Below are 53,825 nucleotides of genomic sequence, written 5' to 3'. Positions count from 1 at the left end.
TTTCTTGTCTGGAGCATATAGAGCTTCTTGTTCTCAACAGTGAACTCCATATCCTGCATATCGTGATAGTGATTTTCGAGAGTCTGGCAAACTTCCTTGAACTGAGCGAAAGCCTCAGGGAAAGTCTCAGCCATCTGCTGGATAGGCATAGGAGTACGAACACCGGCAACAACGTCCTCACCCTGTGCGTTTGTGAGGAACTCACCCATGAGCTTCTTCTCACCTGTAGCAGGGTCACGAGTGAAGGCAACACCTGTACCGCAGTCGTCGCCCATGTTACCGAATGCCATTGACTGTACGTTTACAGCAGTACCCCAAGAGAATGGGATATCGTTATCTCTTCTGTATACGTTAGCTCTTGGGTTATCCCATGAACGGAATACAGCCTTGATAGCACCCATGAGCTGCTCCTTAGGATCGTCAGGGAAGTCAACGCCGATCTTAGCCTTGTATTCAGCCTTGAACTGACCAGCAAGTGTCTTGAGATCGTCAGCAGTAAGCTCAACGTCCTGAGTTACACCCTTTTCAGCCTTCATCTTGTCGATGAGCTCTTCAAAGTACTTCTTACCAACTTCCATAACTACGTCAGAATACATCTGAATGAATCTTCTGTAGCAGTCCCAAGCCCATCTTGGGTTACCTGACTTTGCAGCAATTGTGTTAACAACTGTCTCGTTGAGACCGAGGTTAAGGATTGTATCCATCATACCAGGCATTGAAGCTCTTGCACCTGAACGAACAGATACGAGGAGAGGATTCTCCTTATCGCCGAACTTCTTTCCTGTGATTCCTTCCATTTTAACGATATACTCGTTGATCTCAGCCTGGATCTCGTCAGAGATACCGCCGTCCTCGTAGTACTGAGTACAAGCCTCTGTTGTGATTGTGAAGCCCTGAGGAACAGGGAGACCGATGTTTGTCATCTCAGCCAGGTTTGCACCCTTACCGCCGAGAAGTTCTCTCATGTTGGCATTACCCTCTGAGAAAAGGTAACAATACTTATTTGCCATTGGTGTATACCTCCATTTTTAACATTACCGAATAACACTTCTACAAATACACATATAGAGACATTATTCGAGTTATGTTTATTATAACACATCTCAAAAAAAATTACCATATATTTGATGACAAAAATTACTCGTTTATTTTATTGCAGTTTGTACAAAATTTAACAAAGCGGTTTGTTTTAGGCTAAAAAGGCTTGAAATTATTGTTAAAGTATGTAAAAATAGTAAAGTGGTATCTTATCGCTTGATTGATACTGCGCAATGTTAAGACCTATATAAGGAGATATGTTGAGAATGAAGAAATTAACAGCGCTTCTGCTGGCTTGTATGACATTCGTGTGCGCAGCAGTATCTTGTGGAAACGGCAGTAATGAATCGACTGAAAGCAAGAGTACGGCTGAGCGTGAAGAAAAGACAGAAGCTGCATCGGTAATGTCCGACCCCGAGCTCAAAGAGGCTCAGGAAAGGTCTATGGATAAGATGCGGAAGACGGCTGAAGAGAACCGCAGCGAGCTCCCGTCCGCTACGATAGATCCCGAGATAAAAGAGTCGCGTGAAAAGGCTCTGGACAATATGCGTGAAAAGATGGGCGAAGTGCGCGGCGGCAATGAGTTGACGAGCGGCACCGATGAAATGATCGGGGACGCAAAGTCGGTCGTTACGCAGTTTGCAAAGGCGATGTGCAGCGTTGATGCCGAAGCTATGGCAGAGACTATGTATCCGCCGAAAATGCTGGAAGGAATGAAGGCTTGCGGCGAATACGACAAATTTGCCGAAAGCGTTACGTCCGACGATAAGTACACGTTTGCGGGCGTTGACGTGAAGTCCTGTGCCAAAATGAAGGAAAAGGAACTCGCACTTGCACAAAGCTACATGAATTATTTTGCGAAGGAATACGGGCTCGGCGGCAATGAATACAGAGTGACCGACGGTTACTCCTTCGTGGCAGAGCTGCATACAGATGATGAAAACGGATCGGTACTCGATGCCGAGTCGCTCCTCGTAGTAAATATAGAAAATGAAGGCTGGAAGATAATCCCGATCAGCCTTGAAGATCTTACGGAATAACATATCAGGAGGTATTAAGTAATGAATAAAGCAGTTATTTTAGCAGGCGGACAGGGCAAGCGCATGAAAGCGGAGATGCCGAAGCCTCTTTTCAAGGTGCTCGGCGAGCCGATGCTCCACTGGGTAATATCAGCCTGTGAGGCGGCTGAACTCACGGATATCTGTGTAGTTAAGGGCTTCAAGGGCGAAATGATAGACGAGTATCTCGACGGAAAGTACACAACAGTGCTTCAGGCTGAGAGACTTGGCACAGGTCACGCTGTACAGCAGGCTATCCCGTTCCTTGAAAACGATACAACAGGAAATACCCTCGTGCTTTGCGGAGACGCTCCGTTCATCGACGAGGCTACTATAAGAGAATCCCTTGTTATACACAAGCAGCAGAACAATGCTGTTACGGTGATTACCGCAGAGCTGGACGAGCCTTTCGGCTACGGCAGGATAATCCGTTCGGCAGGCGGTATCAGCGGCATTGTCGAGCAGAAGGACGCTACCGACGAGCAGAAGCTCATCAAGGAAGTCAATTCGGGAGCATACTGGTTCAGGACAGCTGACCTTATCGACCTCCTCGGAAAGCTCAAAAACGATAATGCTCAGAACGAGTATTACCTTACGGATACTATTGCCATAGCTCTTTCGGAGGGAAGAAACGCAGGTGCGTACAAGTCGGATAACGCAGACATAATCAAGGGCGCAAACGACAGAAAAGACCTTCTTGAACTCAATACATACGCAAGAATGGCAGTCATTGAAAAGCACCTTGCAAACGGTGTGGAATTCACCTGTATTGACGGCGTGGTCATCGAACGCGATGTTGAGATAGGCGTGGGAACAGAGATACTTCCCAACACTATCCTCCGCAAAAAGACCGTTATCGGCAAGAACTGCAAGATAGGACCGAATACTGTAGTTGAAAACTGCAAGATAGGCGACGACGTAAACCTGCATACAGTTCAGGCGTATGAAGCCGAGATAGAGGCTGGCGTAAAGATCGGACCTTATGTTCATATCCGTCCTGACAGTGTTATAAAGTCGGGGGCTAAGATAGGCGACTTCGTTGAGATAAAGAACTCCACTATCGGCGAGAAAACAGCTATCGCACATCTTGCATACGTTGGCGACAGCGATGTGGGAAAGCGCGTAAATATCGGCTGCGGAACAGTTACCGTAAACTATGACGGTATCGCAAAGAGCCGCTGTGTTATCGGCGACAACTGCTTCGTGGGCTGCAACACCAACCTGATCGCACCTGTAAAGCTGGGCAAGGCTGTATATACGGCTGCGGGAACTACCGTAACACGAGATGTTCCCGACTATGCTCTGGCGATAGACAGAGGCGTGATGAAGGTAAATGAGGGATATACTCTCAGAAAGCTCAAGAGCAAGCTGGGCAAATAAGCGAAAAGGCGGACATATTGTCCGCCTTTTACAAATAAAAAAAGACTATCCGAAGACAGTCCTTTTTTATATATTAGGTATAGAACCGAAACTGGCAAAAGAATAACGACCTTCATCGACACCCTCTCAAAAGCCGATCAAGGTCGCTATCGGGTGGTATCTGCGTACCCTCTATACGCAGAGACCTTACGGCGAGCACAGATTCCGTAGTGCTTTATACCTGTTTGCTGTGGTATTGATCCTGATACATCGTGTCAAATGACTTTGAACTGTTTTAGGCGATTAAACATATTATAGGCATTAATGTTTAATAACAGTCGTAATAGTGAAATGTATGATTGAAATCATTGTTTGAACTGGGGATACGGCGGAGTTTAAAACCGTATCAAGCATAACAGAATATAATTGCCGATTTTGTTACAGGACACATAATATATTTTTAATTATGCGGTGGAGAGAAGCCGATGTTTCGGCGGATATCTCTTCCAACAATTGTATTATAAAACATAGGCACAGGAAGTTCAATTGATTATATTGCTTAAAATTAGGACAAAATTGCTAAAATAAGTATAAATATTTATATTAAGTGACTATTAACAAAATAAAACATAAAATATATTTAAAAAGTATTAACGACCTGCTCGCAAAAGCTTTGAAAAATTAATTAGAACAAAATTGAAATTTTAAATCCACGAAAATACGTTGATTTTCAATGGTAACAAAAAAATAGCACAAAAATGATATGGTTTAACCAGTTGCCTGAAATACTGACCATGTGTACAGTTTGTCAAGTGGTTAAAATATATGCTTAATTGCAAGTGCAAAATTTTTCTATGATATTTGAATATTTATGATATATTTTTATATTTTAACGATTTTAGTGCGCTCGCAGACAGCAAAAAAGCTCCGAAAAATTTTTCGGAGCTAAATGTTACAGTATACAGTTTGCAGCGTTTTCAATACGCTCTTCATAATATTCTTTCTGCCACGGGAAGTTGAATTGCTTGAAAAGCTTCAGGCAGCTCTGTGCATTTCCGAGAGCGCCCTTCAATCCTTCCTCATCGCCTGCTTTAGCGAATATGTACACTACGGTAATGAATATCTCAAGCAGAACGAAGTCGTTTGCCCCCTGTGGTTTATAGCCGAATTTCAGCAGCTTCAGTGCCTGCTGATAGTTTTTGGCGGCACAGTCGGTCAGAGCCAGAGCCATATACAGCTCAGCTTGCTTCTTTAAAGGTGCTTTCTCGGTATATCTTTGCAGGAAATTGATGTTGGCTGTGCGGAAATCCGCAGCTTCACGCCAGTTTCCGATCTTGCTGTAGGTTTTCAGAGCTTCATTGCAGAAGAAGAATCTCTCGTCGCTGCTCATTTTTTTGTCGAGAAGCTTTTCGAGATGCAGGAATGCCGTTTTGTGGTCATAGATCCTGTCATACAGTGAAGCGAGCTGTATTATATCAAAAGACGACGGCTTTTTTGCGTTGTCGATGAACGCATCTGCATAGGCTTCGCAAAGCTCTTTTGTATAGCCGCTTTCCAGGAAAAGACCGTATACTTCGGTATATTTTTTCATCTCGGAAGCGTGCGAGACTAAAAGCGGAAAACCGATCTTCTTTCTGTCATTGGGTGAGATCATGATACCAGCCCTCCTGTTCGCTGAGGAAAATATATATCTATCATTATATATTTTTTGAATGAGTAAAAAAAGTAAATTATTGTTACCTTTCTATATTAATAATTCTATCACAAATTTATTTCTTAGTCAACATTTGTGTGCAGTGAAAATCGAAAACTGTTGATGTGCACAAAAAACATACAGATTTTTTTCCTAATCAATTTATTAAACAATAGAATCTTTTTAAGCTTATTTCAATAATCTGTGTTATAATAGTATTAAAGTGGATAGGTGTACGTTCTGGAAGCCTGTTCTATATGAAATTGCAATGCCCTGCTGTTGCAGCAGTTGTTACAAGGGGGAGTTTATATGAGGATACTCGTTGTTGAGGACGAGATGCAGCTTGCAGATGCTCTGTCGGAGATACTGCGGCGCAATATGTACACCGTCGATACGGCATACGACGGCATAAGCGGTCTTGATAACGCACTTTCGGGCGTTTATGACTGCATGATACTTGATATAATGATGCCCGGTATGAACGGCATAGAGGTTCTTCGCAGCCTTCGCCGCGAGCATATCAGCACTCCTGTCCTTCTTCTTACAGCTAAAAGTGAGATCGAGGACAAAATAAATGGTCTTGACTGCGGTGCGGACGACTATCTCACCAAGCCCTTCGTCACGGGCGAGCTTCTCGCAAGAGTACGTGCTCTTACACGAAGAAAGGGCGATATCGTCGATGAGAACCGCCTTGACTATAACGGTCTGGAACTTAACAAGAACACCTGCTCTGTTATGTGGAGAGGCAGCGATGTGAAGCTCTCTCTCAAGGAGTATCAGATAATGGAGCTCCTTATCTCCAACCCGCACCAGATACTCCCAAAAGAGCGAATTATCGAGAAAATATGGGGATATGAGAGCGATGTTGAGTACAACAATATTGAGGTATATATATCGTTCCTCAGAAAGAAGCTTTCGGTCATCTCAGCGCCCGTGCAGATAAAAACGGCAAGAGGTATAGGTTATTCGCTTGAATAATTGAACGGGAGGAAATGGAAATGTTCAAAAAAGCTCATGATCATATGTTCAGAAAAGCTCAGATGAGGCTTTTCTCAATGATCGTCAGTATCCTTCTTGCAGTATTCATAGCGCTCATAGGCTCGATAAACGTCATTACCAAAGCGGTGATGCGCGGACAGTCCAAAGAAGTGCTCATGAAGATCGCCGCAGGAACGGAATACGACGATGTGAATTCAAAGTTCACATTTACGCCGCCCGATGACGGCGCGAACAAAGAGGTGAGACATTCGGAGAATCCGCCTCCTAAGCATACGGAAACAACTGCCGAAGCATCTCATACGACACAGAAGCCGACTTCTGCGGCGGAAACTTCTACCTCTGAAAAGGCTACCGAAACGGATACACACGCAGCTCCGACGGAAGCAGAGCACAATGACCCGACAGAGGCTCCCGAGAATAATGACCCACCTGAAGAACAGTACGATGAGGAACCCTATGATGAACCGCCTGTTGCAGCTGATCCTCAGCCTGCGGTAACTCCGCCTCCTGAGATAAATACAGATCCTGCAACTCAGGCTCCTGATAACAGTGGCGGCGGTCAGAACAATCAGGGCGGCGATCAGGGATACTGGAACGGTCAGTGGGGCGATCCGAGCCAGTGGAACCAGAACGGTCAGTGGGGCGACCCTAATCAGTGGAACCAGAACGGTACGTGGAACGGCTATAACCCGTGGGCGTGGAATCCGTGGATGTGGTGGAATACATGGGCGCACAGTCCGGGAGCATACAGCAATGAGAAGGAGCCTGATGACTTCGACCATGAAAGCTATAGAGCCGAGCATGGCGGAGCTGCCCGCGATGACAGAGCTGACAACGGAAACGCAGATGCGGATCAGGATGGCATAAAACAGCAGTCCTTCATCGGCGAAGGCAGACTTATGACACTTTCATACAGCGGAGAGTCTGTTCTTGATGGCTTTACGGTGCTTTCAAACCGTTCGGATCCTTCAGAGCAGAAAACTGTTTCAAAAGGGAACGGCAGCAAACCGAAAGAATATAAGTCCAGTGCACTTTCAAATAATGTCAAGGAAGAACCTATCCCGAGAACCCTTGGTTCGATAGACTTCTTTGTTATAATGGCTGACAAGAACGGAAAATATCTTGCTACTCTCAACAACGACGATCTCGGTGAGGAAAAAGCACAGAATTATATCACAGCTATCATAAATGAGGATCTGGACACGGGTATGCTGAATTCTTACCAGTTCTACCAGACCGATAAGTCCAACGGAAAGATAATGGTATTTACCGATAAGAGCTATGAGATGGATATGCTCAGACAGCTCAAGCGCACTACTATTATAATAGGATCTATCGCGCTGGTCATTCTTTCTGTTCTGGCGTACTTCCTCAGCAAAAAGAGCATACAGCCTATCAAGACAGCGTTCAACAAGCAGAAACAGTTCGTTTCCGATGCGAGCCACGAGCTCAAAACTCCGCTGACAGTCATTTCTACGAATGTAGATGTACTTGAAGGAGAGATAGGGCATAATCGGTGGCTGACGTACATCAAGTCGCAGACCGAACGCATGAGTGTGCTTGTAAACGACCTCCTGAATCTCACAAGACTGGAAAACAACACTGCCGAGCTTGAAAGAAAGTACTTCAATCTCAGCAAGGCGATAGTGAATACCGCACTTCCGTTTGAGTGTCAGGCGTTTGAGAGCAACAAGACCTTCGAGGTCGATGTTGATGAAAATATCATGCTTTGCGCAAGTGAGAAGCTCGTTAAGCAAATGGCTGCTATCTTTATCGATAACGCTCTTAAATACTCCAACGACGGCGGAACGGTAAGAGTTTCCCTGCAAAAGCTGGGTGATAAGAAGGTGCTTTCGATATACAATACAGGCGAGGGCATCAAGGAAGAGGATACCGAAAAGATATTCGAGAGATTCTATCGCAGTGACGAGTCCAGAAACCGCGCAACAGGCGGCTACGGACTGGGACTTGCAATTGCAAAATCCATAATCGACAAGCATAAATTCAAGCTGAATATCATGAATATTCCGGGCAAGAGCGTCTGCTTCATGATATCAATGTAAAAGAATAATGCCTCCGAAAGTGAACTCGGAGGCATTTTTTTGTAATTATTCTTCTTCGCTGTCAGCTTCTTCCGCAGGGGAGAGCTTTTCAACACGACAGACTTCGATACGGTGGTGCTTTACTTCAAGCACGTCGATATGAAGCCCGTCCTTTTCGAGACTGAGCTGAGTGCCGTCCTTTGGTATCTCACCGAGAACGGCGATAACGTATCCGCCGAAGGTCTCGAACTTGTCCGCAGGCAGGTTTATTTCCAGCTCCTCGCAAACGTTGCTGAGGGAGCTTATACCCGGGATCGTCCAGATATTGTCGCCTGTCTGTTCAAATCTTACAGATGGCTCGTCCTCGGGGTCGTCGGCAAAATCGCCTACAAGCTCCTCAACGAGGTCTGTTATGGTTATGATACCGCTCATGCCGCCGTATTCATCGACAACTATTGCGAAGTGGTCGGCACCGCGCTGCTTCATCTGGTCGAAGAGCCTGTCAGCCTTCATATTCTCGTGTACGAAGCTCGGTTCGCGGACCGCCTCAGCCATGATATTGTCGCGGCTCTTGTCTTCGAGCCTGAAGTAGTCCTTTGCATTGAGCACACCTATGACGTTATCGACACTTTCGCCGCATATGGGGAAAGATGAATGTCTGGTGCGGTGGATAGTTTCCTCCCAGACGCTTATATCATCATCGCTCCACAGCACATCAACGTCGGTACGGTGGGTACAGACCTGTTCGGCAGTCATATCATCGAAAGCGAAAACATTTTTGATAATGCGGTTCTCGTCCTCGTCGATAGTGCCTTTTTCAGCGCCTGCGTCGGACATCATGAGTATCTCTTCCTCGGTAACGGTGTCGTCATCGCTTTCGGGGTCTATGCCGCAGAGCCTGAGTATGCCGTTTGCAGAGACGTTCAGCAGCCATACCATAGGTGCAAAGAGCTTGGACACGAAAGAGATGCAGCTGCTCATGGAGAGAGCTATTTTTTCCGGATCTTTCATTGCAACACGTTTAGGTACGAGTTCGCCGAAAACCAGTGTGAAGTATGACAGTATCAGGGTTATAAGCACTACAGATACCTTTTTGACCACAGTCGTCGGTATGCTGATATTTGACTTTGCTATGAGAGCGGTAAGGCTTTCGGAAAAGCTGTCCGCAGCAAAAGCTGCGCCGATGAAGCCTGCGAGAGTTATTGCGACCTGTATCGTAGCAAGGAACCTTGTGGGACTGTCAGTGAGTTTTTTCAGTCGTAAAGCTTTTTTATTGCCGCTTGCCGCAAGCTTTTCAAGGCGGACATCATTGGTCGAGATGACTGCGACCTCTGTACAAGCGAACAGCGCATTGAGCGCGATAAGTATAATTTGCAGGATCAACTGCCCTATCATTTCATATCCTCCGTTAAAATAGTGATATTGACGTATTTTTCTTTATAACCTCATAAAGGCACAGCCTAACACAAATGATAGTGCAGACCATGCCTCCGATCTATGTATTCAACGGAAAAAATCCAACAATTATCAGTATCACTGCCGTCAGGGGCAACGTCCATTCGTTTTTCAACTCCTGTTCTTTTCAAGATGATATAATTATATCGTATTCTTGCTATTTTGTCAAGTATATGCTATAGTATGGGTAAAGGATCTGCTTTTAAAAAACGGGATAAAAAATTTTTTTATTGCACAAATACACCTTTCTCAGGTGTGTTATATGTGAAAGGAGGCGCGTAGCGATGAATAACGATAGTACAGCACTATATGCATTCAGAAAATACGGAAACGATGTCCTGAGAGCAGCATATGCTTTCTGCGGGAGCTATGCCGAAGCAGAAGATATAGTTCAGGACGTGTTCCTTTCGCTTCACACCGAGTCAAAAAGATTCAATGACGATGAACACCTTAAAGCGTGGCTTCTTCGTGTTACCATAAACAAGAGCAAGAATCTGCGCAGGAGCTTCCGCATCAGCCGCACTTGTTCCATAGACGAACTCGAACATTCGGAGGCGATATGCGAGATAAACACGGAGGGCCGTGAGCTTCGCAGTATCATATCATCTTTGCCGCGAAAATATGCAGAGGTGATATTCCTTCACTATTATGAGGGCTATAATATAAGAGAGATAGCGGAAATGCTCGGCAAGAACGAGAATACAACAGGCTCGCTTCTCAGACGAGGCAGGGAAAAGCTGAAAATAGAACTTGAAAGGGAGGAAGATCCATGCGCGGAGAAGATTATAAAGGCGCTCTGAACGAGCTTACTCTCAGCGAGAGCTTTTGCAAAAAAATGGAGAGAAAGCTGCTTGATGCTGAGTTCGCTGAGGACGAATACTTTGATGAAGTCGTCCACGTAGACGTTATAAAGAAAAAAAACAGAAAGAGTCTTGCGGCAGCGGCTGCGCTGATACTTGCCATCGGAGCAGGCGGTACGGGTACTGCATACCTTTTTAAGGATAAGCTGACAAATGAGCTTGCAGCCGAGGAGAACATAGATACAGGCGGTGAGGAGATCAGTTGTAAGGAAAGAGATGCAAAGCTTTACGGGTTTAATTTCACGTTTGGAAGTATAGATCTCAGAGATGTGACGCTTTCATTGAGTTATAAATCCGATTACTCTTCATTTCCGACACGCGTCCATCCAACAGCAAAGCAGGCTGAAAAGATAAAGGAACTGTTTTCGGGTATTGAGTGGAATGTGTGTTTACCTGATGAAGATGTCGTAAATCAGGCGACTTGCATGGAGAGCATAGACCTCTCTGCTGCGAACGGAAAATACAGTATGGTGTTTTTGCGCGACGGATATGTTGCAGCATCTGCCTATGATCTTGAGAATGGCTTAATTCCGAATGCTGATTTTTCAATGTATTATTATAAGATACCTGTCGAAAAGTATAAAGAGCTTAAAAATATTGTGTTCGGTGATATGAAGTTCGGCTATCTGGAAAGATTCGGTATATCCGCAAGTCTTGAAGATGCAGAGTACTCTGTAGATGATAAAAGCGGTACACTTACAAGTGAGAAGGCTTATGACATTGCACGGATCATAAACAACGAAACAGAATGGACGTTATCGAGCGAAAATATCGAGTTCCCCGAAGATGAAAGCGATATAAGCATCAGTTTAAGATCGGAAGGCGATAGGATCAAGCTTGATTTTTGCAGCGCTCAGAATCTGCTTGCTGTCACAAAAAGCTCGGACAGCGGGCAGCTCATAGAAAGAAAAATATACAAGGCTGATCTTAGTTTCCGCAGTTCTTTGGAAGAGGTGATGTGCGACAGTGTTGCCTGCGATTGTCCGCTCGAATTCGGTGACGCAGATCATGTCATTATTGAGTATTACAACGGCGAAAAGTGGAGCGGCTATAATATCGGCAGAGAAAAGCTTGACGAGCTGCTGAATGATATGAGAGATATGAACTGGAGAAAGCTTTACAATGTTAAGTGGCAGATGTATAATTATGATCCTGAATTTGAAAAGGCTGTCATCATCAAGGCAGGCAACATAAATGCTGTTATATACAATAGCGGTGAACTGTCCTATGCAACAGGCGTTTCACGCAGTCAGTACAGTGTTGACGATTACGCTCACATAGAAAACTGGGTAACATCGCTTCCTGACGGAGCTTTAAATGATTCTGAACTGGTAAATCTGCTGCTCGATAATATACTTGATACGAAAAAAATAACGCTTACATCTCAGAACGAGGACTCGGTAAAAGAAAAGAGCAAGTTTACAGATGAAGAGATAGCGCGATTCAAGGAAGAGATAAGAGAAATAGAATGGGAAAGCCTTGAGATCGGAAAATACGGACTTGGTGAGTTCGCTGTAAAAAATGATCCGAATTCAAAATCAATATATATTGATGTTACACAAATGGCATATATGCTCTATTCGGATAATAATGATATACTTATGTTCTATAAAGGCGGTGAACTTCTTAGCTCGATCCCGAGATGGGGCGTTAAGTGCAAAGATCCTGAAAAACTGAATGCGATATTTCAGGAGCTTTTAAGAAAAAAGTGATCTGCAAGGATATATCAATTACCGTTTTATAAACACTAAAAGGGGAGCATTTTTGCTCCCCTTTTAATATGCATAAGAAAAGCCATAGTACCTGTTACAGATACTATGGCTTTGATCTTTGCGGTTTATCTTATCTTTGAACCAACAGGTATGCTGTCGTCAACGAAGATGACCTTTACTCCGTCGGGAGTATCAGCAGCACATATCATGCCGTTGCTGTCAACGCCTCTCAGCTTCACAGGCTTGAGATTAGCGATGAGCTGGAGCTTCTTTCCGATGAGGTCCTCGGGAGCGTAGTACTGAGCTATGCCTGATACTACCTGTCTGCCGCCCATGCCGTCGTCGAGCTGCAAGCACAGGAGCTTGTCCGACTTCTTTACCTTTTCGCAAGCCACTACCTTTGCAACTCTTATTTCCACCTTTGCGAAGTCGTCGATAGTTATTTCGGGCTTCAGCTCGATAGGCTCGGCAGGAGCCTCTGCCTTTTCGGCTGCGGAGAGCTTAGCCTTTGCAGCTTCCATATTCTTTGTGAGTATAGCATTGAGCTCGTCTATCTCCTTGTCAACGTCTATTCTCGGGAAGAGTATCTCGCCCTTGTGAACAGTTACGTTTGCAGGAAGTACATCGAACTTGTCCAGCTTGTCGTACTCGACATCTGCTGCTGCTGCGCCTATCTGCTCCCATACCTTAGGCATAGTTGTAGGCATGAACGGTGCGAGGAGCGCAGAGGTCATACGGATAGCCTCAAGGAGGTTGTAGAGAACTGCTGCAAGACGAGCCTTCTTTGCATCGTCCTTGCCCAGCTTCCACGGTTCGGTCTCGTCGATGTACTTGTTAGCGCGTGAAACTACCTCAAATATAGCTTCGAGAGCCTGCTTTATCTTGGTCTCGTCGATAAATCCGTCCACGGTTGAACGCAGACCTGAAACAGCAGCCTTGAATTCGTCGTCGATAGGCTCGCTCTCACGCTCTGTGGGGAGAGTTCCGCCGAAGTACTTGTCAGCCATTGCAACGGTACGTGAGACAAGGTTTCCGAAGCCGTTTGCAAGGTCGGAATTTATGCGGTTTATCATTATCTCGTTGGAGAAAAGGCTGTCTGCGCCCAGAGCCATTTCACGGAGGATATGGTATCTGATAGAGTCCTGACCGTATCTCTCACCGAGTACGAACGGGTCAACGACATTGCCGAGGGACTTGCTCATTTTCTCGCTCTCGCCGTTCTTTCCTGCCATTGTGATCCAGCCGTGAACAGCAAGGTGCTTAGGCAGAGGCAGGTCGAGTGCCATGAGCATTGCAGGCCAGATTATAGCGTGGAAACGCATGATGTCCTTAGCTACCATATGAACATCGGCAGGCCAGTACTTCTCATAGTCGTTATGTGCGGAGTTCTCATAGCCGAGAGCTGTGATATAGTTGGAGAGTGCGTCTATCCATACGTATACGACGTGCTTTTCGTCGAAGGATACGGGAACGCCCCATGTGAAGGAAGTTCTCGATACGCAGAGGTCTTCAAGACCGGGCTTTATGAAGTTGTTAACGAGCTCGACAGCTCTTGTCTTTGGACGGAGATAGTCTGTTTCGAGGAGAAGCTTCTCGATACGCTCTGCAAACGGAGACATCTTGAAGAAGTAAGCCTCCTCCTTTGCGAACTTGACGGGTCTGTGACACTCGGGACAGCAGCCGTGCTCGTCAAGCTGCGACTCAGTCCAGAAGCTCTCGCAGGGAGTACAATATTTTCCCGAATATTCGCCCTTGTAGATATAGCCCTTGTCGTAAAGTGCCTTGAATATCTTCTGAACGGCTTCTACGTGATAGTCGTCAGTGGTTCTGATATATCTGTCGTATGATATGTTCATATATTTCCACAGGTTCTTGAACCTGTCAACGATGACGTCAACGTACTCCTTTGGAGTAACTCCTTTTTCGGCAGCTTTCTGCTCTATTTTAAGGCCGTGCTCGTCAGTGCCTGTGAGGAACATTACGTCATAGCCCTGCATTCGCTTGTAACGGGCAATTGAATCGCAGGCAACTGTTGTATAGCAGTGACCGATATGCGGATCGCCCGATGGATAATAAATCGGTGTAGTGATGTAAAAGGGTTTCTTTGACATAAAAATCGCTCCAATCTGAGTGTAAAAATTCCCGTTTCCGAATGAAAGAAAAGGGGGTAACTTATATTATACCACCTTTTTTTTGATTTGTCGAGTGCAAAAAGCTTTTTGGCATATATTTTTTGCATAGAATTATACGCCCGAAGCTGCGTCGATTATGCTGATTTATGTGTGCGTCAAACCGACTTAAATTCAGGAGGAATTTTTGTTGAAACTTGACAAAGAGAAGCAGCTGTGGTATAATGCCCCAAAAGGAGGTCACTATTATGGACATTAAAAAAATTTTAACAGCATCTTTAGCAACAGCAGCTGTTTTTAGCGGAACAGTTCCAAATTACAGCAAAGCTCCCGTGTCGTTCGCAGCTTTCAGCTATGAATCATGGGCGGATAATAAAAAAGAAGTGGTCATAGGCGACTTCAGTTTTGTTGTCAACACAAAAAGCGGGACAGCTGTCCTCGAAAAATACAGCGGTAAAGATAAGGAAGTCGTTATTCCGGACAGTGCTGACGGCGCTCCCGTAAAGACGATAGCTTCCGATGCTTTCGCAAACAACGATTCTCTTGAATCTGTTGTTATCCCTGCAAGTGTATGGGATATCTCGGGCTTTCTGAATTGTACGGCACTTCGCTCGGTAACTATCGAGAATAATCCGAACTATAAGACGGGTATCATTCGTCAGAGCGCTTTTGAGGGCTGTAAGGCACTTGAATCTATAACTATCCCAGACTGCTTTGAAACTGTTATGGAAAATGCTTTTGCAGACTGTACTTCTCTTGCGGAGATCATCTTCCCTGAGCATAAAATGGTATTGAACAAGTATACCTTCTGCGATACACCGTGGTATAAAACTCTTAAAGCTGACGAAGACGGCTTTGTAAGATTCAAGGATCTTATCATTGATGTTGTGAATGCATCAGGCGAACTGGTCATACCTGACGATGCAGTCGAGATAGCAGCCTTTCTGTGCTATAAGAACAATGATATAACTTCGGTCGTTATACCGAAAAGCGTAGAACTTGTCGGAGCAGGCGCGTTTTACGGCTGTGAGAATCTGAAAACTGTTACCGTAAAGTCTATGGACTGCCGTTTCTATGATAATTCTGTATTCGCAAATAAACTAATAACTCCGCATAAGTTTGATATCAGTGAACTTGAAAGCTTCCTTGAAGGACTTGGCGATAATATCAGCGGCTGGGAAAATATACAGAATATCGTTGATAATTATAATAGATCCCCTGAATACAAGGAATACGTCGATAAGCTGAATGAAGCGGTCAAGGACTTCACAGAGGATCAGGAAGACGGCAGCGCAAGAAGTCTGTTCATGCCAACAGGCAGTTTTGACGGCAGGATCGTTGGCTATAAGAGCTCCTCGGCTGAGAAATTCGCTGAAAAAAATGATGCTGAATTTGAGTTTGCCGCAATGAAGGGAGATGTCAACAAGGACGGCGTTGCGGACTCGATCGACGCATCAAAGCTTTTGCAGATGTATACAAAGATGTCCACGAGCGATACGGTTCTTACAGATGAAGAATTCTACCTGTATGACGTAAACAGCGACGGCTGCGTTGATTCCGTAGATGCATCATGTATCCTTGCGTATTACGCTGCAAATTCAACTGACAGAGCAAATTCGCAGCTCCTCGAAGAATTTATGGAAAATAAATAAGTAAAAAGCCCTCACATGAGGGCTTTTTGCTGCAATAGTACGTAAAATGTTGTATTCTGACGAACAGCTTCTATATAAATGTATCGTAACAATTTTTTTACTTGACACGGCTGTCCTTTTGCCTTATAATAAGTGTATGATTTACCTATTTACTGGAGGGATATTATGATTTGTAACAAATGCGGCAGCCAGCTGCCCGAGGACGCTTTATTCTGCACAGAATGCGGCGCTCGGCTTGAAAAAGAGGACACTGCACCGACAGTACATACAGATGATGAACCTACTTCTATCCTCCCTCGCCTTGAAGAAGTGATAGCAGACAATGAGGAGACTCTCAGCCTTACTCAGGAGCAGGCAGAGATGCTCAGCGATGAGCCTACAGAGATACTCAGCACAGCCGAGGAGATAAAGCTCCCCGAGCCTGAGCCTAAGTATGAGGACGTAACGGAAGTTCTGACAGCTCCCGAGCCCGTACCTGTTCCCGAACCCGAGCCTGTTCCGCCTCTGATGCATTCCGCACAGGAAAAGCCTGCGGAAGCACCTGTTGAAGCTAAGCCTGTAAATAACGGCTATGATGACAACAGCGACACCATGAAGATACCTGTTCAGAATACTTCGTATGAAGCTCCTACCGAGCAGTTCACGACGAATAGCAGCAATAATTTCGGCGGCAATGGTTCAGCTGCAAATAATCAGGACGTTATACTTCCTCCGCCGCCTGTAATGCCGCGCGAGCCCGAGCCTGTTCAGCCGCAGGCATCTGCACCGATACCCGAGCCTGTACCTGTGCCTATGCCTGCTCAGAACGATGAGAAGGCAAGACCGAAGAAGAAGGTCAGCGGCGGCAGGATATTCGCAGCATCTCTGGTATCACTGCTGACTATGGTATTCCTGCTTCTGTTCAGTGTACTTCTGGCAGTAAAGATAGGTGCGAATGGCAGCATAATCAGGAGCAGAGCCGAAAAGCTCAACGCAAAGACAACTCTTACGGCAGAATTTGACGGCAAGGAGCTCGCAAAGACCTTCTATGACTCTCTTGGCTTCAGAACAGCTACAAAGGGAGCAGCTAACGAGGAAGGCTTCAAGAGGTATATGCTCAATACCGATTTCCGCGAGTACGCAGGAAGCGTAGCCGAGGGCTATCTTGATTATATCATCGACGGCGAAGGCAGAGATCCTTCCATAACTGCCGAGGATCTTGTGAATGACTTTATCAAGGCAAACAAGAAGGCTATAGTCAAGGAGTTCGAGTATGACCTTACCGATGACGACTATGATCTTCTTCAGCACAACCTCGATAAGGACAACTTTACCGAAACTATGGATATAAAGGAATGGAACAGAAATGCAGGCTTTGATGTAGGAAAGCTCAGCTTTGCGTTCTCATACATCACTATCGGCATCGTAGCTGCACTGGTACTGCTTTTCCTTATATGGATAGCAGCTATCGTGGACAAGCGTGCAAAGCACGTTACAGGTTTCTTCGGCAGCATATTTACCGTAGTCGGAGTTATCTCCTTCCTTACAGGACTTACTGTGTTCGTAGGTTCGGCAATAGCGTTCACATTTACACATAATGTACTGTTCTATCTGTCCGAGAGCCTTCTTCTTCCGCTTGCGATAATGTTCTGCATTATCGGAGCTGCCGAGTTCATTTTAGGATTTGTATTCAGAAAGACTAAAAACGGTCTGAAGAAGAAAGAGAAAAAAGCGGCAGCCGCTGCTGCACCTGCACCGACAGTACCAAACAACTGATACATAACGGCGTTCCATTCGGAGCGCCGTTTTTGTGCTTGTTTTTTTCATTGAAAAGTGGTATAATCATAGTTTGAAGGGAGAGCTTTTCATGTTAGCCAATTATCATACACATACAAGCCGCTGCGGTCATGCCCGCGGTGAAGATAGGGAATATGTAGAGAGCGCGATCGCAAACGGTATCAAGGTGCTTGGTATCTCCGACCACTGCCCGTGGGATTACGGAAATGATTACGTATCGCAGATAAGAATGAGACCTTATGAAATAGAGGGCTATTTCAGGTCGTTCACAGACCTGAAAAGTGAATATGCTTCTGATATAAAGATATACATTGGTTTTGAAGCGGAGTACATACCCGAACTTATCGAGGCACAGGACAAGCTCCTTGCGGACTATCCTGTAGACTACATGATAATGGGACAGCACTTCAATCATATTGAGTATGAGGGCGCTTATATGGGGATTCCTACTGCTGACGAGAGGTTGCTCATAGAGTACGTGGATCATATTATAGAGGGCATGGAAAGCGGTCGTTACCGTTACCTTGCACACCCCGATCTCCTTGATTTTACGGGAAGCGACGAGCTGTATGAGGAACACTTTACACGGCTTTGCGAGTACCTGAAAAGTAAGGACATACCTTTGGAGATAAATCTGCTTGGAAGAGCAGGCGGCAGGCACTACCCGTCAGAGCGCTTTTTCAGTATCGTTCAGAAAGTAGGCAATAAGGCGATCATCGGCTGTGACGCGCATATGCCGCAGTCTCTCGGTGATACGGAAACGATAGAATGGGGCAGGAGATTTGCCGAAAGATTCGGGCTTGAACTGGAGGAGTCTCTTGTAGGGCTGGACTGACAATAATGTGAAATTCGGAATTAGAAATTCTGAATTTGGGTTTAATAATAAAGTCGTTAAATAAAGATTTATTTGTGTAAGGAGAAAACATAAATGAGTATTTTTGATGTATTCGACAGGATTTCCGCAAATTCTTCTGCGGCAAGAGGTAAAATAGAATATGTGATAACAGGTCTGGGCAATCCGGGTCTGGAATATGAAAATACACGCCATAATGCAGGCTTCATGGTGCTTGACGAGCTTGCAAAGCAGTTAGGCGAGAAGATCGACCGCCTGAAGTTCAAGGGCAAGACCGCTGAGGTCACTATCGAGGGCAAGCGGTGTCTGCTCCTGAAGCCTACTACCTTCATGAACAACAGCGGCGAAGCCATAGTTCAGGCGCTGGAGTTCTACAAGATAGACGTTCAGAACCTTATCGTTGTATGCGATGATATCTCCCTTGACTGCGGAAAGCTCCGCATACGCCGCAAGGGCAGCCACGGCGGTCACAACGGTCTGCGCAGTGTATGCGAGCTCACAGGCAGGGACGATTATCCGCGCATAAAAATGGGCGTTGGCAAGAAGCCTCACCCCGACTACGACCTTGCAAAGTGGGTGCTGGGCAAGTTCGGCAAGGAGGACTCGGAAAAGATGAACGAGTCCGTGAAGAATGCCTGTGAATGCATAAAGCTCATGGTGCAGGGCAAGACCGACGAAGCCATGAACAAATATAATTCGTAATTCCTTTCGGAGATAATAATGGAACTTTTTAAGAAACTGTTTTGTGAGCTTGCAGGCTTTAAAAGTCTGCGGGAGGCTGTTGAAAAAAACATATCGCCTGTCTCTGTGACAGGTCTTTCCCATATACACAGGGCGCAGCTCATACACGCCCTCAACGGCAGCAAGATAAATCTTGTGGTAACAGGTACGGAAGCCGAAGCAAAGAAGCTCTGCGACGATATCAACATGATGGCAGGCTGCGAGGAAGCCGTACTTTTCCCGTCAAAGGAGCTGGTTTTCACTCCTGTTGACAGCACGAACCATGAGTACGAGCATATGCGCATCTCGGCACTTATCAAAGCGGCAAAGAACCGCTGCTCGGTGATATGTGCAAGTATTGAAGCTGTCATGCAGCCTGTTATACCTGTGGGAGTTCTTATTGCCGCAGGTATCGAGCTTGAACAGGGGCAGGAGATAAATCTGCCCGAGTTTGCGCTCACACTGGCGAAATGCGGCTATCAGCGCTGCGAAAAGGTAGAGGGAGCGTCCCAGTTCTCCATACGCGGCTCTATCCTCGATGTCTTTCCCGTGCAGTCCGACAAGCCTGTGCGTATCGAATTATGGGGCGACGAGATAGACACTATATCCGAATTTGAGACCGATACACAGCGCCGCACGGACGCTCTTGAAAGCGTGGAGATATACCCGTCGGGAGAAGTCCTCTACAATAACGACGAGCTCGCCGACAAGATAGAGGAGCTCTGCAAAAAAGTCCGCGGCAAGCATATGGACGCAGTACGCGAGCACCTCGGCGCGGACGTTCACAGGCTGAGAGCAGGGGAGATACTCGCCCACAGTGTGAAGTACTACCCACTTGTTTACGGCGAGCCATCAACGGTGTTCGACTATATCGACGGAGTTGTGCTTTTCAGCGATTATTCCGACGTTATGGACAACGCCGCAGGTGTTCTCACCCGACATAACGAGGACGTGAAGATCCTCCTTGAGGACGGTCAGCTCTGCAAGGGGCTGGACGGCTATGTACTGGAGCTTGCACAGATACAGCATATCGCCGAAAAGCGGATATGTCTCTATATGAGCAGCTTTATGCAGGGCGGTGAGCGTATCGACTTCCGCAGACTTGTCAGCTTCGAGGCAATGCAGACCGCACCGTGGAGCGGCGAGATGAAGCAGCTCGTGGAAGACCTTGACGACTTTAAGCGCCGCGGCTATCGCATGATACTTGCGGCAGGCAGCGACAAGACTCTCCCTATCATACAGCAGGATCTCAACGAACAGGATATCCCCTGCGACCTCGCTTCCGATAATATCGAGCCGCAGAGCGGTCGTGTGCTGCTCATGTCGGGCAGCTTCGGCGGCGGATTCGAGTACCCCGAGAACAAGACCGTTCTCATCACGCAGGGACGCTCTATGGACTCTGTCCGCAGAAAACGCCGCAAAAAGAAGAACAAAGCCGAGGAGATACGCTCCCTTGCGGATATCACAGAGGGCGACCTCGTTGTACATTCAGGTCACGGCATCGGACGCTTCATCGGTATCCGAAAGCTGGAAATGGACGGCGTTACCAAGGACTACATCACCATACAGTACGCAGGTACGGATAAGCTCTATATCCCCGTTACTCAGCTTGATATGGTGTCGAAATACATCGGCCCCCGTGACGACAGCGGCGTTAAGCTCAACAAGCTCAGCTCGGGCGAGTGGCAGAAGACTCGAAGTAACGTAAAACGTGCCGTCAAGGACATGGCGCACGAGCTCATAGCTCTTTACGCAAAGCGCGAAAAGAGCGTGGGTTTCGCATTCTATCCCGACGACGAGATACAGCACGACTTCGAGGAGCGCTTCCCCTATGTGGAGACCGACGATCAGCTACAGTCCATTGCCGAGATAAAGGCTGATATGGAGCGCCCACGCCCTATGGAGAGACTTCTCTGCGGCGACGTTGGCTTCGGCAAGACCGAGGTAGCTCTCAGAGCTGCCATGAAGTGCGTACTTTCGGGAAAGCAGTGCGCGATACTTGCTCCTACTACAGTACTTGCGTTCCAGCACTACCAGACGGCGCTCCGCAGATTCGAGCATTTCCCCGTGAATATCGAGCTTCTCAGCCGTTACCGCTCTCCGAAACAGCAGGATGAGATAATCAAGAAGCTGAAACAGGGACGTATCGACCTTATAATCGGTACTCACAAGATAATCCAGAAATCGGTGGTATTCAAAGACCTCGGACTTGCCATAATCGACGAGGAACAGCGCTTCGGCGTTGCTCATAAGGAGAAGTTCAAGGAGAGCTTTACGGGAGTTGATGTGCTCATGCTCTCGGCAACTCCTATCCCGAGAACGCTGAATATGGCAATGAGCGGCATACGTGATATGTCGGTTCTCGAAGAACCTCCGCAGGACAGATATCCCGTTCAGACCTACGTCATCGAGTACAACATGGGCACAGTGATACAGGCTATAGTCAGGGAGCTTCGCCGCGGCGGTCAGGTGTACTATATCCACAACCGCGTCGAGACTATCCGCGCCTGTGCTTCACGTTTGCAGGAGTTCCTTCCCGAAGCTCGTATAGCAGTAGCTCACGGTCAGATGAGTGAGGACGAGATGTCCGACATCTGGGAACAGCTGGTCGAACATGAAGTGGATATCCTTGTATGCACTACTATCATCGAGACAGGTGTGGACGTTCCTAACGTCAATACCCTTATTATCGAGGATTCCGACCGCTTCGGACTCTCTCAGCTGTATCAGCTCCGCGGACGAGTAGGACGTTCAAACCGCCGCGGCTATGCGTATTTCACCTATCAGCGCGACAAGGTGCTGACGGAGATAGCAACAAAGCGCCTGAACGCTATGCGCGAGTTCACACAGTTCGGAAGCGGCTTCCGCATAGCTCTCCGAGACCTTGAGATAAGAGGTGCGGGAAGTATTCTCGGCGGCAGACAGCACGGACACATGGAGGCTGTCGGCTACGATATGTATTTGCAGCTTCTTTCGGAGGCTATCGCAGAGGAGAAGGGCATACAGCCCGAGAAAGTTCCTGAGTGTCTCGTGGATATCCAGATCGACGCGCATATTCCGGAGAAGTACATTTCAAGCCTTAATCAGCGTATAGATATGTACCGCAAGATAATGCTGGTCAACGAGGACAGCGACAAGACCGACCTTATCGACGAGCTTATCGACCGCTACGGTGATCCGCCGAAATCAGTGGTTGGACTTATCGAGGTGTCTCTGCTCAGGAATAAGGCTGCACACCTCGGCATCACCGAGATATCCCAGAAAAACGGCGCGATGTATTTCTACACGGAATACCTTGTCCCACAGCAGATATCAGCGCTTCAGCAGGCGTACAAGGGCAGGATAACCTTCAACGGCGTTGGCAAATCCTATGTCTCCGTGAAGATATCTCCCAAAATGCGGCCGTTCGATATGATGCGCGAAACAGTTGAGATATTTTTTACAAACCGCGAAAAAAAATAATGCATCAAACACTAAAGCAGCACTGAAATACAAGATGTTTTTGTGCAGTGTGCTGCAAAAAGCGTGAAGTAATTTGTCCGATATGTTACTTTACATACTATGATTTTTGTGCTACAATGTGTTTGTTAAGATATAGGTTTAAGGCATTTCAGCCAATGTGAACAGGAGATACAATATGAATTATAAGAGTTTTATCGCAGGCGCAATGGCGTTTGCTCTTGCAGCTTGTACAGCAGGCTGCGGCGATAAAAAGGATTCCGATACTAAGACGGAAACAGAAAATACCACGGCAGCTCCCGTAGAGGAAACTACTCCGGAAAATACTACAGAACCCGAACCGCCGAAGCCTGTTGCAGCTACAGATCCCAATGCCGTAACATTTGACAACGGCTTGTTCGATTTTGCATACGTAAAGTCTGAAGACCCCGACTGCGCAAAAGGCGAGCTTTCCGTCGAGGAAGTAATGGGCAACAAGATGCTCAAATTCACAGATGACAATACTGTGCCGCTGAAAGGCAAGGTGCAGAAGGTGAGGATCAATGCAGTAAAACTTCTCGGCAGCGAGGGTATAGCAAAGGTTCGCAGGATAGAGTTCGATCTGTATGCTCAGGCTACAGCAGACCACCTCAAGACCAATGATGCAGATGGTGTAAGAGCTCCGGGCTGGATCGGCGGCGGCGGCGGAACTGTAACTGCAAACAGTGATAAATGGTACGATTTTCAGGAGTTCGAGGGCGGAGAGTACAACTTCGAGACTTCGGGTGCTGTCCACGTAAAGTTCAAGTTCCTGCTTGCTGACAGCGGGCAGTGCTGGAGCGAGGATATGGAGGACGCAAACTTCCTTATCATGCGCTGGGGCATAGCAAACGAAGCTGACCTTATGATAGACAATATCGTTTTCTATGACGAGGACGGAAATTCCATACCTCTTACAGCAGAATATTCAGGTAATACATCAGCTTCTAACAGCGATGCAGAGACTGCGAATACGGAAGCCGCATCTGGCGAGATCGAACTGACAGATGATCTCAAAAAGCAGTTTGAAGATGCCGAAGTGTTAGCCAGTGAAGTGAATTCACAGGCTAAGGAGGCTATAGAAGAAGCTTCGAGACAGGTCGCTGAAAAAGAAAAAGAGAAAGAAGAAAAGAAAAAAAGAATGATGAATAAAGAATAAGAAAACGCTTCCGAGTATTTCGGAAGCGTTTCTTTCGTTATTCGGCTTTGATCCATTCTTGAACGGTGTATTTCAGACCGTCTTCGGCTGTATTTTGTATCTCTTGTATCGTATAGAGTACATTGCCTTTTTCGTCTGTTGCCGTGCCTTCTGTTATGTAGCTGTTATTTCTGGGAGGATAGCTCTGCAATTCATAGCTTATGCCGCAGAAGCCGTTTCCATCAGGAGAAAGAGTATAAGCTTTGCCGTTTTTAGTGAAGTTTATATTTTTTATTGCCTTGTCTGTTACATAAAAGGTGACAAAACCATAATATTTCTCACAGTAACTGCACGAATGACCTGTATCTGACGTAAATATGCCAGTATTTTCAGCGTATTCGCCGCAGCTGCCGCCATTGCTGATCCATAAGCCCATTCTCAGCATATCACAGCGGCTTGAACTGCAATTTGCGATCAGTGTAACATCGAGGTCGGGTCTATAGATAAGTGCGCAGGTATCCGCAGCCTTTCCGTCGTCGCTTTTTACGGTGCCGATAACGGTTATCTCAGACTTCGAAGCATTGTGCTGTTCTTCGGGAGTTTCATAAAGGTCGGCCGACCAATCCTTCATTTGCGATCTCGCAGCGGATTCGGGCGTGAATCTTGCACCGTCGATGAAGTTGCCGACTATACCGCCTATGAATATGATAGCTATCACGGCGCAGGTGACTTTCAGAAGCATCCAGCGGTGATGCTTGCGGACACGCTTGGCGGTCTCTTTGTATTTTGACGTATCTTCGGGTAAAGGGATATTTTCGCTTGGTTGTATATTATTTTTCATTTGTTCCCACTCCTTTTGGCAGTCGGGACACTCCGCAAGATGCTCTGAGACTATTTTCTGCGACTTTTCAGAAGCAATGCCGTCAATGCAAAGCGGCATAAGGTCGCGTATAACATCGTGGTCATATTTCATATCCATACCTCTCTTTCATGGTTTTGCGCAGTTTTGCAACAGTACGATTGTATATGACGGCTGCGGTATTCGCTCGTATTTTCAGAAGCGCGGCGATATCCGCATAGCTTGTATCCGAGTACAGGCGGTACTGCATGATCGAGCGTGACGGTTCGTCGAGTTCGTCGATCAGAGTGCGCAGTCTGATGAGCTTTTCCTTGTGCTCAATATCATCAATGGGCGGCGGAACGGATATATCGTTTTGCTTAGCCGCGATATCGCGCTGATGCGATTCTCTGCGTATGTACTTTGCATAGATATTCTTTGCGATCTGAAACAGCCACGTTCGCAGGCTGCATTCACCGCGGAATTTCCCGAACGAGAGGAATGCCTGATAGAATGTTTCCTGAGTAAGTTCTTCTGCGGCAGTCATGTCGAAAGATGTCATATGCATGAGAAAGCGCAGGACATCAGGCTGATATTTGTTGTATATCTCCTCGAATTCATTCAACGGCATTCACCTCCTGTTGTGGTATCTGATACGTATCTGTATATTAGTACCTGTTCCGAGGAAAAAATTACAATCCACAAAAAAATAATTTATGCTTCTGATTCCGGAAGCGTTTTTGTATATCAGTCAAAATAAAAAATATCCTCAAACTTCTTATCAAGGGCAATGCATAGTATCAGCGCAAGCTTTGCCGTGGGGCTGAACTGTCCCGTTTCTATGGAGCTTATGGTATTACGGGAAACACCCACCATTTTCGCAAGCTCGTCCTGTGAGAGCCTTTGCTCCTTGCGTATTTCTTTGAGGCGGTTTCGGAGTACAAGTGAATCGTCTATCATTTAGCCACCACCTTATGTTTTGAGATCGGAAAGACCTCTTGCCCTGTCTATCTCAGCGATGTCGCGGTTTTTGTTTTCTTGTCTGCTTTTAGCAAGAATTTCTTCTTTATTCATAGTCAACACTCTTTCTCATATATGAACAAAATGGTGTACGACAGATACAACAGTTGCCAGAGCCATAAGTGCACCTGCGTAAAGATCGTCCTTGTTATCGGTCTTTTTCCACCTGTAAAGGTAATCGGCGGCGAATGATGCGGTGAAGATACTATAATAGCCGAAATTCATTTTATCGAGTATGATATAGTCAATGGCGAAAAGCGCGAGGCAAAATATAATTGCTGCAATTCTGCCGTATTTCATGCCTTTTACCCTCGTTTCGAGATAAAATGGGTCGTTATTCTTGTTATCGTTTCTGCTTTTTTCAAGTATTTCTTCCTTATTCATAATAGTACCTCCCACGTTATGCAAAGTTTTATTGGCAGTTTTTGACAAGTATACTTGGTATGATCATATTATAGCATTGTCAAGTGTACTTGTCGAGACTTTGCAAAGCAAACTTGTCAGATTTGTGTGAATACACAATTTGTGGCTGGTAAAAAAATGCTGATTGCACAAAAGCGTAGGAGCGGCATTCTGCCGCCCCTACAGATACAAAAAGGCACTGTGATCTTCACAGTGCCTTAATTACGCATTAAATTCAGCCCATAACTACCTTTATCTCGTTTACAGCTGCCAGCTTGTCAGCAGGAACGTAATTGCCTGCGAGCTTCTCGCCGTTGAGAGTGATCTCCTTAACGCCGCTCTGAACGTGTGCGGAGTTGTCGATAGCGATGTTGAGCTTCTTGCCGCGGAAGTTCTTCTCGATCTTGAAGCCGTCCCACTTAGCAGGGATAGAAGGAGCGATAGTAAGTCCGCCGAGGTCAGGACGCATACCGCAGATACCCTCAACGCAGCCTACCATTACTGTTGAAGCTGTACCTGTGAGCCAGTGAACGTGTGAACGTCCCTCGTAAGGTGAAGCCTTTGACTCGGTGAACTGACCGTGAACATATGGCTCCATAACACGTATCTCAGCTTTGTCGTTCATAGCAGCAGGAGAGCTTTCGAGGAAGTACTCGAATGCGCGGTCGCCGTGTCCGAGGAGGGACTCAGCAAGTATCAGCCAGCCCTGTGACTGTGAGAAGATACCGCCGTTTTCCTTTGTATCGAGGTTGAACACCTGCATGAGAGCGCCCTCGAAGTGGTGGTACTTGTAAGGCGGTTCAAGGAGCTTAGCGCCGTAAGGTGTATTGAGTATATCGTGAACACTGTTCATAGCCTTGTCAGCCTGCTCGCCGGAAGCGAAACGTGAGATAACGCTCCAGCTCTGAGGATTGAGCCACATATTAGCTTCAGGATCCTTTTTAGCGCCGACGATAACGCCGTCTTCACGGATACCGCGGATAAATCTGTCCTCGTCCCAGCACTTTCCGAGAGCTGCACCCAGCTTCTTCTGAGCATCGTCGAGGTAAGCTATATAATCTGTATCGTTCTTGTCCTTAGCCATGTCGCGCATAACGTTCATAGCGTAGTAGAGCTGGAATGCAACGAATGTTGACTCGCCCTTTGCACCAAGGCGGAGACAGTCGTTCCAGTCAGCGTGGAGACCTGCCGGCATATCGTGATCGCCGAGTCGCTCCATAGAGAAGCGGATAGCGTTCTTGAGATGCTCGTAAACAGTAGCCTTTCCGCCGCCTTCCTCTGCATATGTGATAACTTCGTCGAGGAAGCCCTTGTTGCCGCTCTCGCCGAGGTACTTTACGATAGTCGGGAAGAGCCAGAGTGCATCGTCTGCGCGGTAAGACGGGTGACCGGTTTCCTTAGCGTAAACGCTGTGCTCGTCGTTCTCGTCAGGACAAGTCTCATGACCTGCGTTGTGGTCGAACTTGACCAGTGGGAGACCGCCGCCGTTGCTTACCTGAGCAGAGAGCATGAAGCGTATCTTCTCAGCTGCCATTTCGGGGTCAAGGTGAATGATACCCTGTATATCCTGAACTGTATCGCGGTAGCCGTAGCCGTTTCTGAGACCGCAGTAAATAAAGGAAGCAGCTCTTGACCAGATGAAAGTGATGAAGCACTGGTAAGCGTTCCATACGTTTATCATGTTGTTGAACTCGTCGGAAGGAGTCTCTACCTTGAAGTTGGAGAGCTGACCGTGCCAGTAGTCCTTGAGCTGTTTAACTTCAGCGTCTACCTTGCCTGCTGTCTTGTATTCGTTGAGTATAGCAGCAGCCTCGGGGTCCTTGCGCTCGCCGAGCACGAAGATGAACTCCTTTGTCTCGCCTGCTGCGAGAGTGATATCGCTCTGGAGAGCGCCGCAGGAGTTAGAGTTATAGTTCATAACGCCGCTGCACTTGCCGTTCTCGACAGCGATAGGATTTGAGAAAGTCCTGTAAGGACCGATGAAGTCGCTGAGGCTTCCGCAGCAGCCTGTAACAGGCTGACCGACCATGCCGAAGAAGCGCTCCTGACCGTTGTAGCCGTTCTCGTCGAAGCCTGTGTTCTCGTTCATATGCTGGAGGATACGGTTGCCGCCCTCGAAGCTTGTACGAGTGATGAACAGGGTGTACTGGAGGTTTACCTGATCCTGTTCGTAGTTAGGCTCGTTTGTGAATTCTATGAATCCGAATACGGAAAGCTTTCTCTCCTTGTCGGAGTTGTTTGTTACCTTAGCTCTCCATACCTCGTATGTCTTTCCGTAAGGAACGTAGTATGTAGTTTCGGACTTTATATCAGCATATTCTGCTGTAATAACCGTATAAGCAGTACCGTGGCGGCATTCGCTCTTGTACTGATCGAGAGGCTTGCCTACAGGCTGCCAAGAAGCTGACCAGTAATCGGAGGTATCGTTGTCTCTTATATAGATGTAACGACCGGGGAGAGCCATATCGGAATTGAAGCGGAAGCGTGAAAGTCTGCCGTTAGCGCCTGATTTAACGAAGCTGTAGCCTGCTGCATTATTTGATATCATAGCGCCGTATTCGGGGTCTCCGAGGTAGTTTGCCCATGGTGCGGGAGTTGCGGGGTTAGTGATGACATATTCTTTGTTTTCAAGATCAAAGTGTCCGTACTTCATAATACATTCTCCTTCTCAGCTGCCTTTGGACAGTGCTTTCCGCAGGCAGAAAATATCAATCTAATTATACCATTTTATACGGGCGTTGGCAAGGGGGTAATAATGAACATACCGTTAACAACCGCAAAAAAGAACAGTTTTTTACTACTATTTGTAATATATTGTTATGGGATTGCTTTTTGTTATTGTCTTTTAATTGTCAATTATACATTTCGTTGTAGCTGTGACGGCTGTGAACGGCATTGTGAAAGTTATGACCTGCGTAGTGCAAGGTGTGCGTGAAGTATTGATTTTTACAGGCGCGTCCATTATAATAAAATCACAGGAAACGGAAATTTCCCGCAGCAGGGATAAGCTTATCAATAAAAGAAAGTGAGGAGGTCAGCCGAAATGAAAATAAGATTACTTGTCAGCGACGAACACTACGATTCGATAGCGGCTGAACTTGTAAAAAAGGGCATAGAGATCGACGACAGCGCGGAGCTGATCCTTTCGGAGAGCAATGTTACCGTGTCTCATCTTATAGCGCGGTGCGGCGATGAGATATACAGGCTCGAAACGGCGGATATCTCCCATATCGAGAGCTTTGCCCATGATATAGTTGCATACTGCGGAAACGACGAGTACAGGCTTTCCGAGACGTTGAAACGTTTGGAAGAAATACTCGACCCGAAGGAGTTCATACGTGTCAGCAATTCGGTGATAGTTTCGATGCATCACATAAAAAGCATACGTCCTGCATTGTCGCAGAAATTCACACTGACTATGAAAAACGGGGCAAAAGTTGACGTTACGCGGACGTATTACTACATATTCAAGGAATTTATGGGCATATAAGGAGGGATAAATATGGCAGGAGGAATAAGCGCTCTCGGTATAATTATATCTGTAGCCTGCGTGATTATTTTATCAATAATATCATTTGCAGTCTATAAGGCAGCATATAAACGCAAGATAAACAAGCGCCTTGCAGAGGGCAGAGAAGCGGATATCAAACCAATGATGCCGCCTGTGAAGTTCGTTATCGTTACGATACTGGGAGCCATGGGCGGAATGATACTTGTATGGCTGATACTGATAATGTTCTTCAGTGCGAAAATGAATAGCCTAAAGAAGGACATGGCAGTATATCCGAGAATAGCTTTTTACAGAGATGAGACGCTTGAAGATTCGCTGTTCGCAGGGTATAAATTCGGTGATGAGATAAAGGGCTATAACAGGTTTTCAAAGCAGTTCGGAGATGTAAAGCTCGAAGTATATGTTACCAAAAATACCTTTGATATGTTTCCGACTATCCTCGTCGCTTCTGACTATGTGGGCGATAAGGAGAATCTGACTTTCTCCGAGGAAGTGAAATACAGCTTTTACACTGAGAACTGGGGAAATGAGTTGTGTCCCGATTCTTTGGTCGCCATAGATGTTGGCGGTTATAAGGGTGAATTCACATTGAAACATAAAGTGTATTACAGCGACAATATCAAGGATCTTATCAATGAACCTCCCGATGAAAGCTATGAATTGGATTTCAGGATACATGAGTCGGGCTCGATAGCTTGTCCGCAGCTGGGACTTACAGTAGACAGTTGGGACTGATGAACAAAGGAAATGAATATATAAACGCAGGCGGCTGTTTTCAGCCGCCTTTTTGTATGACAGTGACATATGTCATTCACGAAAGGATATATGTCACTGCGAAAGTGACAAACGTCATCTATGCAAATCGGCGTTTCTGAGTATAATAAAAGCATAGGGTTGCGCAACACCTGAAACGTGAACATACATCAGTAAAAACCAAAAGCATCAACTAAAATGATTATAAAGGAGAATTATTATGAAAGTTAATTTTAAAAAGTCAATGGCAGCTATGGCAGCTACAGCAATGTGTGCATTTTCAATGTCAAACGTTATTTCCGCAAGTGCAGCATCAGGTGCGAAAAAGTCATCAAGTATCACAAGATCAAGCACATCAGGCACAGGTTCAAAGAAGAATAACGATATAAAAGTTGTGACAAAAACAACTACAGCTAAGTCAAAGGCAACAACAAGCACTACTACGACCACAAGTATGTCAAAGAAAACAGGTCTTGTAAACGGCGCAAAGAAAGGCACAACAACTACTACAACAAGCATAAAGCTCAATACAGGCAATTCAAATTTAACAGTAAATGACAGCGTTCTCGGCAAGCTGAACAATGGAGCTCTTGATGACAGACTTGATGCTCAGATCACTCATGATCTGGACAGAGAGTTCGCAGGCAGCATTATCGGTAAGGATATCGAAGCTGATCTGGCAGGCAGAATAGGTCTGGATGAGCATCTCGGCAATGATATGCTGGATATAGACAGCCGCTTTAACGATATCCTCGGCGGCAGAACAGATATTATGGGTAACCTTGGTTTAGAAGGCATCGGAAGCAGCAGAGGTGATATCCTCGGCGATCTTGATATAAGAAACGGCGGCAAAGGTACAGGCGGTTTAGGAAGCGTGGGCAATTGGTGCGCACATGGGATCAAAGGTAATTGTACGGATTCAAACAGATGCTGGAGTTATAAATCAGGCGGAGGACATTACCAGAACAAAGGAGGAAATGTTAAGGTAGATGTTTTCAATACTATAGACGGAAACAGTTACAGTATTGGTTGTGGAAATGGCGTATATATCAATATTTTCAATGGTAAGATTCTGATCGGCAATGGTCAAAGTTCGTCTTGCAGTATTGGAGGTACTTCAGAGTTCCAGACGTTGATTTTCGGTGAAGATACAATTTGCCGTGCTAATCAGGATGATGGTTATGGTTCGTGTTCGATCAATGGCGGCGAGGCAGTTATTATTTACAATGAAAACGGAGTTCAGGTAATAACAAACGACGGTGAAAATGTTACGATATCCAATAATACAGGCAATAACGGCGGTTCAGGTTCCACAGGCGGCAACGGTGGTTCAGACCCCGGTACAAGCGGCGGAACAACTCCGAGCGGAACAGACAACGGCGGAACAGCTCCGAGCGGAACAACTCCGAGCGGCGGCAATCAGGGCGGAAGCGACGACAATAATTCAGGTACACAGTCAGGTTCAGGTTCAAGCGATAATACAACATCATATACCACAGCAAACTCAGGTTGTGTAGACCCCGGCGAGGACGGACATGGCCACAGCAGCACCGGCGGCAGCAGAAATGTTGAAGATGATGACCACGACTTCACAAATATCGGAGGCGGCTGCATCGACCCTTACAGAGAAAACAATGGCAACAGCGGCAGCAGAGGCTCTAACGAGGGCGTTCATTTTGGCGGCAATCCTATGATAACTAACTGGGGCAATGAGCCGAGATTTACAGAGATAGTATCAGACGGTGATTTTACAAAGTTCAATGATCCGCTTATCGACCCGATCAAGGGCAACTTCTGAGACTGAACGTAAGGAGATTATTATGAAAAAGTCTATTGCAGCTATCGCAGCGGCAGCAATGTGCGCTGTTACAATGACAAACGTTCTTTCGGCAAGTGCGGCTCAGCGTGTGAAGCTCTCTCCGAAGGACAAGTTCAACATTTCCTCGGGATCCGACAGCGATCCTGAGGAGGAAAATGATGATGAAATAGAGGAAGCTCTCAATTTAGATGCGCAGGCATGGCTCGAAGCCGAGCGCGAGTTCTGGAAAGAGCACTGCGGTATGGGCGCAGAAAATAACGACAGCGAGGAGCAGGACGACGATGATACATTTGATTTCATCGGAAGGAGCAAACAGAACTGGGATATCATCTGGCAGAAGCGCTTGCATGACGATATGAAAAGACTGGAAAGGACTATCAAGCACGATGTTATATTCAGACATTGAACGACAGAACATACAAAGTAAAACCCGGAACCAAATTTAAAAGGAGTATTATTATGAAAGTCAATGTTAAAAAGCTATGGCAGCTATCGCGGCTTCAACAATGTGTGTGATCCCTATGGCAAACTCTTTTTCCGCAAGTGCAGCAGCACTTCGGAAAAAGAACGCATTTCTCGTTTCAGATTCAAAAGCAGTAAGCAGCAGTGATTCTTCGGATTCGTCTGACAGCACAAAAATCGCGGTAAACAGCGAGCTTGCTGAGGAGTTGTCAAAGAGCAATGCGTTAAGGTTCTATGAGGAGACAGCTTCCGACACAGGCAAGACAACTCTTGACATATCAGCAAGCGAGCTCAAAGATATGCAGCTTGAAGTAATATTGGAGCTCGAAGCTCTTACAAGCAGATTCGAGGCTGAGATAGCTGAACTCGGAAGGGTAAGCGATATGAAAGGAATGGCAGGAAGCCTGCTCAGGATCGACGGAATGCTCGGAGAGCTCGACCATGTATTCACAGGTATAGACAGCTTATTCACAATGGATACGAAAGGCATTCGCGCAGGCAAGACTACACTGAACAAAAGGATCGGCGCTTCTCTGAGCAAGCTCGATACACTGCTCGGCAACGGTATCGGTGTAGGCGTCTATGGTCCGTCAAACTTCGGCAGCACTGTTTTGGGCGGTGGTAACAGCGGCGTTCTTTGCGAAAATAGCTGCGGAGGTTTTACAGGCGTTAGCGGACAAGGCGGCTATACAGGCGTAAGTTGTGGTGAAAGTAAAAATAATACATCAAACGGTGGTTCAAAGAGCGGCACAACAGGCGGTTCTAAGAGTGACAAGTCAGTTGGTTCAAAGAGTGGCAAGTCAGGCAGTTCAAAGAGTGGCAAGTCAAGCAGTTCAAAGGACAAAAAGTCAGGCGAACAGAAGCATTATAATACGTGCGAAGATGTTTTCGGTGAAGCAGCTTGCAAAAAAGCGCAGGAATTATTGGATGCTACATCAAAAGTACCCGGCACTACACCATCAGGCGGTGACGATGATGACAAAAAAGACGGCACAAGCAGTGGCAACAACGGCGACGGCACTTCCTGTGAAGATCCAAATGCAGACAGGAATGGCAGCGGAAGCGGCAACGGTAAGATAGTCATTCCCGGCGGCGGATTCACAGATCCTGCTGCAAGCAAAGCATCGGTAAGATCTCTTAGACGATAAGAAACACGGGGGCATCTTGATAAGGGAAGAATAAACGAAAAGACTCTCATTTAAGCCGCACAGGGCTTACGGGAGAGTTTTTTCGCATATCGTCAACCATCGGAAATCCGAGCTGTGACATCGGATTTTTTTGAAAAAAGGTCTTGACAAGTATAGCCTTTTGTGATATAATGCAAGCATAAGCAATGAGGAAGACAAGCAGAGGATTGCCAATGTCCACAGAGAGCCGACGTTTGGTGCGAGTCGGTGATAAGCAGTGCTGTGTATCCCTTCTGAGCCGAAGTGCTGAAATTTTTTCAGTAAGCGCTTCCGTGATTCTGCGTGAATGAATAGGACTTGCTGGAGTCTGAAGTGGTGTTACGCAATAGCGGCACAATTTGAGTGGTACCGCGGGTAATCAGATCATGATACTCGTCTCAAAGTCGAATTCTTTGAGACGAGTTTTTTGTTTTTCGTAGTCAAAGAAAGCGGAAGTGTTCCTCAGCACCCGTTTCATTTTCCGGTATAAAACATTTTTTAGAAAAAAGGAGAGATCATCATGAGCGACATGACAAAGTTGCCAAATGCAGAAGAGAGAATAAAGGAGGTCGCTGAGAGAATCAGGCTCACACGAGAATCGGTCGGACTGTCTCCTAAGGAAATGGCTGATAAGCTGGGAGTGCCTGCTTATGAGTACCTTGCTTATGAGGGCGGAGCTAAGGACTTCAGCTTCAGCTTCATCTATAAATTTGCCAATGCCTGCGGCGTTGAGATCGCTGACCTTATGGAAGGTGAATCGCCGCATATCAAGAGCTTTGATATAACAAGAGCAGGAGAGGGACTCCCTATCGCAAGAAGACAGGGACTGAGCTATCTCCGCCTTGCACCTAAGTTCCGCAATAAGATCGCAGAACCGTTCCTTGTTACTATCCCGTATATCGACGAGGAATTCAGAGTTCCTCATCCGCATACCCATGAGGGTCAGGAAATGGATATCGTTATCAGCGGTCAGCTCAAGGTCCGCGTCGGTGACAACGTTGAGATACTCAACGAGGGCGATTCCATTTATTACGACAGCTCTGAGCTCCATGACGAGTGGGCTGTAGGCGGTAAGGAGTGTAAGTTCTACGCTATCGTATGCGGCATAAATCAGCCTCAGCATGCTATCTCCAACCTCGAACCCGTAATACTCCCCGGTGTTACCAATTTTGACCTCGCTCATGTACAGGATCCTATCGCTGATAAGTTCGTGAAGCTCGAAACAGACACTATGGGTTCCCTTACAGGTATCAGCTTCATCAACGAGGAGCAGTTCAACTTCGGCTTCGATGTTGTTGACGGACTTGCTGCAAAATGTCCCGACAAGGAAGCTCTTATATATGTCGGAAATGATTTCTCCGAGAGAAGATTTACATTTGCGGATATAAAGAAATATTCAAATATGACTGCAAACTACTTTATGTCAAAGGGCATAAAGAAGGGCGACAGAGTTATGCTCGTCCTCAAGAGACACTATCAGTTCTGGTTCTCTATCATAGCTCTCCACAAGATCGGCGCTATCGTTATCCCTGCAACAAATCAGCTTGTGCAGCATGACTTCACATACCGCTTCAAGGCAGCAGGAGTAAAGGCTATCGTATGTACAGGCGACGGCGACGTTGCACATCAGGTGGATCTTGCAGAAGAGGAACTTGGCGTAAAGCTCATCAAGATGATGGCTCACGGCGAACGTGAGGGCTGGGAGGACTTCGATAAGGAAATGTCAGCGTTCAGCGATGTTTTCGAGCGCCCTACAGACCCCGAAAAGCTCTCGTGCGGCAGTGATCCTAACCTCATGTTCTTCACATCGGGTACTACAGGCTATCCTAAGATCGCTACACACTGCCACAAGTACGCTCTGGGACACTTCATCACAGCACGTTACTGGCACAACGTTGACCCTAACGGTATACACTTCACTATCTCCGATACAGGCTGGGGAAAAGCTCTCTGGGGCAAGCTCTACGGACAGTGGCTCAGCGAGACCTGCGTATTCGTTTACGACTTTGACAGATTCGATGCAAACAAGATACTTCCTATGTTTGCAAAGTACAATATAACTACATTCTGCGCACCTCCTACGATGTACAGATTCTTTATCAAGGAGGACCTCTCCAAATACGACCTCAGCTCTATCAAGTACGCTACAGTCGCAGGTGAGGCTCTTAACCCCGAGGTATACAACCAGTTCCTCAAAGCTACGGGCGTAAAGCTCATGGAGGGCTTCGGACAGACAGAGACTACACTTTCTATCGGCAACTTTGTTGGTATGACCTGCCGTCCCGGCTCTATGGGCAAGCCAAGCGTGCTTTACGATGTTGATATCGTTGATCCCGACGGAAAGCCTGTCAAGACAGGTGAAACAGGCGAGATCGTTATCCGCACAGACAAGAAGGTCCCTGCCGGACTCTTCCTCGGCTACTACAACGATGAGGAGAAGACCAAGGAAGCATGGCACGACGGAGTTTACCATACAGGTGATACTGCATGGAAGGACGAGGACGGCTACTTCTGGTACGTTGGACGTGTTGACGACGTTATCAAGTCCTCGGGCTACCGTATCGGACCTTTCGAGATCGAAAGCGTTATCATGGAGCTCCCATACGTTCTCGAATGTGGCGTAAGTGCTGCTCCCGACCCTGTAAGAGGTCAGGTAGTAAAGGCTTCTATCGTTCTTGTCAAGGGAACTGAGGGCACTGACGAGCTGAAGAAGGAAATCCAGGATTACGTTAAGAAGCACACTGCTCCTTATAAGTATCCTCGTATAGTCGAGTTCAGAGATGAACTGCCAAAGACTATCAGCGGCAAGATCAGACGAGTTGCACTTAAAGGCTGATATAAAAGACGTTCCTTCGGGAACGTCTTTTTAGTTGAAAGCTGAGAGCTTTAAGCTGAAAACTGAGAGTTTATACAAAATGTGGTTTTAATCAATGTGCATTGTTTAATTTAGCTTTTTGACAGTATCTATGCCTTCTGTTTTTTAGTATTATTTTTTTGAAAAAATTTGAAAAAACACTTGATTTTTGCGGAAAACCGTGGTATAATACTTTATGATGATAGTAAACCCAAAGACCGGAAACCTTCCGGTCTTTAGTATTTATATTGGGACTATTATTTTGCAGAGAAAGGAGATGCCCGATATTTCGGGGGATATTGCCTATGAAATTCAAGAAATTCGGCGGCACGGAACAAAAGGTCTACGACCTTATCAAGCCAATTACCGATGAGCTCGGATACTACCTCTGGGACGTTTGCTACGAAAAGGAAGGTGCTATGTGGTACCTGAGAGTATTTATAGATCAGGACGAGGGAATAACCATCGCCGACTGTGAACGCGCAAATGCTCCTATAAGCGATATTCTCGACGAAAAAGACCCCATCGCTCAGAGCTATATGCTGGAAGTGGGTTCGGCAGGTCTTGAACGTGAGCTCGTGAAGGAGGAACATTTTGAGGTCTGCGAGGGCGATACGGTGAAGATACGCTTCATCAGAGCTGTTGACGGTGAGAAGGAAATAATCGCACAGCTGGTCGGCGCAGATAAAGAGGGCGTTACAGTCGTTCTCGACAGCGGAGAGGAAAAGAAATTCCCTCTGGCAGATATAGCTTTTGTAAAGCTGTATCTTGATTTCTGAAATGATAAAAACCAAAATAAAATATATTGGAGGAATTTACAGACATGAACATGAATAAGGACTTTTTCAGGGCACTTGAGGCTCTCGGCGAAGAAAACAGCGTTGAAACAGAGCTCCTCATCGAAAAGGTTAAGTCAGCAATGCTTAAAGCCGCAAGAAGAGCTTATCCCCACAGTGAGGAGAGGATCAGTGTTGAGATTGATCCCAAAACGAAGAAGTTCGAGATGTATATAAGACAGGACATCATTGATGATGAGCCTTTCGACGAGAATGAGGTAAATATCGACGTTGCCAAGACTATGGATCCTAATGCTATCGTTGGCGGCACTATCATGAAGGAGCTGGATATATCAAAGCTCGGCAGAATGGCTGCTCTTTCCGCTAAGCAGTCCATCAAGGGTGACCTCAGAGAGATCAACCGCGAGCAGATGCTCAGCAAGTTCGAGCAGAAGGAGCATGAATGTATCACTGCGAGAGTTTCTCAGGTAGAGCCCGGCAGAGGCACTGTTACTGTTGTTTATGACGGAACAGAACTGTACCTCTTCCGCAACGAGCAGATACCCGGCGAGAACCTCGAAGAAGGCAAGTCCGTAAAGGTTTACATCACAGGCATCATCGGCAAGAACAAGAAGCCTGTAGTAAAAATATCACGTACTCACAAGGACCTCGTAAAGAGACTCTTTGAGCAGGAAGTTCCCGAGATATATGACGGCACTGTTGAAGTAAAGTCCATTTCCCGTGAGGCAGGTTCAAGAACTAAGATCGCTGTATGGTCTAAGGACGAGAACGTTGACGCAGTAGGCGCTTGCATCGGCCCTAAGCGTTCAAGAATAACCGCTGTTGTGAACGAGCTCAACGGCGAGAAGATAGATATTATCCCGTGGAGCGAAGTTCCCGAGGAGTTCATTGCAAGAGCTCTTGCTCCTGCTGAGGTGCTCAAGACTGTTATCACTTCTATGGAAGAAAAGTCGTGCACAGTTATCGTTCCGAACAATCAGCTCTCACTTGCTATCGGCAACAAGGGTCAGAACGCAAAGCTTGCTGCTAAGCTCACAGGCTTCAAGATCGACATCAAGCCGCAGTTCGACAACGTAAGCGGCGAGGAAGCTCCCGAGATGAGCCCTGATTTCGTTGCTCCTGTTTTTGAGGCAGCTCCTGCTGAGGAAGATGCAGCCGAGGAGACAGTAACAACTGAAGAAACAGCAGCAGAGGAGACAGCAGTTTCCGAGGAAAGCGCTCCTGCTGAGACAGAAGCTCCTGCTGAAACAGAAGCTCCTGCTGAAACAGAAGCTCCTGCTGAGACAGAAGCTCCTGCAAACGAGGAATGATTATGAAGCCAAAAAAGATACCCATGAGAATGTGTCTCGGCTGTAACGAGATGAAGCCCAAAAAAGAGCTTATCCGAGTGGTAAAGTCTCCCGAGGGCGAGATAAGTCTCGATTTCAAGGGAAAGGCAGCAGGCAGAGGTGCTTATATCTGCCGCAGTGCCGAGTGCCTTGAAAAGGCAAGAAAGGCAAGACGCTTCGAGAAGCAGTTTTCATGCAAGATCGACGACAGCGTGTATGAGGTGATGGTAAATGAGCTCGGAAAAGAACCGCAGAACAGCTAATCTGCTGGGGATCTGCATAAGAGCAGGCAAGACCGTGAAGGGCTTCGACAGTGCGGTCGAAGCGGCAAAGAACGGTTCTGCCGTAAGTATACTTACAGCTTCCGACGCTTCGGATAAAACAGTCAAGGAAGTCGAGTTTTACTGCGGTAAGTTCAATGTCAAACATCTCAGGACAGAACTGAGCAAGTCCGATATCGGAAAGCTCTGCGGAAAAGAAACGGCTGTTATCGCTGTAACGGACAAAGGCTTCACTGACGGCTTTGAAAAAATAATATCCGACGGATCGCAATAAGAATTATTTCTGATGCGTTGATATAGATATGGTTTATATTAATACCGCGGCTTGCGCGGTCATAAAATGGAGGTAATCAAGCCTATGGCAAAAAAAATAAAGTTAAGCGACGCTGCAAAAGACCTTAATATTTCTGCACAGGAGATCATCGACTTTTTCACAGAAAAGGGCGACAATAAAAAGAAGGCAGGTTCTTCACTCACCGAGGAGGAAATGAATTCCTTGCTTGAGCGTTATACAAAGGATCGCTATTCGGTAAGCTCACTGGACGAATATTTCAACTCCAAGAATGATCCACGTCCCGTGAAGGAGGAAGCTCCCAAAGAGGAGAAAAAGCCTGCTGCCAAGAAGCCTGCCGAGAAAAAGGCTGCTCCTGCAAAGAAGGAAGAAAAGGCTGCTGCACCTGCTCCTGCAAAGAAGGAAGAAAAGCCTGCTGCACCTGCTCCTGCAAAGAAAGAGGAGAAGCCTGCTGCACCTGCTCCTGCAAAGAAGGAGGAGAAGCCTGCTGCACCTGCTCCCGTAAAGAAGGAGGAGAAGCTCGCTGAAACTGTTCCTGCAAAGAAGGAAGAAAAGATCAATGAAACACGAAAGGAGGAGAAGTCCGTGGCTGCACCAGCTCCAGAGAAAAAAGCCGAAGAAACTGTAAAGAAACAGGAAACAGCTCCTGTAAAGGAAGCTCCAAAGCCTGAAACAAAACAGGAGGAGAATAAGCCGGAGCCTGCAAAGACTAAGGAAGCTCCTAAGCCTGTCCAGAACAATGATAAGAAGAACGACAAGAAGAAGGATAAGAAGAAAGAGCAGGCAAAGGCTCAGGACAGAGGCGAAAGAACAAAGTTCAACGCTTCATTCAGTTCAGAGACTGCTCAGACTTCTACTCAGAGACGTACTGTTGATACAAGAGGAAGCTATGTTGACCTCGATAAGTATAACGAGAGATACGACCAGATGGCTGCCTCAAACAAGCACAAGAATGACAACTATTCATCAAAGAAGCAGAAGATAAACCAGAAGTCCGCTCAGAGAAACCGTCAGCAGTTCTCCAAGAAGGAGAGTGAGGCTGAGAAGCTCAAGAGACTCGAACTCGAAAGAGCAAGAAAACAGCAGCTCAAGGTGCTTATCCCTGATAATATCACTGTTGGTGAGCTTGCTACACGTTTAAAGGCTACAGCTACAGACGTTATCAAGCAGCTCATGAAGCTGGGCGTGATGGCTACTATCAATCAGGAGATCGACTTCGATACAGCTTCACTTGTTGCTGAGGAAATGGGCGCAAAGGTAGAGAAGGAAGTTATCGTGACTATCGAGGAGCGTCTTATCGACGATACAGACGATGACGATACAAACCTCCAGCCGCGCTGCCCTGTTGTAGTCGTAATGGGTCACGTTGACCACGGTAAGACTTCTATCCTCGACCGCATCAGAAATGCTCACGTTGCCGCAGGCGAAGCAGGCGGTATCACTCAGCATATCGGTGCTTATCAGGTAAATATCAACGGACAGGACATCACATTCCTCGATACTCCTGGTCATGAGGCTTTCACTTCAATGAGAGCAAGAGGTGCTAATATCACTGATATCGCTATCCTCGTTGTTGCTGCCGATGACGGTATCATGCCGCAGACAGTAGAGTCCATCAACCACGCTAAGGCAGCAGGTGTATCTATCATCGTTGCTATCAACAAGATGGATAAGGAAGGCGCTAACCCTGACCGTATCAAGGAAGAACTCACAAAGTACGACCTCGTTTGCGAGGATTGGGGCGGCGACGTTATCTGTGTTCCTGTATCTGCTAAGACAGGCGAGGGCATCGACGAACTTCTCGAAAACGTACTCCTCGTTGCTGAAGTCAAGGAGCTCAAGGCTAACCCTGACAGACTTGCAAAGGGTACTGTTATCGAAGCTCGTCTTGATAAGGGCAGAGGTCCTATAGCAACTCTCCTCGTACAGAACGGTACTCTCAAGCAGGGCGACGTTCTCATCGCAGGCACAGCTGTAGGCCGTGTACGTGTAATGACAAACGACAAGGGCAGAACCGTAAAGAGCGCAGGTCCTTCTGTTCCTGTAGAGATAACAGGTCTTGCAGAAGTCCCAAGCGCAGGTGATATCTTCAACGCTGTTGAGGACGAGAGACTTGCCCGTGAACTCGTTGACCAGAGAAAGCATGAGCAGAAGCAGGAGCAGTTCAACGCTTACCGCAAGGTAACTCTCGACAACCTGTTCAGTCAGATCGCTGAGGGCGATATCAAGGAGCTCCCGATCGTAGTCAAGGCTGACGTTCAGGGCTCTGTTGAAGCTGTTAAGCAGTCCCTCGAAAAGCTCTCAAACAATGAGGTAAGAGTAAGAGTTATCCACGGTGCAGTTGGTGCTGTCAAGGAAAGTGACGTTATGCTCGCAAGTGCATCAAACGCTATCATCGTCGGCTTCAACGTAAGACCTGACCCTGTTGCTGCTGAAAATGCAGAGCGTGACGGCGTTGATATCAGACTCTATCGTATCATCTATGATGCTATCGAGGAGATAACAACTGCTATGAAGGGGATGCTCGCTCCTAAGACCCGTGAGGTAGAGCTTGGACGTGTTGAAGTAAGACAGGTCTACAAGATATCCAATGTTGGTATGGTAGCAGGAAGCTACGTACTCAGCGGCAAGGTAACAAGAGGCAGTCAGGTGCGTGTTGTACGTGACGGTATCATCATCGCAGACGATAAGATATCAGGTCTGAAGCGTTTCAAGGACGATGCAAAGGAAGTTGCAGAAGGATACGAGTGCGGTATCAGCCTTGAAAAGTTCAGCGATGTCAAGGAAGGCGATATCTTCGAGACTTATATTGTCGAGGAGTACCGCGAGGACTGATAATACTTGAATGTAAATGATAAATGATAAAGGGGGAATTTCTTATGGATAACAGCAGAATGAGCAATGCGGATATGTTACAGTACTGCAATGAGGCGCTGGCATGGGACGACTTCGGTCCTATTGATATATTCTTCTTTGAATCTGTCAAGAAGATCATTCTCGGTCAGTGCAGCGCTATTGAAGAACCAGAGGAGTATTCCGATGACCTTATGGGTATCGAGCGCCCTGTCAGCGACGTGGAGCTCGAACCCGAGTACGGTAACTATGCGGATATATATTACAGCGAGGAAGGCGACGAGGATATCCCCGATTACAGCCGCACCGCCGAAGATGAAGCTTTCTCGGCAGAGATATTCAGCGACGGTTTCTTTTCCGATACCGAGCAGGCAGCTGAGGGTGCTGCACCTGCTGAGGACAACGGTTCAAAGGCTGAGAAGCCTGTGAGCGAAAAGCCTGAAAAGAAAAAGTCTGCGAAGAAATCAGCTTCAAAGAAATCGGCATCAACTAAGACAGCTGCAAAGAAACCCGCTAAGAAAACTGCAAAGAGATCCGCAAAAGCTTCAGAATCCGATAAGCATGAAGAAAAAGACGATGCATTTACCGTCAAACTGTAACGACAGAAAGGAATAAAATGCCTAATTTCAAGAACAGCCGTATGGCTGAAGATATCAAAAGAGAGATGACGGCTATCCTTAGGGAATTGAAGGATCCGAGAATAGACAAGATGCTGACTATCGTAAGGGCTGACCTTTCAGGCGATATGTCAAACTGTAAGATATATGTTTCAAGCTTTGAGGGCATCGAAAGAGCCAAAGAGTCTGTTGCGGGACTTAAAAGCGCAGCAGGCTTCATAAAGCGCGAGCTTTTCCACAGGCTCAAAATGCGCAAGGCTCCCGAGCTTACATTTATCGCCGATAACTCTATAGAGAGAAGTGCGGAGATAAGCAAAAAGCTTCATGATCTGCTTTAAGGAGGGCTGAGTATGTTCATTGGTTTCAGTGAAGCTGAGGTATTTCTCAGGAACTGTGAGGACGCGGTGATAATAACCCACCGAAATCCCGACGGAGACTGTATAGGTGCAGGTTTCGGACTCAAGGATATACTTGCTCAGCTCGGGATACGAAGCAGAGTAGTCTGCCATGACGGATTCCCGTCGCCAAGATATGACTTCCTCACAAGTGAAGGCGCAGGTGAGGAGTTTGAACCGAAAACGATAATCGCAGTTGATATCGCCGATGAGAACCTTATGGGCGATTTCAAGGATATCTACGGCGGCAGGGTACAGCTCTGCATCGACCATCATATCTCAAATAAGAACTTTGCGGAGAAAACATTGCTCCGCGGTGACGCTACAGCTGCCTGCGAGATAATCTATGATCTTGCACAGTATATGGGCGTGAAAATAACAAGACACTGTGCAATGTGCCTGTATACGGGCATTGCGACCGATTCAGGCTGCTTCAAGTACGACTGTACGACACCCCGCGCTCATGAGATAGCTGCGGAAATGATGCGCAGCTACGATATTAATTTCGCAAGAATAAACCGCTATATGTTCGATGTAAAGACAATGGGCAGACTGAAGCTGGAGGCTAAGGTCAACGAGCTCATGGAGTACAGTCTCGGCGGAAAGCTGGCTATCGCTGCGGTAACGCAGGATATGATGAAAGAGCTGGGCGTATCTATGGAGGAGCTGGAAGGCTTTGCTCCGCTGACTATACAGCTCGAGGAGACTGAAGTCGGCATACTGATGCGCGAGCGTGAGGACGGCGTGTTCAAGTGCTCGTTCCGCTCGGCAAACGACGTGAACGTTTCGGCTATATGCCAGCTGATCGGCGGCGGCGGTCATGCAAAGGCAGCAGGCTGTACTATCAGCGGACCTCTCGAAGAAGCGAAAAAATATCTCGCGTCAGCTGTCGAAAGGGCTTTGAGCGAATGAATGGTATAATTTGCGTAAATAAGCCGCAGGACTTCACATCATTTGATGTGGTCGCAAAGCTCCGCGGCATACTCAAAATGAAAAGACTCGGTCACGGCGGTACTCTCGACCCTATGGCTACGGGAGTGCTTCCCGTTTTTGTGGGCAATGCTACAAAAGCCTGCGACATCATGCCCGATAATACCAAGAGCTACCGCGCAGGATTCAGGCTCGGTGCAGTATCCGATACGCAGGACGTGTGGGGCGAAGTGCGTGAGGTATCTGACATAGCTGTGAGCCGCAGCGATATAGAAGCGGTTATGCCTGAGTTTATGGGAAAGATAATGCAGCTGCCGCCTATGTATTCGGCTGTTCAGGTGAACGGTCAGCGCCTTTACGATCTTGCAAGACAGGGCATAGAGGTGGAACGTCAGGCGCGTGAGATTGAGGTCGAAAGCCTTGTGCTGGAGGAGTACGACAGTAATACCCGTGAGGGTGTTATGTCCATATCCTGCGGCAAGGGCACTTATATAAGAACTATTATCAGCGACATCGGCGAAAAGCTGGGCTGCGGAGGTATCATGACATCTCTCGTGAGAACTTCCTCGGGCGGCTTTACCCTTGCCGACTGCTTTACCTTCGAGGAGATACAGCAGGCAAGGGACGAGGACAGGCTTGAGGAGCTCATACTCCCTATCGAGCGCGTTTTCGAGAAGCTGCCGAAGCTGAGACTGGGCGAGGCTCAGACAAGAATGTACAGAAACGGCGTAAAGCTCGATCTGTCAAAGCTGCGCGGTGTGCGCGATAATGAGGACTGCTACGGAGTTTTCGGCTTTGACGGCGTTTTCATTGGTACTGCCTTCGCAGACCGTGAGAACGGCATACTCCGCGTCGGAAAAAATCTGGGGTGACGGTATGGATAATATGAAAACTGCTGCCGCTCTCGGTCTTTTTGACGGCGTTCACCTCGGTCACAGAGCCGTTCTCGGAGCCGCTGCGGAGCAGGAAAAAAACGGGCTTGTTCCGTGTGCGTTTACGTTCCCGCCCGAAAGTGCGGCGAATAAGGGCGCAGCAGGTTATATCTACAGCGGATACGAAAAAAACTTCATACTTGAACATGATTGCGGCATAAAACGTGTATTTTCACCGCGTTTTGCCGACATATGCGGAATGGACGGCGAGACCTTCGCACAGGAGATACTTTGCGGAGAGATGAACGCCGCCTTTGTCTGCTGCGGCAATGATTTCAGGTTCGGCAGGGGCGCTTCGTGCGGAGTTGACGATCTGAGAAGATTCGGTAAGAAGTACGGCTTTGAAGTGCGCACCGTGGACGACGTCTTCTGCGGTGAGGAGCGCGTATCCTCCACGCTGATACGCAGCCTGCTCACAGACGGCAGTCTCGGACGTGCCAATGAGCTGCTCGGAAAGCCCTATACTATTATAAAAGAAGTGAGCCGCGGCGCTCAGCTGGGACGCACTATCGGTTTTCCAACAGCGAACCAGATATTCGGAGAGGGACAATTGGTCCCGAGATTCGGTGCATATGCCTCGAAAACATATGCCTGCGGTAAATGGTATCCTTCCATTACCGATATCGGCGTGAAGCCTACTGTCAGCTACGGCGGAGCACCTCTCGCCGAGACATATATTTATGGATTTTCAGGCGACCTTTACGGAAGTCCGCTTCAGGTCATGCTTTGTCAGTTCATACGTCCCGAGATGAAATTCGGCTCGGTAGAGGAGCTGAAGGCACAGATCAGCGCTGATACAGAGTATGCACTGAATATATTGTAAAAAATTCGCTTTGCTTTCACTTTGCTATCACAAACAAGTATTAACATAGTAAAAGCTGTGAATAAATGCGGCGAATGCCGCGAACATACGCAATAAGGAGGGCAAAACCCAATGATAGAGGTCAAGAACCTTACTAAGAAGTACGGCGATAAGCTTGCCGTGAACAATATAAGCTTCAAGGTCGAAAAGGGTGAGATACTCGGCTTCCTCGGACCAAACGGTGCGGGCAAGTCCACAACGATGAATATGCTTACGGGCTATATCTCATCTACTTCGGGAGAGGTGCTCATTGACGGCACCGATATCCTTGACGACCCTAAAAAAGCTAAGGCAAATATAGGATATCTCCCTGAGATACCGCCTATATACGTGGATATGACCGTGGACGGCTACCTCAACTTCATCTACGATCTCAAGAAGTGCAAAATGCCGAGAAAGGCTCATCTCAAAGATGTATGCGCTCTCTGCAAGATCGAGGACGTCAGAGGAAGGATCATCAAGAACCTTTCAAAAGGTTACCGTCAGAGAGTCGGTCTCGCACAGGCTCTTATCAATAACCCGCCTGTTCTTATACTCGATGAGCCGACAGTCGGTCTCGACCCTAACCAGATAATCGAGATAAGAACTCTTATCAAGAAGTTGGGCAAGAAACACACGGTCATCCTTTCATCGCATATCCTCCCCGAGATACAGGCAGTATGCGACAGGATAATCATTATCAATAAGGGTCAGGTCGCAGCAGACGGTACTGCCGACGAGATCGCTAAGAATATCACCAACAAGCACAAGATGACACTTCGCGCCGAAGGTCCTACACGTTCGGCTGATGATAAGAAGCTCATCACTGACGCTATAAAAGCTATCCCGGGAGTTAAGTACGTCCGCGCCGATATGGAGCGCGAAAAGGGCGTTTACGACTACGATATCGAGACTGACGGAAAGACCGATATCCGCCGTGACCTCAATAAGCTCTGCGCTGACAACGGCTGGAATATCCTCATGCTCCAGCTCTCAGACCTCACCCTCGAGGACATCTTCCTCAAGATCACTATGGCTGACGAAGTTATCAGGACTGATGACGACGATGACGAAACATCTTCAAAGCCAAGAATAGACATAAAGGTATCTCCCAACGGCAAGCTCAGAGCTGTCAAGGAAGCTGACAGCACCGATACTGCCGATGAAGCTGCTGAAAAGGCAGAGGATACAGAAAATAATGGAGGTGAGGAATAATGCTGGCTATTTACAGACGTGAGATCGGCGCATTCTTTACATCAGGCGTGGCATACGTTTTTCTTGCCGTGTTCTGGTTAGTTTCAGGTATATTCTTCTATAACGGAGTTATTGCGAGCGGTACAACAGATACATCATCAATGTTCAGCTCTATGTTCTATATCGTTATGTTCCTCATTCCTGTGCTGACGATGAAGCTCCTCAGCGAGGAAAAGAAGAACAAGACGGATCAGGGACTCCTCACAGCGCCCATAAGCCTGTGGGACATAGTTCTCGGCAAGTATTTCGCAGCTCTTACACTGTTCATAATTGCTGAGTCCATCGTATTTATATACGCTTTCATTCTTAATTATCTCGGCACTGTGACGTGGACACCGCTTCTGGGCAACTACTTTGCTATGCTTGCTCTCGGTGCGGCTTTCATCGCAGTAGGTCTTTTCATCTCGTCACTCACTGAGAACCAGATGGCTTCCGCAGTAGTCAGCCTTGTTGCACTCTTTGTTATATACCTTTCCGAGATGCTCGTTTCCAGCTTTGAGAACGGCAACAGATTCAAGAAGATAGTATACAAGTGTGTTACTACTCTGGCTTTCTATTCGAGATACGTTGAGTTCACAAGAGGCATATTCAGCCTTCCAAGTGTATTATTCTTCGTAAGTGCAGCTTTCCTGTTCAACTTCTTCACCGTTAAGGTGTTAGAGAAGCGCCGCTGGAGCTGATCATCAAGAAAGGAAGGTTTTGATACTAATGAGTAAAAAAGATATCGACGAGACAAATGTGGTATCAGTTGATGGTGAAAAAGTGAAGAAGAACTATAAGAAGCTGAAATACGGCTCGATGTTCTATACGATCATCATTCTTGTTGTTGCTATCGTCGTTGTACTGAACTTTATGGTGGGCGTGGCAGCTAAGCGTTCACCGATAAAAATAGATATCACTCCCGATAACAGGTATGAGCTTTCAGACGTATCCATAGATGCTGTAAAGGCTCTGGAGAAGGACGTTGAGATAACTGTTACCTGTAAGAGAGATTATTTTGAGTCCCTTGGCAATTACTATTCAAATATGTACGCTCAGTACTACGGAGCTCCCGCAGAAGTTCCGTATGAGATGATACCTGAGCTCCTTGACAAGTATTCCATATACGCAGAGCAGGGAAAAGGCAGTATCAATGTCAAGTATGTTGATATGGACAAAGACCCTGACCTCGTAAACAAGTACAAGGAGAACTATTCAGGTGATATCCAGCGCGGAAATATCATCGTAAGCTGCGGCGACCGCGTAAGAGTTCTCGCGGAAAGCGATGTTATGAATATGCTCACTGCCGACCAGACAGCTATGCAGAGCCAGCAGCTCATATTCAAGTTCACAGGTGAGAGCCTCCTCACATCTGCTATCACAGGCGTTACAGACGCTCACCCTGTAAAGGTCGCATTCGCAAACAAGATGAACGGTTCACCTCTTTATGATGAGCAGAACTTCGGAGATGCAGCTGATACCTTCAAGACAGAGCTCCTCGGCAAAAACGGCTATGAGTGTGTTGATTTTGATATCACACTCGACGACCTCAAAGCTGACGAGTACGATATGATCGTTGTATTTGCTCCTACAGTTGACTTCACTGAGAATATAATCCAGAAGCTCAGCGATTTCCTCTACAATGACGGAAAGTATGACAGAAATATGGTCTATGTTCCGGACTTCAGCAAGACAAATCTCCCGAATATCGAGGAATTCCTCGCTGACTGGAGCCTGAAGGTAGAGAACAATATCCTTGTTGACGAAAAGAACGCTATCGCTACAGCAACTACTATCATTCTCAGCGTAAGCGATTCAGAAGCTGTAGGTGATCTGCCTAATGACAAGCTCCCTATCGTTTCACCTTATACAAGAGAGCTTACTCAGCTCAAAAAGAACAACGAAGACGTTGTCAAGGAAGTCCTCAAGTCATCTGAGGAGGCGTTTACAGCTGATATCGTTGATTCAAATGCTGCACAGGGCGAAAAGGGTTCAAGATCGGCAGTGCTTCTCTCTCAGAAGCTCCGTTCCGAGCAGCTCAATACCTATACGAGCAGCCTGCTTCTCATAGGAAGTCCGTATATGTTCGACAGAACTGTTATCCAGCAGAATACAACATACAATAACGCAAACGTACTCCTCAATACTATCAATACGATGACAGGCAAGGAGAACAGCGTTGTTGTTCCTGATAAGAACTTACAGCAGTCATATATCTCTACTACAACAAAGCAGGCAAAGAATATTCAGATCATCGTTGTATGGGTAATCCCATGCATTATCGCTCTTGTTGGCGTATTTGTACTGTTAAGGAGAAGAAATAAATGAAAAAACAGGCAAAGGGCATCATCGCGCTCAGCGCTCTGCTTGCAGCTATGCTGGGCGGCGGCTATGCCTTTATGAAGTTTTTACCCGATGAGGACGGCAATAACTCAGGCAGCACACAGCCGTCCCTTATCGCTACAGAAGCTGAGGGACAGGGAACTGTTCTCGTCAGCGATGGCAGCGAAAATGCAGTTGTAAAAAGCGTTCGTGTGAAGAATAATGACGGCGAACTCAATGTCATCATGAAGGAAGCTCCAAAAGATGACGGCACAGCTGCTGTCTATACCATCGAGGGCTATGAAGACCTCAATGTGGATACCTCTATGATATCTACTCTTGTAAACAATGCAAACGGTATGCAAGCTGAATCGCTTATCGCAGGCGGAAGCAGCGAGCTCGGCAAGTACGGTCTTGACAAGCCTTCGGCAGAGGTCGAGATGAACTTTGAGTCGGGCAAGACTGTCAAGTTCTATATCGGCGATGAGCTTCCGTCGGGTTCCTCAAACTATGTCAGAGTTGACGGCAGCAACGATGTTTATGCCGTATCAAGCTCTACTCTTGCAAATTACAGCAAGACAGTAAAAGACTTTATAAGCAAGACTATCCTCGAAAAGCCTGATGATGAGAATTATCCTATCATCAACAGCCTGAAGATCGAGCGCGGCGATATCGACTATGATATTCTTCTCGAATACGACAAGGACAGCGAAAAGGCTCATTCGGGCGGTACTTCTGCTTCACATAAGATGATACAGCCTATCGAGAGCTATCTCGCTATTGAAAATTCAACCGACATAACCAACGGTATGTTCGGACTCAGTGCTTCCGATATCCATGTGCTCAAATGCACCGAAGAAGATATTGCAGATGCAGGTCTCAAAGAGCCTTTCTGCAAGGTCACTATGGACTGCGATAACGGCAGTAAGTACGTGCTTCTTCTCGGTGAGATATTTACAGATGACTCGGGCAGCAAGTGCAGCTATGCAATGCTTGACGGCGGAAAGGTGATATATACAGTTTCGCCTGACAATGCAAAGTGGCTGACTGTACAGCCTATTGATATCGCGTCAAGACTTATGATAACTTCTTATGTATGGAATATCACAGAGCTTTCCGTAAGCGGCGGCGGTGAATCCGCAGAATTTGTTATCCAGCCGAAGGATCCTGATAATATTCCTGATAATCCAACGGCTGACGATAACCTTGTTCATATGCGCGGCGAAGAATTTGACTCCGAGCGTTACAGACAGTTCTATTCGTTCCTTACAGGCACTAATGCCGAGGAGTTTGCACTGGGCAAGCCTGTTCCGAGCGGTGAACCTATGGCAACTATCAAGTATACCGATTCGTTCTCCGGAAAGACAATGACTTATGAATTCTATGATGATTCGGTAATGCGCGCACTTATTGTCGTAAACGGCGAGAGCAAGTACTATTGTACTAAATCTTACGTAAATACTCTCATTGAGAATATCAAGCGTATAGGCACAGGAGAGGACTACATTAAAAACTGGTAAATTCCAAGGAGGTATACAATATGAAATTCAACACATACAAGGGCTACCCTCTGGTAAGAAACGGCAACCAGCTCTATTACGGATATATGTCCGACCCATTCGTTATCTTTATACAGATACTTGAAACCAAAGAGGAAAACGGCGAGCAGATGACCTCGAAGGTCAGAGTTGTCCAGATGGACACCAACGAGCCTGATCCTATGAAGGCTTTTGTCAAGAATGCCGAGCGTGAGTGCGGACTTTATGAAGCACTTGATATCGCAAATGTATGGCTTGAAAAAGCTCTGAAAAACTGATAATAACGCGAAAAGCCTCCCGAAAAGGGAGGCTTTTCTATATACTTTCATTCGTGGTATAGCACGATACTGTTCCGCTGTCAAAGCTTACTCAACAGAAATGATGTAGTAATACACAGGCTGACCGCCGTTAACGAGCATTACCTCTATCTTGTCGCTGAGCTTTGACTGTATGAAACGCTGGAGCTCCTCGGCGTTCTCCTCGGGCACATCTGCTCCGTGGATAAGAGTAACATAGCTCACATCGCCCTTTGAAAGCTTCTTGACAAGCTTATATGTAGCCTTGTTTATATCGCGCTCTGTAAAAGCAAGCTTGCCGTTATCCAGAGCAAGTATCTCGCCCTCTTTTATCTGATGTCCCTCAAACTCTGAGTTCCTTGCGGCAAAGGTGATAAGACCTGTGGAAACTTTCTCGAAGGCTCTTGTCATATCAATGCGGTTCTCGTTGAGACTGCGGCTGTCATCGAAGGCAAGCATCGCAGCAATACCCTGAGGTATAGTTCTTGTCTGGAGTACGCATACCTTTCTGTCTGTGAGCTTTACAGCCTGTTCTGCCGCCATGATGATATTCTTGTTATTTGGAAGAACAAATACTGTATTTGCAGGAGTTTTGAGGATAGCGCGGAGAATATCGTCTGTAGAGGGGTTCATGGTCTGACCGCCCTTTACGACAACATCTGCGCCCAAGTCTGTGAACATAGCTTCAAGACCGTGACCTGCTGCAACTGCGACAAAGCCGAATTCCTTTTCAGGCTCTGCGGGAGTAAGTCCCTCCTGAGCTGCTTTAGCGTCCTTGATCTTGTTTTCATGCTGGATACGCATATTCTCGATCTTAGGACGAGGATCGTTGATGAAGTGACCGAATTCAAGACCCTTCTGGATAGCCTTGCCGGGATCATCGGTGTGAACGTGTACCTTTATGATCTTCTCGTCATCGACCACAACTACACAGTCGCCGATAGTTTCGAGGTATGCACGGAGCTTTGAAACATCGGGGCAGTTATCGTCCTTTTCCAGCATAAACTCGGTGCAGTATGTATACGTTATATCGTCATCGTATTCGCTGACAGCTGTTCTGAACGAATCCCCCGAGCTCTCATGGTTCTGAGCAGCTTCTTCGGGTTCTGCGATCTTACCGCCTGCGAATACATCGGTCATTGCGCGGAATATTATGCACAGACCCTTGCCGCCTGCGTCAACTACGCCTGCTTTTTTGAGCTGTGGGAGCATATCCGTTGTTTTGGCGAGAGTTGCTTCAGCTTCTGTGCAGACCTCCTGCCAGAATGTCACCTCGTCGTTTGTTTCGGCAGCTATCTCCTTAGCCTTTGCAGCTGCGGATTTAACAACAGTGAGGATAGTTCCCTCGACGGGCTTCATTACAGCCTTGTATGCTGCTTCAACGCCGTATTGCAGAGCATCTGCGAAGTTTTCGCAGTTAGCTTCTGTACAGCCGCCAAGTCCCTTTGAAAAGCCTCTGAATATAAGTGAAAGTATTACGCCGGAGTTACCTCTTGCACCTCTCAGAAATGCTGATGCTGCTGTCGAAGCAACCTCGGATACAGGAGCTTTGTCGTCGAGCCTTTTGAGCTCTGCGACGGAGTTCCCTATAGTCATTGACATATTTGTGCCTGTATCACCGTCGGGAACAGGATAAACGTTGAGCTCATCGACCTCACGTTTTCTGTTGCCGATAGTTATAGCGGCGGAGATAACAGCGTCCCTGAGTAAAGAACCGTGTATCACAGTAAAATCCTCCAATTCTGTTAACAGGCTTCTGCCTGCGCGCTTATGCGTTCATATCGTCAACAAATACGTTGACTTTGTGTACATCTATACCGGCAGCTTCCTCAACAGTGAAGCTGACCTTATGGGTGATGCTGTTTACCGCGGCAGTAATATTAGTGCCGTAGGTGACCTTGATATGGAGGTCGATGATGAGACCGCCTTCCTTGTCGGTGCGGAGCATTACGCCTTTGTTCTTTCTGAAAGCCTTGCCCGCTGTGAGAGCTGATACTGCGGAACGGAATGTGCTTATGCTGCAAACATCAGCAACGCCGAAGCAGTCTGTAACTGCGTGTTTAACGAGTTCAGTCAGATAATTTTCAGAAATAATGATCTTGCCGATATGATTTTCAAAGCCTACCATGAGCCATCACTCCTTATAGTAAAATGTAATGCGGTACATTCGACCGCTATTCTAATAATTATAACACAGAATTCCCTTTTTTACAATACCTATTTGCGAAAAAGTTTGTTGGTGCTTGTAGGATTACAATAGATGTGAGACAAATTACAAAAAAAGATAGCGGAGCAGCATAAACCTGTGTTACAGTTAAGTTGCGAAGATAAAAGCAACAGGAGGTTAGCTGATCCGCTATGAATACTATAACACAGATTACCAC

Annotated in this window: 43 protein-coding genes, 1 pseudogene and 1 other annotated feature; of the genes and pseudogenes, 33 read left to right on the top strand and 11 right to left on the bottom strand. The window is 46.7% G+C overall.

Annotation, left to right across the window (positions count from 1 at the left end; genetic code table 11):
- On the bottom strand, positions 1–1,010 hold a 1,010-nt coding region (locus K6G33_RS03030; RefSeq protein WP_296776121.1), incomplete at its 3' end, for a PEP/pyruvate-binding domain-containing protein.
- A gap of 294 nt (positions 1,011–1,304) precedes the next feature.
- Between K6G33_RS03030 and K6G33_RS03025 the strand changes: the two genes are divergently transcribed.
- A complete protein-coding gene (locus K6G33_RS03025; RefSeq protein ID WP_296776118.1) occupies positions 1,305–2,078 on the top strand; it encodes a hypothetical protein in 774 nt (257 codons plus the stop codon).
- Between the two features lie 21 nt (positions 2,079–2,099).
- Entirely contained in the window at positions 2,100–3,476 is a 1,377-nt protein-coding gene (glmU, locus tag K6G33_RS03020; RefSeq protein WP_296776116.1) for a bifunctional UDP-N-acetylglucosamine diphosphorylase/glucosamine-1-phosphate N-acetyltransferase GlmU, read from the top strand.
- A 931-nt stretch (positions 3,477–4,407) separates the two neighbouring features.
- Here the strand turns inward: glmU and K6G33_RS03015 are convergent.
- Complete coding sequence (locus tag K6G33_RS03015) at positions 4,408–5,109, bottom strand: hypothetical protein (protein ID WP_296776114.1); 702 nt, start codon at positions 5,107–5,109, stop codon at positions 4,408–4,410.
- Positions 5,110–5,457: 348 nt separating this feature from the next.
- Here K6G33_RS03015 and K6G33_RS03010 point away from each other — a divergent pair, with 348 nt between their 5' ends.
- Together K6G33_RS03010 and K6G33_RS03005 are read left to right on the top strand one after the other, a co-directional pair.
- Positions 5,458–6,126 (top strand): response regulator transcription factor, encoded by a 669-nt coding sequence (locus K6G33_RS03010; RefSeq protein WP_296776111.1) that lies wholly within the window; start codon positions 5,458–5,460, stop codon positions 6,124–6,126.
- Between the two features lie 20 nt (positions 6,127–6,146).
- Positions 6,147–8,210, top strand: a complete 2,064-nt coding sequence (locus tag K6G33_RS03005; RefSeq protein WP_296776109.1) for an ATP-binding protein — start codon at positions 6,147–6,149, stop codon at positions 8,208–8,210.
- 45 nt (positions 8,211–8,255) lie between these two features.
- Here the strand turns inward: K6G33_RS03005 and K6G33_RS03000 are convergent, their stop codons facing one another.
- On the bottom strand, positions 8,256–9,584 hold the full coding sequence (locus K6G33_RS03000) for a hemolysin family protein (protein ID WP_296776106.1): 1,329 nt from the start codon (positions 9,582–9,584) through the stop codon (positions 8,256–8,258).
- A 344-nt stretch (positions 9,585–9,928) separates the two neighbouring features.
- Here K6G33_RS03000 and K6G33_RS02995 point away from each other — a divergent pair, with 344 nt between their 5' ends.
- Positions 9,929–10,444 carry a sigma-70 family RNA polymerase sigma factor gene (locus K6G33_RS02995; protein WP_296776104.1) on the top strand — a complete coding sequence of 172 codons (516 nt, stop codon included), beginning with the start codon at positions 9,929–9,931 and terminating at the stop codon, positions 10,442–10,444.
- Positions 10,414–12,216, top strand: a complete 1,803-nt coding sequence (locus tag K6G33_RS02990) for a hypothetical protein (RefSeq protein WP_296776101.1) — start codon at positions 10,414–10,416, stop codon at positions 12,214–12,216. Before K6G33_RS02995 ends, K6G33_RS02990 begins: the two co-directional genes overlap by 31 nt.
- A gap of 125 nt (positions 12,217–12,341) precedes the next feature.
- Here K6G33_RS02990 and metG read toward each other — a convergent pair.
- Positions 12,342–14,345: pseudogene (gene metG / locus K6G33_RS02985) on the bottom strand (methionine--tRNA ligase); the annotation flags it as partial.
- A 248-nt stretch (positions 14,346–14,593) separates the two neighbouring features.
- On the opposite strand from metG, the gene K6G33_RS02980 reads away from it, so the two are divergent.
- From K6G33_RS02980 to K6G33_RS02955, 6 genes are all read left to right on the top strand, one after another.
- Complete coding sequence (locus tag K6G33_RS02980) at positions 14,594–15,997, top strand: leucine-rich repeat protein (RefSeq protein ID WP_296776098.1); 1,404 nt, start codon at positions 14,594–14,596, stop codon at positions 15,995–15,997.
- Between the two features lie 165 nt (positions 15,998–16,162).
- A complete protein-coding gene (locus K6G33_RS02975) occupies positions 16,163–17,752 on the top strand; it encodes a zinc-ribbon domain-containing protein (protein WP_296776095.1) in 1,590 nt (529 codons plus the stop codon).
- 91 nt (positions 17,753–17,843) lie between these two features.
- On the top strand, positions 17,844–18,608 hold the full coding sequence (locus tag K6G33_RS02970) for a histidinol-phosphatase (RefSeq protein ID WP_296776093.1): 765 nt from the start codon (positions 17,844–17,846) through the stop codon (positions 18,606–18,608).
- Positions 18,609–18,701: 93 nt separating this feature from the next.
- Positions 18,702–19,328, top strand: coding sequence for an aminoacyl-tRNA hydrolase (pth, locus tag K6G33_RS02965; RefSeq protein WP_296776090.1), 627 nt, complete (start codon positions 18,702–18,704; stop codon positions 19,326–19,328).
- 18 nt (positions 19,329–19,346) lie between these two features.
- On the top strand, positions 19,347–22,808 hold the full coding sequence (gene mfd, locus K6G33_RS02960; RefSeq protein WP_296776087.1) for a transcription-repair coupling factor: 3,462 nt from the start codon (positions 19,347–19,349) through the stop codon (positions 22,806–22,808).
- Between the two features lie 175 nt (positions 22,809–22,983).
- Positions 22,984–23,982 (top strand): hypothetical protein, encoded by a 999-nt coding sequence (locus tag K6G33_RS02955; RefSeq protein WP_296776085.1) that lies wholly within the window; start codon positions 22,984–22,986, stop codon positions 23,980–23,982.
- A 37-nt stretch (positions 23,983–24,019) separates the two neighbouring features.
- Here the strand turns inward: K6G33_RS02955 and K6G33_RS02950 are convergent, their stop codons facing one another.
- The 5 genes from K6G33_RS02950 to K6G33_RS02930 form a co-directional block, all read right to left on the bottom strand.
- A complete protein-coding gene (locus K6G33_RS02950) occupies positions 24,020–24,934 on the bottom strand; it encodes an anti-sigma factor (protein ID WP_296776083.1) in 915 nt (304 codons plus the stop codon).
- Complete coding sequence (locus K6G33_RS02945; protein WP_296776080.1) at positions 24,924–25,424, bottom strand: sigma-70 family RNA polymerase sigma factor; 501 nt, start codon at positions 25,422–25,424, stop codon at positions 24,924–24,926. The genes K6G33_RS02950 and K6G33_RS02945 overlap by 11 nt, the downstream gene beginning before the upstream one ends.
- 122 nt (positions 25,425–25,546) lie before the next feature.
- Positions 25,547–25,756 (bottom strand): helix-turn-helix transcriptional regulator, encoded by a 210-nt coding sequence (locus K6G33_RS02940; protein ID WP_026053000.1) that lies wholly within the window; start codon positions 25,754–25,756, stop codon positions 25,547–25,549.
- A 132-nt stretch (positions 25,757–25,888) separates the two neighbouring features.
- Positions 25,889–26,203, bottom strand: coding sequence for a DUF6442 family protein (locus tag K6G33_RS02935; protein WP_296776079.1), 315 nt, complete (start codon positions 26,201–26,203; stop codon positions 25,889–25,891).
- Between the two features lie 253 nt (positions 26,204–26,456).
- On the bottom strand, positions 26,457–28,874 hold the full coding sequence (locus K6G33_RS02930) for a glycosyl hydrolase family 65 protein (protein ID WP_296776076.1): 2,418 nt from the start codon (positions 28,872–28,874) through the stop codon (positions 26,457–26,459).
- A 390-nt stretch (positions 28,875–29,264) separates the two neighbouring features.
- On the opposite strand from K6G33_RS02930, the gene K6G33_RS02925 reads away from it, so the two are divergent.
- The 21 genes from K6G33_RS02925 to K6G33_RS02825 all read left to right on the top strand — a co-directional run bounded on the left by K6G33_RS02925 (position 29,265) and on the right by K6G33_RS02825 (position 51,423).
- Positions 29,265–29,711 carry a LytTR family DNA-binding domain-containing protein gene (locus K6G33_RS02925; RefSeq protein ID WP_296776073.1) on the top strand — a complete coding sequence of 149 codons (447 nt, stop codon included), beginning with the start codon at positions 29,265–29,267 and terminating at the stop codon, positions 29,709–29,711.
- 12 nt (positions 29,712–29,723) lie between these two features.
- Positions 29,724–30,467: a hypothetical protein gene (locus K6G33_RS02920; protein WP_296776070.1), complete on the top strand. Its 744-nt coding sequence runs from the start codon at positions 29,724–29,726 to the stop codon at positions 30,465–30,467.
- A gap of 238 nt (positions 30,468–30,705) precedes the next feature.
- On the top strand, positions 30,706–32,283 hold the full coding sequence (locus K6G33_RS02915; protein WP_296776067.1) for a hypothetical protein: 1,578 nt from the start codon (positions 30,706–30,708) through the stop codon (positions 32,281–32,283).
- Positions 32,284–32,305: 22 nt separating this feature from the next.
- Positions 32,306–32,710 carry a hypothetical protein gene (locus tag K6G33_RS02910; RefSeq protein ID WP_296776065.1) on the top strand — a complete coding sequence of 135 codons (405 nt, stop codon included), beginning with the start codon at positions 32,306–32,308 and terminating at the stop codon, positions 32,708–32,710.
- A gap of 76 nt (positions 32,711–32,786) precedes the next feature.
- The gene (locus tag K6G33_RS02905; RefSeq protein WP_296776061.1) at positions 32,787–33,914 is read left to right on the top strand and encodes a hypothetical protein; all 1,128 of its coding nucleotides are present in this window, start codon (positions 32,787–32,789) and stop codon (positions 33,912–33,914) included.
- 176 nt (positions 33,915–34,090) lie between these two features.
- Positions 34,091–34,336 (top strand) — a binding site (T-box leader).
- A 125-nt stretch (positions 34,337–34,461) separates the two neighbouring features.
- On the top strand, positions 34,462–36,768 hold the full coding sequence (locus K6G33_RS02900; protein WP_296776124.1) for an AMP-binding protein: 2,307 nt from the start codon (positions 34,462–34,464) through the stop codon (positions 36,766–36,768).
- A gap of 323 nt (positions 36,769–37,091) precedes the next feature.
- Positions 37,092–37,565, top strand: coding sequence for a ribosome maturation factor RimP (rimP, locus tag K6G33_RS02895; protein WP_296776060.1), 474 nt, complete (start codon positions 37,092–37,094; stop codon positions 37,563–37,565).
- Between the two features lie 44 nt (positions 37,566–37,609).
- A complete protein-coding gene (nusA, locus tag K6G33_RS02890) occupies positions 37,610–38,893 on the top strand; it encodes a transcription termination factor NusA (protein WP_296776057.1) in 1,284 nt (427 codons plus the stop codon).
- A 2-nt stretch (positions 38,894–38,895) separates the two neighbouring features.
- On the top strand, positions 38,896–39,174 hold the full coding sequence (locus tag K6G33_RS02885; protein WP_296776055.1) for a YlxR family protein: 279 nt from the start codon (positions 38,896–38,898) through the stop codon (positions 39,172–39,174).
- Entirely contained in the window at positions 39,143–39,466 is a 324-nt protein-coding gene (locus K6G33_RS02880; RefSeq protein WP_296776052.1) for a ribosomal L7Ae/L30e/S12e/Gadd45 family protein, read from the top strand. Before K6G33_RS02885 ends, K6G33_RS02880 begins: the two co-directional genes overlap by 32 nt.
- A gap of 84 nt (positions 39,467–39,550) precedes the next feature.
- Positions 39,551–42,319 carry a translation initiation factor IF-2 gene (gene infB / locus K6G33_RS02875; protein ID WP_296776050.1) on the top strand — a complete coding sequence of 923 codons (2,769 nt, stop codon included), beginning with the start codon at positions 39,551–39,553 and terminating at the stop codon, positions 42,317–42,319.
- A gap of 44 nt (positions 42,320–42,363) precedes the next feature.
- Positions 42,364–42,936 (top strand): hypothetical protein, encoded by a 573-nt coding sequence (locus tag K6G33_RS02870; protein WP_296776047.1) that lies wholly within the window; start codon positions 42,364–42,366, stop codon positions 42,934–42,936.
- Between the two features lie 17 nt (positions 42,937–42,953).
- Positions 42,954–43,292 carry a 30S ribosome-binding factor RbfA gene (gene rbfA / locus K6G33_RS02865; RefSeq protein ID WP_173449512.1) on the top strand — a complete coding sequence of 113 codons (339 nt, stop codon included), beginning with the start codon at positions 42,954–42,956 and terminating at the stop codon, positions 43,290–43,292.
- A gap of 12 nt (positions 43,293–43,304) precedes the next feature.
- Positions 43,305–44,261 (top strand): DHH family phosphoesterase, encoded by a 957-nt coding sequence (locus K6G33_RS02860; protein ID WP_296776044.1) that lies wholly within the window; start codon positions 43,305–43,307, stop codon positions 44,259–44,261.
- Positions 44,258–45,151, top strand: a complete 894-nt coding sequence (truB, locus tag K6G33_RS02855; RefSeq protein WP_296776042.1) for a tRNA pseudouridine(55) synthase TruB — start codon at positions 44,258–44,260, stop codon at positions 45,149–45,151. The genes K6G33_RS02860 and truB overlap by 4 nt, the downstream gene beginning before the upstream one ends.
- A gap of 4 nt (positions 45,152–45,155) precedes the next feature.
- A complete protein-coding gene (gene ribF / locus K6G33_RS02850; RefSeq protein WP_296776040.1) occupies positions 45,156–46,034 on the top strand; it encodes a riboflavin biosynthesis protein RibF in 879 nt (292 codons plus the stop codon).
- Between the two features lie 111 nt (positions 46,035–46,145).
- Positions 46,146–47,267, top strand: a complete 1,122-nt coding sequence (locus K6G33_RS02845; RefSeq protein ID WP_296776037.1) for an ABC transporter ATP-binding protein — start codon at positions 46,146–46,148, stop codon at positions 47,265–47,267.
- On the top strand, positions 47,267–47,986 hold the full coding sequence (locus K6G33_RS02840) for an ABC transporter permease subunit (protein WP_296776035.1): 720 nt from the start codon (positions 47,267–47,269) through the stop codon (positions 47,984–47,986). Before K6G33_RS02845 ends, K6G33_RS02840 begins: the two co-directional genes overlap by 1 nt.
- 28 nt (positions 47,987–48,014) lie before the next feature.
- The gene (locus tag K6G33_RS02835) at positions 48,015–49,613 is read left to right on the top strand and encodes a Gldg family protein (RefSeq protein ID WP_296776032.1); all 1,599 of its coding nucleotides are present in this window, start codon (positions 48,015–48,017) and stop codon (positions 49,611–49,613) included.
- The gene (locus K6G33_RS02830; protein WP_296776031.1) at positions 49,610–51,127 is read left to right on the top strand and encodes a DUF4340 domain-containing protein; all 1,518 of its coding nucleotides are present in this window, start codon (positions 49,610–49,612) and stop codon (positions 51,125–51,127) included. The genes K6G33_RS02835 and K6G33_RS02830 overlap by 4 nt, the downstream gene beginning before the upstream one ends.
- A 20-nt stretch (positions 51,128–51,147) precedes the next feature.
- Positions 51,148–51,423: a hypothetical protein gene (locus tag K6G33_RS02825; RefSeq protein ID WP_296776028.1), complete on the top strand. Its 276-nt coding sequence runs from the start codon at positions 51,148–51,150 to the stop codon at positions 51,421–51,423.
- An 87-nt stretch (positions 51,424–51,510) separates the two neighbouring features.
- Here K6G33_RS02825 and K6G33_RS02820 read toward each other — a convergent pair whose 3' ends face one another.
- Positions 51,511–53,166 carry a DAK2 domain-containing protein gene (locus tag K6G33_RS02820; RefSeq protein WP_296776025.1) on the bottom strand — a complete coding sequence of 552 codons (1,656 nt, stop codon included), beginning with the start codon at positions 53,164–53,166 and terminating at the stop codon, positions 51,511–51,513.
- A gap of 43 nt (positions 53,167–53,209) precedes the next feature.
- On the bottom strand, positions 53,210–53,569 hold the full coding sequence (locus tag K6G33_RS02815) for an Asp23/Gls24 family envelope stress response protein (protein WP_296776022.1): 360 nt from the start codon (positions 53,567–53,569) through the stop codon (positions 53,210–53,212).
- Positions 53,570–53,825: the final 256 nt, after the last annotated feature.

The sequence above is a fragment of the Ruminococcus sp. genome, from assembly GCF_024691275.1.
GTDB lineage: Bacteria > Bacillota > Clostridia > Oscillospirales > Ruminococcaceae > Ruminococcus.
This window is presented reverse-complemented; position numbering and strand designations above follow the sequence as displayed.

What these genes read in the sequence shown, in the direction of transcription:
- K6G33_RS02825 (WP_296776028.1), top strand. Translation starts at nt 51,148, where the DNA reads ATGAAATTCAACACATACAAGGGCTACCCTCTGGTAAGAAACGGCAAC.
- K6G33_RS02830 (WP_296776031.1), top strand. Translation starts at nt 49,610, where the DNA reads ATGAAAAAACAGGCAAAGGGCATCATCGCGCTCAGCGCTCTGCTTGCA.
- K6G33_RS02920 (WP_296776070.1), top strand. Translation starts at nt 29,724, where the DNA reads ATGGCAGGAGGAATAAGCGCTCTCGGTATAATTATATCTGTAGCCTGC.
- pth (WP_296776090.1), top strand. Translation starts at nt 18,702, where the DNA reads ATGAGTATTTTTGATGTATTCGACAGGATTTCCGCAAATTCTTCTGCG.
- K6G33_RS02910 (WP_296776065.1), top strand. Translation starts at nt 32,306, where the DNA reads ATGAAAAAGTCTATTGCAGCTATCGCAGCGGCAGCAATGTGCGCTGTT.
- nusA (WP_296776057.1), top strand. Translation starts at nt 37,610, where the DNA reads ATGAACATGAATAAGGACTTTTTCAGGGCACTTGAGGCTCTCGGCGAA.
- glmU (WP_296776116.1), top strand. Translation starts at nt 2,100, where the DNA reads ATGAATAAAGCAGTTATTTTAGCAGGCGGACAGGGCAAGCGCATGAAA.
- K6G33_RS02930 (WP_296776076.1), bottom strand. Translation starts at nt 28,874, where the DNA reads ATGAAGTACGGACACTTTGATCTTGAAAACAAAGAATATGTCATCACT.
- K6G33_RS02815 (WP_296776022.1), bottom strand. Translation starts at nt 53,569, where the DNA reads ATGGTAGGCTTTGAAAATCATATCGGCAAGATCATTATTTCTGAAAAT.
- K6G33_RS02990 (WP_296776101.1), top strand. Translation starts at nt 10,414, where the DNA reads ATGCGCGGAGAAGATTATAAAGGCGCTCTGAACGAGCTTACTCTCAGC.
- K6G33_RS03005 (WP_296776109.1), top strand. Translation starts at nt 6,147, where the DNA reads ATGTTCAAAAAAGCTCATGATCATATGTTCAGAAAAGCTCAGATGAGG.
- rbfA (WP_173449512.1), top strand. Translation starts at nt 42,954, where the DNA reads ATGCCTAATTTCAAGAACAGCCGTATGGCTGAAGATATCAAAAGAGAG.
- rimP (WP_296776060.1), top strand. Translation starts at nt 37,092, where the DNA reads ATGAAATTCAAGAAATTCGGCGGCACGGAACAAAAGGTCTACGACCTT.
- K6G33_RS02955 (WP_296776085.1), top strand. Translation starts at nt 22,984, where the DNA reads ATGAATTATAAGAGTTTTATCGCAGGCGCAATGGCGTTTGCTCTTGCA.
- truB (WP_296776042.1), top strand. Translation starts at nt 44,258, where the DNA reads ATGAATGGTATAATTTGCGTAAATAAGCCGCAGGACTTCACATCATTT.
- K6G33_RS02925 (WP_296776073.1), top strand. Translation starts at nt 29,265, where the DNA reads ATGAAAATAAGATTACTTGTCAGCGACGAACACTACGATTCGATAGCG.
- K6G33_RS03010 (WP_296776111.1), top strand. Translation starts at nt 5,458, where the DNA reads ATGAGGATACTCGTTGTTGAGGACGAGATGCAGCTTGCAGATGCTCTG.
- K6G33_RS03025 (WP_296776118.1), top strand. Translation starts at nt 1,305, where the DNA reads ATGAAGAAATTAACAGCGCTTCTGCTGGCTTGTATGACATTCGTGTGC.
- K6G33_RS03000 (WP_296776106.1), bottom strand. Translation starts at nt 9,584, where the DNA reads ATGATAGGGCAGTTGATCCTGCAAATTATACTTATCGCGCTCAATGCG.
- K6G33_RS02885 (WP_296776055.1), top strand. Translation starts at nt 38,896, where the DNA reads ATGAAGCCAAAAAAGATACCCATGAGAATGTGTCTCGGCTGTAACGAG.
- K6G33_RS02935 (WP_296776079.1), bottom strand. Translation starts at nt 26,203, where the DNA reads ATGAATAAGGAAGAAATACTTGAAAAAAGCAGAAACGATAACAAGAAT.
- K6G33_RS02840 (WP_296776035.1), top strand. Translation starts at nt 47,267, where the DNA reads ATGCTGGCTATTTACAGACGTGAGATCGGCGCATTCTTTACATCAGGC.
- K6G33_RS02980 (WP_296776098.1), top strand. Translation starts at nt 14,594, where the DNA reads ATGGACATTAAAAAAATTTTAACAGCATCTTTAGCAACAGCAGCTGTT.
- K6G33_RS02845 (WP_296776037.1), top strand. Translation starts at nt 46,146, where the DNA reads ATGATAGAGGTCAAGAACCTTACTAAGAAGTACGGCGATAAGCTTGCC.
- K6G33_RS03015 (WP_296776114.1), bottom strand. Translation starts at nt 5,109, where the DNA reads ATGATCTCACCCAATGACAGAAAGAAGATCGGTTTTCCGCTTTTAGTC.
- ribF (WP_296776040.1), top strand. Translation starts at nt 45,156, where the DNA reads ATGGATAATATGAAAACTGCTGCCGCTCTCGGTCTTTTTGACGGCGTT.
- K6G33_RS02860 (WP_296776044.1), top strand. Translation starts at nt 43,305, where the DNA reads ATGTTCATTGGTTTCAGTGAAGCTGAGGTATTTCTCAGGAACTGTGAG.
- K6G33_RS02995 (WP_296776104.1), top strand. Translation starts at nt 9,929, where the DNA reads ATGAATAACGATAGTACAGCACTATATGCATTCAGAAAATACGGAAAC.
- K6G33_RS02870 (WP_296776047.1), top strand. Translation starts at nt 42,364, where the DNA reads ATGGATAACAGCAGAATGAGCAATGCGGATATGTTACAGTACTGCAAT.
- K6G33_RS02915 (WP_296776067.1), top strand. Translation starts at nt 30,706, where the DNA reads ATGAAAGTTAATTTTAAAAAGTCAATGGCAGCTATGGCAGCTACAGCA.
- K6G33_RS02950 (WP_296776083.1), bottom strand. Translation starts at nt 24,934, where the DNA reads ATGAAATATGACCACGATGTTATACGCGACCTTATGCCGCTTTGCATT.
- mfd (WP_296776087.1), top strand. Translation starts at nt 19,347, where the DNA reads ATGGAACTTTTTAAGAAACTGTTTTGTGAGCTTGCAGGCTTTAAAAGT.
- K6G33_RS02880 (WP_296776052.1), top strand. Translation starts at nt 39,143, where the DNA reads ATGAGCTCGGAAAAGAACCGCAGAACAGCTAATCTGCTGGGGATCTGC.
- K6G33_RS02975 (WP_296776095.1), top strand. Translation starts at nt 16,163, where the DNA reads ATGATTTGTAACAAATGCGGCAGCCAGCTGCCCGAGGACGCTTTATTC.
- K6G33_RS02900 (WP_296776124.1), top strand. Translation starts at nt 34,462, where the DNA reads ATGACAAAGTTGCCAAATGCAGAAGAGAGAATAAAGGAGGTCGCTGAG.
- K6G33_RS02905 (WP_296776061.1), top strand. Translation starts at nt 32,787, where the DNA reads ATGGCAGCTATCGCGGCTTCAACAATGTGTGTGATCCCTATGGCAAAC.
- infB (WP_296776050.1), top strand. Translation starts at nt 39,551, where the DNA reads ATGGCAAAAAAAATAAAGTTAAGCGACGCTGCAAAAGACCTTAATATT.
- K6G33_RS02835 (WP_296776032.1), top strand. Translation starts at nt 48,015, where the DNA reads ATGAGTAAAAAAGATATCGACGAGACAAATGTGGTATCAGTTGATGGT.
- K6G33_RS02970 (WP_296776093.1), top strand. Translation starts at nt 17,844, where the DNA reads ATGTTAGCCAATTATCATACACATACAAGCCGCTGCGGTCATGCCCGC.